The sequence below is a fragment of the Sphingomonas arenae genome (genome assembly GCF_016924655.1).
GTDB lineage: Bacteria > Pseudomonadota > Alphaproteobacteria > Sphingomonadales > Sphingomonadaceae > Sphingomicrobium > Sphingomicrobium arenae.
The window spans coordinates 227,326-283,313 of the sequence record NZ_JAFFJU010000002.1; the positions used below are offsets into that span (position 1 = coordinate 227,326).

General features: G+C 65.8%; 55 protein-coding genes (2 of these 55 only partly in view). 25 read left to right on the plus strand and 30 right to left on the minus strand.

Annotation, left to right across the window (positions count from 1 at the left end; genetic code table 11):
- Both JT720_RS07270 and JT720_RS07275 read left to right on the plus strand, forming a co-directional pair.
- A protein-coding gene (locus JT720_RS07270; protein ID WP_205480484.1) for a tetratricopeptide repeat protein crosses the window boundary here: on the plus strand, positions 1–675 show its 3' portion. It extends 459 nt beyond the left edge of the window; the window shows 675 of its 1,134 coding nt (coding positions 460–1,134); its start codon lies beyond the left edge, outside the window; it ends in the stop codon at positions 673–675.
- Positions 672–1,982, plus strand: coding sequence for an O-antigen ligase family protein (locus JT720_RS07275; RefSeq protein WP_205480485.1), 1,311 nt, complete (start codon positions 672–674; stop codon positions 1,980–1,982). The genes JT720_RS07270 and JT720_RS07275 overlap by 4 nt, the downstream gene beginning before the upstream one ends.
- On the opposite strand, the gene JT720_RS07280 is transcribed toward JT720_RS07275, so the two are convergent.
- The gene (locus JT720_RS07280) at positions 1,972–3,042 is read right to left on the minus strand and encodes a nucleotidyltransferase family protein (protein WP_205480486.1); all 1,071 of its coding nucleotides are present in this window, start codon (positions 3,040–3,042) and stop codon (positions 1,972–1,974) included. The two genes, JT720_RS07275 and JT720_RS07280, sit on opposite strands and share 11 nt — an antisense overlap.
- Positions 3,043–3,293: 251 nt before the next feature.
- Between JT720_RS07280 and JT720_RS07285 the strand changes: the two genes are divergently transcribed.
- A complete protein-coding gene (locus JT720_RS07285; protein ID WP_205480487.1) occupies positions 3,294–4,577 on the plus strand; it encodes a sugar transferase in 1,284 nt (427 codons plus the stop codon).
- 49 nt (positions 4,578–4,626) lie between these two features.
- Here JT720_RS07285 and JT720_RS07290 read toward each other — a convergent pair whose 3' ends face one another.
- The gene (locus JT720_RS07290) at positions 4,627–5,379 is read right to left on the minus strand and encodes a calcium-binding protein (RefSeq protein ID WP_205480488.1); all 753 of its coding nucleotides are present in this window, start codon (positions 5,377–5,379) and stop codon (positions 4,627–4,629) included.
- A gap of 132 nt (positions 5,380–5,511) precedes the next feature.
- Entirely contained in the window at positions 5,512–6,021 is a 510-nt protein-coding gene (locus tag JT720_RS07295; RefSeq protein WP_205480490.1) for a cupin domain-containing protein, read from the minus strand.
- Between the two features lie 139 nt (positions 6,022–6,160).
- On the opposite strand from JT720_RS07295, the gene JT720_RS07300 reads away from it, so the two are divergent.
- Positions 6,161–8,047: a winged helix-turn-helix domain-containing protein gene (locus tag JT720_RS07300; RefSeq protein WP_205480492.1), complete on the plus strand. Its 1,887-nt coding sequence runs from the start codon at positions 6,161–6,163 to the stop codon at positions 8,045–8,047.
- 337 nt (positions 8,048–8,384) lie between these two features.
- On the opposite strand, the gene JT720_RS07305 is transcribed toward JT720_RS07300, so the two are convergent.
- Positions 8,385–10,151 (minus strand): histidine kinase famiy protein, encoded by a 1,767-nt coding sequence (locus JT720_RS07305; RefSeq protein ID WP_205480494.1) that lies wholly within the window; start codon positions 10,149–10,151, stop codon positions 8,385–8,387.
- A gap of 180 nt (positions 10,152–10,331) precedes the next feature.
- On the opposite strand from JT720_RS07305, the gene trmFO reads away from it, so the two are divergent.
- On the plus strand, positions 10,332–11,690 hold the full coding sequence (gene trmFO, locus JT720_RS07310) for a methylenetetrahydrofolate--tRNA-(uracil(54)-C(5))-methyltransferase (FADH(2)-oxidizing) TrmFO (protein ID WP_205480495.1): 1,359 nt from the start codon (positions 10,332–10,334) through the stop codon (positions 11,688–11,690).
- On the opposite strand, the gene JT720_RS07315 is transcribed toward trmFO, so the two are convergent.
- From JT720_RS07315 to eno, 8 genes are all read right to left on the minus strand, one after another.
- Positions 11,664–12,086, minus strand: a complete 423-nt coding sequence (locus tag JT720_RS07315) for a BLUF domain-containing protein (RefSeq protein WP_205480497.1) — start codon at positions 12,084–12,086, stop codon at positions 11,664–11,666. The two genes, trmFO and JT720_RS07315, sit on opposite strands and share 27 nt — an antisense overlap.
- Before the next feature lie 82 nt (positions 12,087–12,168).
- Positions 12,169–12,618, minus strand: coding sequence for an EF-hand domain-containing protein (locus JT720_RS07320; protein WP_205480499.1), 450 nt, complete (start codon positions 12,616–12,618; stop codon positions 12,169–12,171).
- 71 nt (positions 12,619–12,689) lie between these two features.
- Positions 12,690–13,211, minus strand: a complete 522-nt coding sequence (locus JT720_RS07325; RefSeq protein ID WP_205480500.1) for a hypothetical protein — start codon at positions 13,209–13,211, stop codon at positions 12,690–12,692.
- 91 nt (positions 13,212–13,302) lie between these two features.
- Entirely contained in the window at positions 13,303–14,700 is a 1,398-nt protein-coding gene (locus JT720_RS07330; protein ID WP_205480502.1) for a pyruvate dehydrogenase complex E1 component subunit beta, read from the minus strand.
- Entirely contained in the window at positions 14,700–15,752 is a 1,053-nt protein-coding gene (pdhA, locus tag JT720_RS07335) for a pyruvate dehydrogenase (acetyl-transferring) E1 component subunit alpha (protein WP_205480503.1), read from the minus strand. Before pdhA ends, JT720_RS07330 begins: the two co-directional genes overlap by 1 nt.
- 95 nt (positions 15,753–15,847) lie before the next feature.
- A complete protein-coding gene (locus tag JT720_RS07340) occupies positions 15,848–16,132 on the minus strand; it encodes an FtsB family cell division protein (RefSeq protein WP_419555401.1) in 285 nt (94 codons plus the stop codon).
- Positions 16,133–16,174: 42 nt separating this feature from the next.
- Positions 16,175–17,236 (minus strand): exostosin domain-containing protein, encoded by a 1,062-nt coding sequence (locus JT720_RS14130; protein WP_205480505.1) that lies wholly within the window; start codon positions 17,234–17,236, stop codon positions 16,175–16,177.
- A gap of 42 nt (positions 17,237–17,278) precedes the next feature.
- Complete coding sequence (gene eno / locus JT720_RS07350; RefSeq protein WP_205480506.1) at positions 17,279–18,571, minus strand: phosphopyruvate hydratase; 1,293 nt, start codon at positions 18,569–18,571, stop codon at positions 17,279–17,281.
- A gap of 152 nt (positions 18,572–18,723) precedes the next feature.
- Between eno and JT720_RS07355 the strand changes: the two genes are divergently transcribed.
- From JT720_RS07355 to JT720_RS07375, 5 genes are all read left to right on the plus strand, one after another.
- On the plus strand, positions 18,724–19,422 hold the full coding sequence (locus JT720_RS07355; protein WP_205480507.1) for a hypothetical protein: 699 nt from the start codon (positions 18,724–18,726) through the stop codon (positions 19,420–19,422).
- Positions 19,376–19,780, plus strand: a complete 405-nt coding sequence (locus JT720_RS07360) for a phage holin family protein (RefSeq protein ID WP_205480508.1) — start codon at positions 19,376–19,378, stop codon at positions 19,778–19,780. The genes JT720_RS07355 and JT720_RS07360 overlap by 47 nt, the downstream gene beginning before the upstream one ends.
- Positions 19,777–20,136, plus strand: coding sequence for a hypothetical protein (locus tag JT720_RS07365; protein WP_205480509.1), 360 nt, complete (start codon positions 19,777–19,779; stop codon positions 20,134–20,136). The genes JT720_RS07360 and JT720_RS07365 overlap by 4 nt, the downstream gene beginning before the upstream one ends.
- Before the next feature lie 2 nt (positions 20,137–20,138).
- Entirely contained in the window at positions 20,139–20,543 is a 405-nt protein-coding gene (locus JT720_RS07370; protein ID WP_205480510.1) for a hypothetical protein, read from the plus strand.
- 89 nt (positions 20,544–20,632) lie between these two features.
- The gene (locus JT720_RS07375) at positions 20,633–20,860 is read left to right on the plus strand and encodes a DUF4170 domain-containing protein (protein WP_205480511.1); all 228 of its coding nucleotides are present in this window, start codon (positions 20,633–20,635) and stop codon (positions 20,858–20,860) included.
- A 95-nt stretch (positions 20,861–20,955) separates the two neighbouring features.
- Here the strand turns inward: JT720_RS07375 and JT720_RS07380 are convergent, their stop codons facing one another.
- The 5 genes from JT720_RS07380 to JT720_RS07400 all read right to left on the minus strand — a co-directional run bounded on the left by JT720_RS07380 (position 20,956) and on the right by JT720_RS07400 (position 26,130).
- Positions 20,956–21,585, minus strand: a complete 630-nt coding sequence (locus JT720_RS07380; RefSeq protein WP_205480512.1) for a rhomboid family intramembrane serine protease — start codon at positions 21,583–21,585, stop codon at positions 20,956–20,958.
- Between the two features lie 46 nt (positions 21,586–21,631).
- Positions 21,632–22,105, minus strand: coding sequence for a transcription elongation factor GreA (gene greA / locus JT720_RS07385; protein WP_205480513.1), 474 nt, complete (start codon positions 22,103–22,105; stop codon positions 21,632–21,634).
- 85 nt (positions 22,106–22,190) lie between these two features.
- Positions 22,191–25,538 carry a carbamoyl-phosphate synthase large subunit gene (gene carB / locus JT720_RS07390; protein WP_205480514.1) on the minus strand — a complete coding sequence of 1,116 codons (3,348 nt, stop codon included), beginning with the start codon at positions 25,536–25,538 and terminating at the stop codon, positions 22,191–22,193.
- A 1-nt stretch (position 25,539) separates the two neighbouring features.
- Entirely contained in the window at positions 25,540–25,809 is a 270-nt protein-coding gene (locus JT720_RS07395) for a hypothetical protein (protein ID WP_205480515.1), read from the minus strand.
- A gap of 54 nt (positions 25,810–25,863) precedes the next feature.
- On the minus strand, positions 25,864–26,130 hold the full coding sequence (locus tag JT720_RS07400) for a hypothetical protein (RefSeq protein WP_205480516.1): 267 nt from the start codon (positions 26,128–26,130) through the stop codon (positions 25,864–25,866).
- 57 nt (positions 26,131–26,187) lie between these two features.
- Between JT720_RS07400 and JT720_RS07405 the strand changes: the two genes are divergently transcribed.
- Entirely contained in the window at positions 26,188–26,538 is a 351-nt protein-coding gene (locus JT720_RS07405; RefSeq protein ID WP_336511965.1) for an endonuclease domain-containing protein, read from the plus strand.
- Positions 26,539–26,660: 122 nt separating this feature from the next.
- Here JT720_RS07405 and carA read toward each other — a convergent pair whose 3' ends face one another.
- On the minus strand, positions 26,661–27,923 hold the full coding sequence (carA, locus tag JT720_RS07410; protein WP_205480518.1) for a glutamine-hydrolyzing carbamoyl-phosphate synthase small subunit: 1,263 nt from the start codon (positions 27,921–27,923) through the stop codon (positions 26,661–26,663).
- Between the two features lie 136 nt (positions 27,924–28,059).
- Here carA and JT720_RS07415 point away from each other — a divergent pair, with 136 nt between their 5' ends.
- The 7 genes from JT720_RS07415 to JT720_RS14240 all read left to right on the plus strand — a co-directional run bounded on the left by JT720_RS07415 (position 28,060) and on the right by JT720_RS14240 (position 35,530).
- Positions 28,060–28,512, plus strand: a complete 453-nt coding sequence (locus JT720_RS07415) for a GatB/YqeY domain-containing protein (protein WP_205480519.1) — start codon at positions 28,060–28,062, stop codon at positions 28,510–28,512.
- A gap of 74 nt (positions 28,513–28,586) precedes the next feature.
- Complete coding sequence (locus JT720_RS07420) at positions 28,587–28,997, plus strand: endonuclease domain-containing protein (protein ID WP_205480521.1); 411 nt, start codon at positions 28,587–28,589, stop codon at positions 28,995–28,997.
- Positions 28,994–30,835: a DNA primase gene (gene dnaG, locus JT720_RS07425; protein ID WP_205480523.1), complete on the plus strand. Its 1,842-nt coding sequence runs from the start codon at positions 28,994–28,996 to the stop codon at positions 30,833–30,835. Before JT720_RS07420 ends, dnaG begins: the two co-directional genes overlap by 4 nt.
- A 13-nt stretch (positions 30,836–30,848) precedes the next feature.
- Positions 30,849–32,876 (plus strand): RNA polymerase sigma factor RpoD, encoded by a 2,028-nt coding sequence (gene rpoD / locus JT720_RS07430; RefSeq protein ID WP_205480524.1) that lies wholly within the window; start codon positions 30,849–30,851, stop codon positions 32,874–32,876.
- Between the two features lie 196 nt (positions 32,877–33,072).
- Complete coding sequence (locus JT720_RS07435; RefSeq protein WP_205480526.1) at positions 33,073–34,185, plus strand: HEPN domain-containing protein; 1,113 nt, start codon at positions 33,073–33,075, stop codon at positions 34,183–34,185.
- A complete protein-coding gene (locus tag JT720_RS07440) occupies positions 34,185–35,033 on the plus strand; it encodes a DUF4238 domain-containing protein (protein WP_272873181.1) in 849 nt (282 codons plus the stop codon). The genes JT720_RS07435 and JT720_RS07440 overlap by 1 nt, the downstream gene beginning before the upstream one ends.
- Positions 35,034–35,314: 281 nt before the next feature.
- Positions 35,315–35,530, plus strand: coding sequence for a DUF6771 family protein (locus tag JT720_RS14240; RefSeq protein WP_419555400.1), 216 nt, complete (start codon positions 35,315–35,317; stop codon positions 35,528–35,530).
- A 309-nt stretch (positions 35,531–35,839) separates the two neighbouring features.
- On the opposite strand, the gene JT720_RS14140 is transcribed toward JT720_RS14240, so the two are convergent.
- Genes JT720_RS14140 through JT720_RS07470 form a run of 4 tightly spaced genes read right to left on the minus strand, consistent with a single transcriptional unit; the run spans position 35,840 to position 39,754 of the window.
- Positions 35,840–37,507 (minus strand): terminase large subunit domain-containing protein, encoded by a 1,668-nt coding sequence (locus tag JT720_RS14140; RefSeq protein WP_205504681.1) that lies wholly within the window; start codon positions 37,505–37,507, stop codon positions 35,840–35,842.
- On the minus strand, positions 37,504–38,064 hold the full coding sequence (locus JT720_RS07460; RefSeq protein WP_205480530.1) for a hypothetical protein: 561 nt from the start codon (positions 38,062–38,064) through the stop codon (positions 37,504–37,506). Before JT720_RS07460 ends, JT720_RS14140 begins: the two co-directional genes overlap by 4 nt.
- 55 nt (positions 38,065–38,119) lie before the next feature.
- The gene (gene panD, locus JT720_RS07465) at positions 38,120–38,542 is read right to left on the minus strand and encodes an aspartate 1-decarboxylase (protein WP_205480531.1); all 423 of its coding nucleotides are present in this window, start codon (positions 38,540–38,542) and stop codon (positions 38,120–38,122) included.
- Positions 38,543–38,587: 45 nt separating this feature from the next.
- Complete coding sequence (locus tag JT720_RS07470) at positions 38,588–39,754, minus strand: glycosyltransferase family 4 protein (RefSeq protein WP_205480533.1); 1,167 nt, start codon at positions 39,752–39,754, stop codon at positions 38,588–38,590.
- 241 nt (positions 39,755–39,995) lie between these two features.
- Between JT720_RS07470 and JT720_RS07475 the strand changes: the two genes are divergently transcribed.
- A complete protein-coding gene (locus tag JT720_RS07475) occupies positions 39,996–40,670 on the plus strand; it encodes a DUF6975 family protein (RefSeq protein WP_205480535.1) in 675 nt (224 codons plus the stop codon).
- A 29-nt stretch (positions 40,671–40,699) separates the two neighbouring features.
- The gene (locus JT720_RS07480; protein ID WP_205480536.1) at positions 40,700–41,542 is read left to right on the plus strand and encodes an AAA family ATPase; all 843 of its coding nucleotides are present in this window, start codon (positions 40,700–40,702) and stop codon (positions 41,540–41,542) included.
- 4 nt (positions 41,543–41,546) lie between these two features.
- On the opposite strand, the gene JT720_RS07485 is transcribed toward JT720_RS07480, so the two are convergent.
- A complete protein-coding gene (locus JT720_RS07485) occupies positions 41,547–42,947 on the minus strand; it encodes a methyl-accepting chemotaxis protein (protein ID WP_205480537.1) in 1,401 nt (466 codons plus the stop codon).
- Positions 42,948–43,143: 196 nt separating this feature from the next.
- On the opposite strand from JT720_RS07485, the gene JT720_RS07490 reads away from it, so the two are divergent.
- A complete protein-coding gene (locus JT720_RS07490; RefSeq protein WP_205480538.1) occupies positions 43,144–44,322 on the plus strand; it encodes a vWA domain-containing protein in 1,179 nt (392 codons plus the stop codon).
- Positions 44,323–44,955: 633 nt separating this feature from the next.
- On the opposite strand, the gene JT720_RS07495 is transcribed toward JT720_RS07490, so the two are convergent.
- The 5 genes from JT720_RS07495 to JT720_RS07515 all read right to left on the minus strand — a co-directional run bounded on the left by JT720_RS07495 (position 44,956) and on the right by JT720_RS07515 (position 49,212).
- On the minus strand, positions 44,956–45,147 hold the full coding sequence (locus JT720_RS07495; protein ID WP_205480539.1) for a hypothetical protein: 192 nt from the start codon (positions 45,145–45,147) through the stop codon (positions 44,956–44,958).
- Between the two features lie 675 nt (positions 45,148–45,822).
- Positions 45,823–46,602 carry a DODA-type extradiol aromatic ring-opening family dioxygenase gene (locus JT720_RS07500; protein ID WP_205480540.1) on the minus strand — a complete coding sequence of 260 codons (780 nt, stop codon included), beginning with the start codon at positions 46,600–46,602 and terminating at the stop codon, positions 45,823–45,825.
- Between the two features lie 30 nt (positions 46,603–46,632).
- Complete coding sequence (locus tag JT720_RS07505) at positions 46,633–47,484, minus strand: SAM-dependent methyltransferase (RefSeq protein ID WP_205480541.1); 852 nt, start codon at positions 47,482–47,484, stop codon at positions 46,633–46,635.
- Between the two features lie 4 nt (positions 47,485–47,488).
- Entirely contained in the window at positions 47,489–48,688 is a 1,200-nt protein-coding gene (locus JT720_RS07510) for an exo-beta-N-acetylmuramidase NamZ family protein (protein WP_205480542.1), read from the minus strand.
- The gene (locus JT720_RS07515; protein WP_205480544.1) at positions 48,685–49,212 is read right to left on the minus strand and encodes a DOMON-like domain-containing protein; all 528 of its coding nucleotides are present in this window, start codon (positions 49,210–49,212) and stop codon (positions 48,685–48,687) included. Before JT720_RS07515 ends, JT720_RS07510 begins: the two co-directional genes overlap by 4 nt.
- 133 nt (positions 49,213–49,345) lie before the next feature.
- Here JT720_RS07515 and tyrS point away from each other — a divergent pair, with 133 nt between their 5' ends.
- Positions 49,346–50,578 (plus strand): tyrosine--tRNA ligase, encoded by a 1,233-nt coding sequence (gene tyrS, locus JT720_RS07520; RefSeq protein WP_205480546.1) that lies wholly within the window; start codon positions 49,346–49,348, stop codon positions 50,576–50,578.
- Between the two features lie 92 nt (positions 50,579–50,670).
- On the opposite strand, the gene recG is transcribed toward tyrS, so the two are convergent.
- Both recG and JT720_RS07530 read right to left on the minus strand, forming a co-directional pair.
- Positions 50,671–52,725 (minus strand): ATP-dependent DNA helicase RecG, encoded by a 2,055-nt coding sequence (recG, locus tag JT720_RS07525; protein ID WP_205480547.1) that lies wholly within the window; start codon positions 52,723–52,725, stop codon positions 50,671–50,673.
- 121 nt (positions 52,726–52,846) lie between these two features.
- The gene (locus tag JT720_RS07530; protein WP_205480549.1) at positions 52,847–53,746 is read right to left on the minus strand and encodes a LysR family transcriptional regulator; all 900 of its coding nucleotides are present in this window, start codon (positions 53,744–53,746) and stop codon (positions 52,847–52,849) included.
- 125 nt (positions 53,747–53,871) lie between these two features.
- On the opposite strand from JT720_RS07530, the gene JT720_RS07535 reads away from it, so the two are divergent.
- From JT720_RS07535 to mfd, 3 genes are all read left to right on the plus strand, one after another.
- Entirely contained in the window at positions 53,872–54,495 is a 624-nt protein-coding gene (locus JT720_RS07535; protein ID WP_205480550.1) for a hypothetical protein, read from the plus strand.
- A gap of 66 nt (positions 54,496–54,561) precedes the next feature.
- A complete protein-coding gene (locus tag JT720_RS07540; protein ID WP_205480552.1) occupies positions 54,562–54,828 on the plus strand; it encodes an FAD assembly factor SdhE in 267 nt (88 codons plus the stop codon).
- Between the two features lie 5 nt (positions 54,829–54,833).
- Positions 54,834–55,988, plus strand: the beginning of a protein-coding gene (gene mfd / locus JT720_RS07545; RefSeq protein WP_205480553.1) for a transcription-repair coupling factor. 2,352 nt of this gene lie beyond the right edge of the window; the window shows 1,155 of its 3,507 coding nt (coding positions 1–1,155); the start codon lies at positions 54,834–54,836; its stop codon lies off the right edge, out of view.

Consider the following 55,988-nt stretch of genomic DNA (forward strand, 5'->3'; position numbering starts at 1 on the left):
CGCGAGCCTGGGTCGGAGCGGCAGCTGACGATGGTGTTCCGGCAGCGACCGGACCTCCGAGACCCGATCCTCACCAGCCTTGCTGCCGATCCAGACATGGCCGGCCGCGTGCTGGCGCTTGGGGGCGGCAAGCGGTCGGACGAGCATTGGAGGGCTGTCCTGGTGGACGCGCTGGTCCGCGAAGGGCGGTTTGCCGAAGCGCGCTCCGCCTGGGTGCGACTGACAGGTGACAGGACGCCCGCCGATCAGCTGGTGAATCCGACCTTCGAGCAACGGCCGGCCGCGATCCCGCCGTTCGACTGGAGCTTTTCAGAGACGGCTGGGATCGCCGAGCCCATGGGGCGCGGACTGCATGTTCGCAGCTTCGGAAGGAACGATGCCGCCATTGCGAGCCAACTTCTGACCCTCGGCCCGGGACGATACCGGCTTACCTTCCGAGTCCCGGCAGCCAGCGGAGAGCCGGGCGGAGTACGCTTCACTATTTCCTGCCTGCCCGCAGGATCAGAACTCCTCCAGCTTGCTCTGCCGGATCGCGCCTCCGAGCTGACGGACACCTTAACCGTTCCGCCTGACTGCAAAGCGCAGAAGTTCGCGGTGGAGGTTGTCGCCAACGCATTCGGGCGCCCCGCGGAAGCGCGCCTGGACCAGCTTTCGCTCGAGAGACTTTCGCGATGAGGGCAGATGCCGGTCGGTGGGCGCTGCCGGCCTTTTGCGCAGCTGCTCTTCTTCTGGGCGGAAGTGTCCAGGCGGTCTGGAGCAACCTGATTCTTCAGCTGGGCGCGCTGCTCTTGGTCACTTGGGCCATGCTCAGGGGGCGCCCACCGGAGCACTCACGCTGGCTGGTTGCGCTCCTCTGGCTCATCGTACTGCTTCCGGCGGTCCAACTCGTTCCGCTTCCGCCTGCAGTCTGGAGCAATCTGCCAGGTCGGGAAGAGGCAGTGCGCGGCTTCGCGTTGAGGAACGAACCGCTCCCTTGGCTGCCCATCTCCCTTGCGCCTTACGAGACGATCGCGACGGGCTTGATGCTGCTCCCACCTGTCGTGGTGTTCACCAGCATGATGCGGCTGACGACGTTAAGGCCGCTGGACTTGATGATGGTGATCCTCTCTTGTGCAAGTCTGCACGTCCTGCTCGGGCTCATGCAAGTGAGCGCAGGCACGGCCTGGTACCTTCATGCCTTCAGCAACGCTGGTGCCGCCACCGGCTTCTTCGCCAATGCCAACCACCTTGCAGCGATGCTTCTCGTCAGCCTGCCCATCCTCGCTGCAGCTGCCAGCGAGTACTCAGCGCGAATCGATGCGTCAGGGAAGCGCATCCTCTGGCTGCTGGTGGCGGCCGCGGGCAGTCTGCTTCTGCTGGGTCTGCTGCTGACCGGATCGAGCGCGGGTATGCTGCTGGCACTTCCGGTCGTGGGTGCAAGCCTCACCCTGTTTCGCGGGGTTCACCTACTCGGCAGGCGGTCCGTGCTTGCGGCTGCCGCTCTGCTGGCGCTTGCAGGCGGAGTGGCGCTCTCCGTAGCGAGCAGGGACTCCACCGCCCTGCTAAGCCGACAGCAGATTTGGGAGAAGACGGCTCCTCTCGTCGTGAAGTATGCGCCTCTCGGATCAGGCCTGGGGACGTTCGAGCCGCTCTACAGATTGACGGAAGACCCCTCTTCCGTGGACCGCACGTTCATCAACCGAGCCCACAACGATTATCTTCAGCTCGCGCTGGAGACCGGCGTACCCGGCATGCTGTTGCTGCTGGCATTCCTGGCTTGGTGGATGAGGAGGACTTATCGGCTATGGCAACCTGGTGGAGGTGATCTCCGCGCTCGGGCCGGGACGATCGCGTCCGGTGCGCTCCTCGCGCACAGCCTCGTCGATTACCCGCTTCGCACGAGTGCCAACGCCACTCTGCTGGCGATCTGCATCGCGTTGATGAGCGGCGCGCGCTTTGTCCCCGCCCCGCCCCCTCGCTCGCTTCGGCACCTTACTGCCTGAGGTGACGGTGCACGATCTCCCGCGCTTGGCGACCCGCCTCGCGCGCCTTGAACCCCACGCCCGGCTGAAGGAGCAACTGGCTCAAGTGGATTGTGGCGGTGCCGAGCGGCCGCCCGGTCGGCTCGCGCGGGTTGCTCATCTGCGCCATGGCCACACGGGTTAAGGCCTTCACCATCGGCTCGGAGCAGACGCGGGGCGATACGGGACTCCCGAACAAGCGATTCGCCAGCAGCAGCGCTTGCCCGACGGCTCGGCTTACCTCGTGAACCGACAGCCGGCCGGCGCTCTCGCCCACCGTGCCTGCGGAACCTTGTCGAACGATGCCCGCGAGCTCGGTGATCCACTTCAGCCGGAACCAAGCGCTGGACGCTCCATGAACCGCCAGATAGGCCGTCAGTTCGTCACCACTTAGCGTTGGCAGCACAAGTCCCGGAACCACTTCGACGTGCTGACGCGGCGATTCCGGGCCGATTCCCGGGAGCAAGGAGCGATTATCTGCCAGCCGGCTATGCAGCTCCACCGGCGCGCCGTCCGGCGGCATCCAGGTCGACTCCTTGTGCACGCGGTGCCACGAAGCAACGTCCGCCCGAATTTCCGGGACATAACCGAGCCGCTTGAGCACAATCGCGGCCCGCGAGACCTCCTGCTCCTGGACAAGAATGTCGATGTCCCAGCTGCGCTTCACCAGGGCGTTGCCGAACGCCAGCTTGCCGGTCACCAGTCCCTTGAGGAAGATCATGTCCACATCGTCGGCCGCGAACGCGTCGCGGAGCTCCCTGCACTGGAGCGCCACCCTCAGGCCTTCCTCCGCAACCTCGTGCCCGAGTCGCTCCAGGGTCGACGCCATTGAGGGCCTCAGCGCGGGCATGCCAGCCAGGGCTCGCGACGACAGACCCTCGATCCGGTGACGCTTCAGCACAGCGAGAAAGCGGTCGTCCTCGATCTTCGCTGCGAGCGTCTCCAGATCGACCGGAACACCGATTGCGTGGGAGCAGCAGGCGACGGCGAGTGCAAATTCGGGTGTCAACCTGGGCGTGGACATGGACGTCTGGGAATTCATCGCCTCCGTCATGGTTCGACGGAGCAAATGTGGCAAATTCAACGCTAGAGAAGCCGAAATGGGCGGCTCGCGCGGACAATGCTTGCCTGGCAGATGACCGAGAGTAGGAGCGGCTCGCTCGGCCCCCTTCGGTGCCACGGATCACCTTCTTGCCGCTTCATTCGATCGCCCTTGCCGGCCGTGCGACAACACGTGTGACGACGCCATTGCCGCGAGCCCAATCCACGCATTACCAAGAGCCGGGGGCCCCGATGCTCAATCCGACTCCGAGGCGAATGCTGAAGGCTGGCGGCTGGCTGATCCGCCGGCGCGTGCAGGTGCTGTCGTCCCTGCTGATCGCGGTGCTGATCCCGTGGGCGGTGCGCGTCCTGCTGCCCGGAGCCTACCTGCCCGAAGCGACCCACAATGCCGCCCTCGCCAACGCGGTCGCCGTCTGCATCGCCTTCTGGGCGCGGCTGTCGATCGAGCCCTATCCCGGGATCCGCTCGAGCTACGTCATCCTGCCGACCGCGGCCGCCGCGCACGGCCTGGTGCTCGCCTTCTTCTTCTTCAGCCGCCTGCCCTACGACCGCTTTGGCTTCCTGCTCGGCTTCACCCTCCACGTGATCTGGGCCTACGCCATTTATTTCCTGGTCCAGCGCCGCACGCGCCTCAGCATCGGAGTGGTGCCCTTCGGCGAATACCGGCGGCTCGACAGTGTCGACAGCGTCAACTGGATCATCCTGCCGCGGCCCTCCACGGCCGAGCTCGCCCATTGCGATGCGGTCGTCGCGGACTTCAAGGCCGACCTCCCCGCGGAGTGGGAGGCCTTCCTCGCGGACGCCGCGCTGGAAGGTGCGCTCATCTATCAGGTCAAGCCGCTCAAGGAGTCGCTCACCGGCCGGGTCGAGGTGGATCACCTTTCGGAGAACAGCTTCGGCTCCCTCGTCCCGGGCAAGGGCTACTTCCACCTCAAGAGCTTCGCCGACCGCCTGGTGGCACTCGTCGCGCTGCCGTTGCTGATGCCGGTCATGCTGGGCGCCGCGCTCGCCATCTGGCTGGATGATGGAGGTCCCGTGCTGTTCCGCCAGAAGCGTGTCGGCCACCGCGGACGCCTGTTCCACGTCTACAAGTTCCGCACCATGCGGACCCAGCTGCTGCCGCCGAGCGACCCGCTCGAGGCGGCCATGACCCGCAAGCTGGATTCACGCGTGACCCGCGTCGGCGCCCTTCTTCGCCGGAGCCGCATCGACGAACTTCCCCAGGTTTTCAACATCCTGCGCGGAGAGATGAGCTGGATCGGACCGCGCCCTGAAGCGGAGGTGCTGTCCCGCTACTTCGAGGGCGAGATCCCCTTCTACCGCTACCGCCACGTGGTGAAGCCCGGCATCTCGGGCTGGGCCCAGGTGACCCAGGGCCACGTGACCGACGGCGCGGAGATGCGGGAAAAGCAGAACTACGACTTCTACTACATCAAGTATTTCTCGCCTTGGCTGGACGTCCTGATCCTGTTCAAGACCGTCAGGACCATGGTGAACGGGTTTGGCGCTCGATGAGGGTGGCTCGCAAGAAAGAGCAGCCTGTCACGCTGGAGTTGGGCTGCCCTCAATAATCCCAATAGCCGCGCGCCGCGAAATCGAAGTCGGCAGCGGAGAGCTCTCCCACGATCGTCACGGTGAGATCGGCGACCGCATCGCCGTTCAGGTCCAGCTGGAACAACCCGTCCGCGAACCGCCCCTGCCCCGCCACCGCTGTGAATGCCGAAGCGCCAAGAAAGTCGAAGCCGTCGTAGGAAATCAGCCAACCGAGATCGATCACGTCAATACCGGTTTCGAAGTCGTCGATCCGATCTCGGCTCAAGTCGGTGAACACAAAGGCATCCGCGCCATCACCACCAACCAGGCGATCTCGGCCAGCGCCGCCGACAAGAAGGTCATCACCCGCCAGCCCTGCGAGCGTATCGTTCCCGCCATGGCCGTTGAGCGAATTGGAGCCTGCGTTCCCTCGGATGGAATTTGCCAGCTCATTTCCGCTCAAATCGATCGCGGTCGTCCCTAACGAGTTCGTCGTCGTCAGGCGCTCCACGCTCGAGCCCGGCAGGATGGCATAGCTTGTGCTCGCCCGCACGGTATCCAAGCCCTCGCCGGCGCGCTCGTTCACGACATCCAAGATCGAGTCCACGTAGTAGATGTCGTCGCCCACTCCGCCGACCAACATGTCGGCCCCGGTTCCGCCATTCAGGAGATCGTTGCCCCCATAGCCATAGAGCGTGTCAGCGCCGCCATAGCCGAAGAGCCGGTCATCGAGACTGGTCCCGCGCAGCACGTCACGTGCAATGGTTCCGCGAATGTCGGTCATCAGGTCGCTCCTGACTTTCAAGGCGGGCGGTCGCGCCACCCCCGCTACGCGGCGCGACCAACCCTGGCCCCCCGTTCGCCCCCGGCCGTATCCGTCCAGCCGAGGACGTGCTCCGGCTGAACGCCGGCCACGTTAGAACTTGCAGTTGTTGGGTTGAGGAGCATCGATCCTGCGGCCAGCACCTTCCGGCAGGAACTGAACCGCCACCGTTTCGGCCGCCGCTCCGGACTCGTTCTTCAACAGGTGTGCGTGTGCGCCGCTGTCGAGAAAGGTCTGCCCAGCGCTGTAGACCTTGGGCGAGCACAAGGGATCGTCGCTGTCGTACGCCGTGATCGAGCCCACGGTTACGGTGATCAGGCTTGGGCCCGGGTGCATGTGCCAACCGCTCTGCCCACCAACCGCCACCGCGTTGCGGACGACCCAGAGATCGGTCGTACCCGTGGTCTTGAGCATCAAGTCCCACTTGTCGCTCCTGACCTGCTCCTTGTCTGCCTTGAGCATCAGTTCTGGAAAGGTCCCTTTCCATTGCTGAACTGCGGTGAAGCCGGACGCCGGAGTTGCGGCGGCTGGCATCGCCGGGAAGAGAGCGAGCGCAGCCGCCGCAACGAGCTTGTGAATCGATACTTGCCGGTACTCACCCATGTCGGTTCCCCTACTGACCACGAAGGCTTTCGACGGCCGCAATGCGTCTGCTCTACGACACCGCCACCGGCAGCCTGCATCGGTTCGAGGAGGAGCAGCTAGGTTGTGAAGATGATCTTTTGGTGATTTCATCCTGATCATGGGTGATTTCGATCCCCGAGTGGCAGCGACGGAACGGCGTTTGGCGGACAAGTCAGACTTCGTGCTGGGTGGCCTCACCGTCAGGCCTTCGTACCTGTCAGTCCAAAGGGACGGCATCCACCGGGAGATGCAGCCCCGTGTCATGTGTGTCCTCCAAACGCTCGCTGAGGCGAGGCCGCACCCCGTCACGAGGGAGCAGTTGTTCGAGCACTGCTGGGACGGAAGGGTCGTCAGCGACGATGCCCTGAACCGGTGCATCCTCCAGTTGAGGCACCTAACCCAGGAGTTCTCGCCCCCGCCATTCGAGATCAAAACGGTGCCGCGAGTCGGCTATCGCCTGATCGAGAACCCGCAGCTTGCTGACGCGACTCCGATCACGGAAGCGCCCCCGCCGACTCGGCGATCTCCTTTCCGGGCGTGGGTTGGAGCCATTACGGCCATCGTCTTCGCCGTGAGCGTCGCTTGGCTGGTCGCCCTCCCCAACGCAAGCTCGGCCGGGCCCAATGTCCCCCGCATCTTGGTCGTGGGCAGCGATGGTTCGGATGCATCGAACCGCATGTCGGGTGAGGTTAGGGACATGGTGTCCGCCTTGCCGCCAGGCCAGGGAAGCGCGGTGGACCTGCTTGGCCCTTCATCGGGGTCGCAGGGAAGGCCTGATTACCTCCTCGAAGTCGTTGCTCCCAAGGCGGGCACGCAAGAAGCCCGGGCGGCGCTTCTGTCGGCGACCGACCGAAAGGTGCTCTGGTCGGCTCGGTTCAGGAGCGATCGTGTTTCGACGTCAGATCTGATCGAGCGGATCTCCTATGCGGTGGCAGGAGCGCTCGCGTGCGCGCCGGGCAAGCGTGACGCTCCCCAACGCCTAAGTGAATATGTGGCCGCTTGCACCGCCCTCACCACCATTGGCTACGATCCGATGAGCAGCGTGCAAGTTCTGCGTCAGGTCGTGACAGACTCGCCGAGGTTCCTTCCAGGGTGGGCTAGCCTGCTTCAGGCGGAACTCGACTCGCTGACCCTTGTTACCGCTCCTCGCGCCGACCGCATGCGCCTCGACCTCGCCCGCCACGCAGAAGAAGCTCTACGGCTCAAGCCGAACCTCGCAGAGGCGCTGATTGCGCGCGCAAGGCTGACCCCTATGACAAGACAGGCGGAGCGCCTGAAGTTGCTCGAAGCGGCAGTCGTCAGCAATCCGGACCATGCCATTGCCAGGCTGGCGCGGTCCGAATTCCTCTTCTCGGTGGGGCTGGTAAACGATTCCGTGCAGGACACCCAGGCGGCCGTACGACTTGCCCCGGCGTCCCTGAGGGTGCGCCTCAGCTACGTTTACAGCCTGGCCACGGCAGGTCACTTGCAAGCCGCCTTTTCAGAGCTCGCGAAGGTCGAACGGTTGTGGCCCGGTCTGCGCGATATCGACGAAGCACGCCTTCTTCTGGAGCTTCGCTACGGAGATCCGAAGCGCGCCGAAGCGCTACTGGAAGCCGGCTCCGTAGAACTCGGCGCGGCAGTCCTGCTTAAACCCTACCTCAAGGCCCGCCTTGAGCCCTCCGCCCCGAACGAGGAAGTCGCGCTCAGCACTGGACGCAACTTGGTTCAGCAATATCCGGAGACCATCAGCGCCCACCTGCAGGCGCTCGCGGCCTTCGATCGGCGCGACGAGTTGTTCGACCTTCTGTCGCGCGGCAATATCGGAGACCCCGAGGGGGTCACGGATGTCATTTTCCGGCCGACCTTCACCGCCGTTCACCGCGATCCGCGGTTCATGCAGGTTGCAAAGCGCTTCGGACTGCTTGCATTCTGGCGGGAGAGTGGCCGCTGGCCGGATTTCTGTCTTGCGCCCGATCTGCCTTATCGCTGCGATGTCGAGGCTGCGAGGCTGATGCGGGGTTAAGTCGGGGAGCCCGCTCCCACTGAACGTGTCCGTCCCGTTGCTTCTTAGAGCCGAATTCGAGGTCGCTGGCGCATGGCATTGAAGCGGCAGCCAGGAGCCCCAAATGGAGATCTCTGGCCGCGGGCTAGCTGTTGCCGAGGCGGCGTCGGCGCCCTTTCCCCCAGGGACGAGTCCACTCCCCCGAGTGCTCAAGAGTGCGCGCGGAGAGATGAGCTGCTTTGGACCCTGCCCCAACGTGGCGGTGCTGTCCCGCCATTCCGAAGGCGAAATCCACCAGCAGAACGGGCCGGTAGTACAACGGTGCCTGAGGCACGACAGGGAGCCGGACCAGGCAAGCTCAGGCTTCGGCTGCTCCGTAGTCGGACGGCGTTCGACGCCGCTTTTCTTCGCTTCGATTATTGAGGGACTGCCGGATGCGATCGAGCAGTTCCGAACGGCGGTACGGCTTCCCAAGCACATCCTGAGCATTGCGCATGGGCCCGGACACAACCAGTTCTTCGTTGTAGCCCGTGGTCATCAGAATCGCGATCTCGGGATCTCTCGAGGCAATTTCTTCCGCGAGCATCAAGCCGTTCATTCCCCCTGGCATCACCAGATCGGTGAAGAGGAGGTCGTAAGTCCCGGGTCCGGCCTGCTCGAAAACGCGCAGAGCCAGTTCGCCGCTCTCGGCCGTGGTGACGCGGTAGCCGGCTGCAATCAGGATTTCTGTGGCGAGTTCCAGAACCTCCGCACTGTCCTCGACCACAAGGATATGCTCGGCATCGGAGCTCCGCACTTCGGTGGCCATGACCGCGCTCACATAGCGGCTGCTCTTCTCCTCGGCTTCCTGCAGATGGGAAATGGGGAAGAGCAGGCGGATCAGCGTTCCCTCGTCCAGGCGACTTTCGATTTCGAGCCGCCCACGCGACTGCTGCACGAAACCGCTCGCCATTGCGAGGCCGAGCCCGGTGCCCTTGCCTTCCTTCTTGGTGGTGAAGAACGGTTCCGTCGCACGCTCAGCGACCTCAGGAGCCATTCCGGTACCCTCGTCCCGGACCTCCAGCACCACATAGTCGCCAGAACTCAGCTGACGGGCCGCGGCGTCGCCGTTCAGGTGCATCTGCCGGGTGGATATCGTCACCGTGCCCCCGCCAGGCATGGCATCCTTTGCATTCATGATGATGTTGAGCAGCGCCATCTCCAGCTGCTCGGGATCCACCATCACCTTGGGCAATCGGCGCCGAAGATTCAGCTGAAGGTCGACCGAGGAGCCGAGCGAGCTTTCGATTACCTCCACGAAACTGGTCACGAGCGTGGTCAGGTCGGTAGGCTTGGGCTCCAGCCGGCTCTTGCGCGCAAAGGCAAGCAACTGCCTCGTCAACTTCGCGCCACGGTCAGCCGCGGACCGGGCATTCTCGACGTAGCGCTTGGCGCGGTCCCCGTCGACGCATGATGACAGCAGTTCCAGGTTGCCGTTCACCACTTGGAGAAGATTGTTGAAGTCATGCGCAAGACCAGCGGTCAGCTGGCCGATCGCCTCCATCTTCTGCGCCTGCCGGAATGCCAGTTCCGTGTTGCGACGCCGGGTGACGTCTAACTGGCTGGCGAACTGGTAGGCGAGATTCCCAGCACTGTCGTAGACCGGGCCAATGAACAGGGCATTCCAGAAGGGCGTGCCATCCCGCTTGTAGTTGAGGATTTCCGCAGCCACGGAGCGACCCTGCTGCACCGCCTCACGAATCTCGCTGACCGTCTCGCGGTCGGTGTGTGCGCCTTGAAGGAAGCGGCAATTCCGGCCGAGGATCTCGCCTTCCTCGTAGCCGGTCAGGTCCAAGAAGGCCTTGTTCGCGAACACGATTGGATTGTCGTGTTGGTTCGGATCCGTAAGGATCATCGGCATCCGGGTCATTTCGATGGCGGCGAAAAATACGTTGCCGCGCTCGTCCAGTCCCGGATGCGTGATGACGCTCTCGCGCCAATGGTTCAGGCCCTGCGAGTTGCCGATGGTATCGGGTTCCAAAAGGTCGATGGTGCCTGCGGCCGGAACGCCGCGGCTCTGCCCGCCTCCCTCGACATCGTCAGCCTTTGCCGGGTCGCTCTCATTTGAGCGGAATTCACTATGCAACTCAGGAACCTCAGCACCGTTTCGGCCCGCCCCGGCAGCGCCGTTAGCGAAGGTTTCAGGCGATGGCTAGGTCTCTATCTTCCCCGATCGGGGCTCCCCGGGGATGAGCGCCAGAGCGCCCCTAAGGACTCGGATTGGACGTACTGGCGGAGCGCAAGGGCTAGCCTTAAAGCGGCCGCCATGACTCACGACATCCAGATCGTCGGTGGCGGGCTTGCCGGTTCCGAGGCGGCGTGGCAGTTGGCCGAGGCCGGTCTGCGGGTGCGGGTCAGCGAGATGCGGGGCGGCGGGGACATGACGCCGGCGCACGAGACGGATCGGCTGGCCGAGATGGTCTGCTCCAACAGCTTTCGATCGGACGATGCGGAGAACAATGCCGTCGGACTGCTGCACCAGGAGATGCGGCGGCTGAACTCACTTGTAATGCGTGCGGCCGACAAGCACCGGGTTCCCGCGGGCTCGGCTCTTGCCGTGGACCGCGACGGGTTCGCGCAGGAGGTCACCCAGGCGATTGGGCACCATCCGAACATCACGGTGGTCCGGGAACGTGTCGACACCCTCCCTGAAGGGCCGGCGATCATCGCCACCGGGCCGCTGACCGGGTCGAAGCTTGCCGAGGCGATCGCGGCGGAAACCGGGAGCGATGCCCTCGCCTTCTTCGATGCCATCGCACCGATCGTGCATCGGGACAGCATCGACATGTCCGTCTGCTGGATGGCGGCCCGCTGGGACAAAGGGGGCAAGGATTACATCAACTGCCCGCTGACGAAGGAGCAATATGAAGCCTTTGTCGCCGCGCTGAACGCGGGTGAGAAGACCGAGTTCAAGGAGTGGGAGAAGGACACGCCCTATTTCGAGGGCTGCATGCCGATCGAGGTCATGGCCGAGCGGGGGGTCGAGACGCTCCGTTACGGTCCCTTGAAGGGGGTCGGCTTGGATGACCCGCGAACGGGGCGGTGGCCGCATGCCGTGGTGCAGCTTCGCCAGGACAATGCGCTCGGCACCTTGTGGAATATGGTCGGGTTCCAGACCAAGCTGAAGCATGGCGAGCAGGTGCGCATCTTCCGGACCATCCCCGGTCTTGAGAATGCCGAGTTCGCGCGGCTGGGCGGCATCCACCGCAACAGCTTCATTCGCTCGCCAGAGCTGCTCGACAGTGAGCTGCGGCTCAAGAGCAGGCCGAACATCCGGTTCGCCGGTCAAATAACCGGCTGCGAGGGCTATGTCGAAAGCGCGGCGATCGGCTTGCTGGCAGCCTTGTTTGCGGCCGCGGAGCTGGGCGGCAGGAGTATCCCAGCACCGCCCCCTGAAAGCGCGATGGGCGCCCTGCTGGGGCATATCACCGGGGGCGCGGAGGCCGAGACGTTCCAGCCGATGAACGTCAACTTCGGGCTGATGCCGCCTATCCCCGGGCGCACCCGGAAAGCCGAGCGAAAGAAGATGTATACCGATCGTGCGCGGGAGCGGTTCGGGGAGTGGCTGAGCGCGATGGTGCCGAGCGCTCGCCCCGCCCTAGTCCACGAGGTCGACGTCGCCTGAGATCGAAGCCGTCATGGCCACCAGGCGCTCTCCAACGGCTGGCGGGAGCGCTTCGGGCAGCGCGGTCCGGAGGCGCTGCTGTGCCTCACGGTAGCGCGATTTCACCCGCACCAGTTCCATGGTCCAGTCCGGAAAGAACCGCTCCTGGATCTCGCGCTGGTCCCGGATCTCCACGCCCGAGTGCCGGCGGTCACGGCGGAGGCGCTCCACCAGATCGTCGATGGCCTGCGTCGATCCTTCAACGACCTGCATGAAGTGCGTGCCGTTGAACACCAGAAGACCCGTGATTCCTTCGATGGCGTTCTGCTCGCGCGCAGACCGGAGGATATTCTCGACGTCCTCACTCGTGAGATCGAGGCTGGCGAGGCTGGTGTAAGTGAGGGATTTCAAAGTCATGGAACGCTCCCACTCGCGGGGATCGTCATGAAGCCCACGAGCGAGCAGTAGCATCAAATGGCTCGAAAACCCAAATTCTGCCTCAGCCGCAGGCGCAGGCTGCCTTCCTTTTGGACGGCTTCGGCGCAGTCGTCGCGAACTCGGCGGGAGTAAGGAAACCGGACCGGTCTGCGTCGGCAGAGCCGAACTTGTCGACAGTCTTGGCCGCCCATTCGTCGAAGCTGAGCGCGCCGTTGCCGTTCTTGTCGAGCTTGGCGAAGGCCTTGCGCCGCGGCTCGAACAATTCGGCCGCCGTGATCCGCCCGTCGTCGTCCTTGTCGGCCCGTGCGAAGCGCTTCTGCTCGCGGGACTTGGGGCTCGCTTCCGGTGCGCGAAGGACCGAGCGCGCGCTTGGAGCGGCAATCACCGGTGCAGGACCGGCCAGGGCTGGAGCTGCGGGCAAGGTCGGCTCCTGCGCTTTACCCTGCCAGAGAAGAAACGCTCCGGTCATCATCAGAAAACACGCCGCCACGCCGGCAAAGAAGCGCATCATGCGCAACCCCCTCATACTCGCATGGATTCGGCCGGCGGGTGGTCGCGGCTTCGCCCAGCGGCGTCAACGGTCTAGAGCTTCCCGCTCCATCGGTGACGGAGGATTGTCCAGGAGCGTTGCGGGGTTGCCTCAGGCTCCGGCGGCCAGCCGCGCCGCTGGTCGCGTAAGGCGAGCGCGGTCAGGGCCGTGAGTGGTCGAGCCCGGCGATCGAAACGGCCGAAGGATTCCGGTTCGCCGAGCCAGTGGCGCTCCCCGGTCCGCCGCGCGAGGTCGACGCCGGCCCAGGCGCGGCCCGCCGCGGCCATCTCTTCCTTGCTGCCGAGCAGGTCCGCGCCGATGCCGAACAGGAAAGCGCCGCGGTCGACAACGCGGTGCCAGTCCTGAACCTCTTCAAGCAGGGCCGCCCAGCCATCCTCCAGGCGTGCCAGGCGAGCGCCCGTGATACGGCGCGGCAGCAGTTCCCTGGCGACGGCTTGAAGCCGTGGCTCGGGCGGAGGAGGCGCCTCGTCCAGCTTCTGCAGGCTCTCCCGCCACCAGGCGAGCTTGATGGCCGCCAAAGCCGGCTGCGACGCCGTGAGCGTCACCTCTGCCATGGCGTCGTCGATGGCGAACAGCGCGTCGAAGGCGCCCCGCAGCTCGGCCGGCCAATGCAGGCGGACGAGGTCGCGGTCGCGCTCGATCGCCTCAGCGATAGCTGACGGCCTTCGCCGCCTGGACCACGTCGTCCGCCTTGATCAGCGCCAGCTTCTCGAGGTTGGCGGCATAAGGCAGCGGCACGTCGGCGTTCGTGACACGCATGACGGGGGCGTCGAGATCGTCGAAGCCTTCCTCCATCGCAATCGCCATGATCTCCGACGAGATGGAGCAGGCAGGCCAGCCTTCCTCGACCACCACCATGCGATTGGTCTTGGCGAGGCTCCGCAGCACCGTCTGCTTGTCGAGCGGCCGCAGCGTGCGCAGGTCGATGACCTCTGCGTCGATGCCCTGGGCCTCGAGCGCCTGTGCGGCTTCCAGCGCCACGCCAACCCCGATCGAGTAGCTGACGATGGTCACGTCCTTGCCGGGCCGCATGATGCGAGCCTTGCCGATGGGCAGGACGTAGTCGTCCACCTGCGGCACGTCGAAGCTGTGGCCGTAGAGCAGCTCGTTCTCGAGGAAGACAACCGGGTCCTCGGACCGGATCGCCGCCTTCATCAGGCCCTTGGCATCGGCGCTGTCGTAAGGCGCGATCACGATCAGGCCCGGAACGCTGGCATACCAGGGACCATAGTTCTGGCTGTGCTGGGCAGCGACGCGGCTGGCCGCGCCATTGGGTCCGCGGAACACGATCGGACAGCGCATCTGCCCGCCCGACATGTAGTTGGTCTTCGCAGCCGAGTTGATGACGTGGTCGATTGCCTGCATGGCAAAATTCCACGTCATGAACTCGATCACGGGTCGGAGCCCACCCATCGCGGCCCCCGCCCCGAGGCCCGCGAAGCCATATTCGGTAATCGGCGTGTCGACGACGCGCTTGGGTCCGAACTCGTCGAGCAGGCCCTGGGTGACCTTGTACGCACCCTGGTACTGTGCGACTTCCTCGCCCATGACGAAGACGCGCCCGTCGCGGCGCATCTCCTCGGCCATCGCGTCGCGCAGCGCCTCGCGGACCGTCGTGGCCTTCATCTCGGTCCCGGCAGGGACCTCCGGATCGGCGGCAACCTTGGGCGCCACGGTGAGCTGCTGCGTGCCGCTCTCCGGTGCCTGCTGCTGCTTCGGCAGTTCCACCGGCGAGGCCTGGGTCTGCTGGTCGGACGGGGTCGGGGCCGACGACTCCTGCGCTGGCGAAGAAGCCTCCCCGTTCTCCCCGTTCATGACGGCGATCGCGGTGCCGACCTTCACTCCATCCGTTCCCTCGGGCACCAGGATGCGGGAGATCACGCCCTCGTCGACCGCCTCGAATTCCATCGTGGCCTTGTCGGTCTCGATCTCGGCCAGGATGTCGCCCGACTTCACCTCGTCGCCCTCCTTGACCAGCCACTTGGCGAGCGTGCCCTCCTCCATGGTCGGGGACAGGGCAGGCATCTTCAGCTCGACCGCCATCAGTAGCGCTCCACCAACACGTCGGTCGCGAGCTCGGACGCATCCGGCTCCGGCGCGTCTTCAGCGAACTTGGCGGCTTCCACCACGATGTCCTTGATCTCCTTGTCGATGGCCTTCAGCTCGTCTTCCCCGACACCGAGCGCCAGGAGGTCCTTGCCGGCGCGGTCGATCGGGTCCTGGTTCTCGCGGTAGTTCTGCACTTCCTCGCGCGTCCGGTACTTGGCCGGGTCCGACATGGAGTGACCACGGTAACGATAGGTCTTGAGCTCGAGGATGATCGGCCCCTTGCCGGAGCGCGTCCATTCCAGCGCCGTCTCGGCCGCGCCGCGGACCGCCAGCACGTCCATGCCGTCGACCTGGATGCCGGGGATCTGGAAGCTCTCGCCCCGCTTGTAGAAGTCCGGCTCGGAGGCGGAGCGCTCGACGCTCGTGCCCATGGCATAGTGGTTGTTCTCGATCGCGTAGATGACCGGCAGCTTCCACAACTCGGCCATGTTGAAGCTCTCGTAGACCTGTCCCTGGTTCGCAGCGCCGTCGCCGAAATAAGCCAGGCACACGCCGCCGTCCCCACTGTACTGATGCTTGAAGGCCAGACCTGTGCCCAGGCTCACTTGCGCGCCGACGATGCCATGTCCGCCGTAGAAGCCATGCTCGACGCTGAACATGTGCATGGAGCCGCCCTTGCCCCTGGAAATGCCGGCAGCGCGGCCGGTCAACTCGGCCATGATCACCTTGGGATCGATGCCATAGGCCAGCATGTGGCCATGGTCGCGGTAGCCGGTGATGACGCTGTCCTTGCCGACCGTCATGGCCGACTGAAGGCCGACTGCCACCGCCTCCTGGCCGATGTACAGGTGGCAGAAGCCGCCGATCAGCCCCAGGCCGTATAACTGCCCCGCCCGCTCCTCGAAGCGGCGGATCAGCAGCATCTGCTTGTAAAAGCCGAGCAGCTCTTCCTTGCTCGCCTGATAGCGCTCCGGCTGGCGCGGACGCTCACGGTTCGGGGTGAGCGGAACGGCCTCTGCGGCCTTCTGTTTGGCGGAACGCGCCACGGTGACCTCGTTTGGACAGGGAATTCGGGCCGGGTCTATAGGAGCCTGCCCCGGGGGCGGCAATCGCTCAAACGGCGAAGCGAGCCGCCGGAAGACTATTCAAGCGGGATGATCACCTCGTCCGGGCGCACCAGCCCCAGATCGCGCCGGACCAGTTCGTCCGCCATGTCGGGATCGGCCTTCTTGGGATCGAGCAAGGCGGAGCGGTGCTTCAGCTGCTGCCGTTCGGCATCAAGCTGCGCCAGTTCGGCTTTGCGCTGCTGCAGGTCGCGATGGTAGCCGCCCCAGGCCAGCAGCCCGTTCGGCCCCGCCACCGCATGTCCCGCGAAGGTGCCGATAATGGTCAGCGCGAGCGCCGGCATCGCCGCCCTGCGGATCAATCCAATGCTCTTGTGAGCTGCGCCTCCCATAAAGAGACAGAATCAGAATACCGGAGCCGAATCAAGGGTTTTCATGGGGCGCTCGAAACTTTGTGCGCGTGCAGGCGCCCGTTCCTCGATCCGCCGGCAAATATCCTGTGCAACATCGGCGAGCCACGAGCCCTGGTCCAGCATGGCGCTGGTCTCGATCGCGAGCCGCTGGCGCGTCATGAACTGTTCCGCAGAACGAGTGCGATAGTCCTCGGCGATCAGGGCACCCACGTCGTTCACCCGATTGTACGGAACCACCAGGGCGACATCCTCCCACGGCACTTCGCCGGGAAGCACCATGTCGGTGTCCACGATTACAGGGACACGACCGAAGCGCAGCGCCTCGAACACCCGGAAGCTGTAATTCTCGGCACCACGCGGACACAGGATGTACGTGTTGCGCAGGAGGTGCTGTTCGAAGGCATCCACGGCTTGCTCCGACCAGCGGAAGACGCCGGTGTCGGTGACTTCGATCTCCAGCCCAAAGAAATCGGCGCTCTGGCGAAGAGACCGCAGCGCTTCGAACCGGGGAAAGGTCGCGAGGAAGCGGATGGGCACATGTCCGGCGATCGCCGCACCGAACAGCTCCGGATAGCGGAGGTAGCGACCCTGCAGCAGCCACTCCTTCGCAAAGTGCGGAAGCTTCGACGCCGCCATGGCCGGACGGGACGATTCGTAAGTCATGCCGCGGAAGCCCACCTGGGGAGCGGGCTTCGTGGTCCAAAGAATGTCCTCCAATCGATCCGGTCGGGCGTTTGTCCAGACGTAGGGCAGCACGCGCATACGCTTGGGATCGAACCACTGCCGGTACATGGAAAAATGGAGGCTGAGGTCCGCTTCTTCCATGAAGAATTCCGCCCAGGCCGACGTGTAGACGGTCAGGCTTCCCGGCGGCGCGGCTCGGAGCATAGCCTTCAGCCGGCGGGCGGTCGCAACACTGAAGTCGCCGATCGGGATGAACGGGATCGTGTCCATCGAACAGCGCAGGCCGGCCGCCCGGCAATGCTCCGAGATCAGTGCCGGATAATCCACCACCGGTCCGGCGATGCCGACCACATGAACATCGACCGCCACGCAAACGCCCCCACAGCTACCCCGGCGGGGAGCTTAGGGAGCCTAGCCTCGGTCGTGCAACTGCCGAATGGCAGCCCTTCCGGGATAGATCGCCGCACCGCCCAGTTCCTCTTCGATGCGGAGCAGCTGGTTGTACTTGGCGGTCCGGTCCGAGCGCGCCAGGCTGCCGGTCTTGATCTGACCGCAGCTGAGCGCCACGGCCAGGTCGGCGATGGTGCTGTCCTCCGTCTCGCCGGAGCGGTGGGACATCACGGCCGTGTAGCCGCTGGTCTGGGCGAGGCGCACCGCCGCGATGGTTTCGGTGAGGGAGCCGATCTGGTTGACCTTCACCAGGATCGAGTTCGCGATGCCGTCGCGAATCCCGGCGGCCAGGCGCTGCTCGTTGGTCACGAACAAATCGTCGCCGACAAGCTGGACGCGACCGCCGACGCGCTCGGTCAGCGCCTTCCAGCCCGCCATATCGTCTTCCCCCATGCCGTCCTCGATCGAGGCGATCGGGTAGTCCCGGCACAGCTCTTCCAGGTAGATCGCCATATCGTCCGAGGTCAGGGTCCGGCCCTCCCCTTCCATGACGTAGCGGCCGTCCTTGAAGAACTCGGTCGACGCGCAATCGAGCGCGATCAGGACGTCCTTGCCCAGGGTGTAGCCAGCCGCCTCGGTCGCTTCGCCGATGAAGTCGAGCGCGGCGCGAGCGGAAGCGATATTCGGGGCGAACCCGCCCTCGTCGCCCACCGCCGTCGACAGCCCTGCGGCATGCAGCTTGCCCTTCAGCGCGTGGAAGATCTCCGTCCCGCAGCGCAGCGCCTCGGAAAAGCTCTCCGCGCCGACCGGCATGACCATGAATTCCTGGAAGTCGATCGGGTTGTCGGCATGGGCGCCTCCGTTCAAGATGTTCATCATCGGCACGGGCAGGATGTGCGCCGACACGCCCCCCACGTAGCGATAGAGGGGCAGGCCCCGGGCCTCGGCGGCCGCCTTGGCCACCGCCAGGCTGACTCCGAGGATGGCGTTTGCGCCCAGCTTGCCCTTGTTGTCGCTGCCGTCGAGCGCGATCATCTCTGCGTCGATGTCGGCCTGGTCCTCCGCCTCGAACCCGAGAATGGCATCGGCGATGGGGCCGTTCACCGCTGCCACGGCCTTGCTGACGCCCTTGCCGGCCCAGCGCGACTTGTCCCCGTCGCGCAGTTCGACGGCCTCGTGGGCTCCGGTCGAAGCGCCGGACGGAACGGCGGCCCGGCCCATGCTGCCGTCCTCCAGCGTGACATCCACCTCCACCGTCGGATTGCCCCTGCTGTCGAGGATCTGCCGGGCATGGATGTCGAGGATCGCGGTCATGAGAGGTGCCTTCCTGAAGGAACTTTGCTACGCTGCGCGCCTGTATCGACGCGCCGCAGCCCGGGCAACATTCGGGCCGAGCGCTGGAACGGCGTATCGTCTCCGGGGTTAGGGAGGCTGAAGGTTCCCAACCGAAACAAAGGAGAGGCTTGATGGCCGGAACGAACAACGATCTGCCCGAAGGCACGGACACGGTGATCGAGGGCGCGGGCGTGACGTCCGACATAACCCCGGGTCGCAGCGGGACGAGCTTGCAGGGCGGCAGCACGTCGAGCCAGGGCAACGCCACCGGAGCGCGTACCGGCGTGACCGGCAGCGCGTCGGCGGACACGTCGACCGGCCTGATCACGGGCACGGACACGGGCACGACGTCTGGCGCAACCCAGGGCAGCTCCTCCGATGCCGGTAGCTCGTCCGGCGGCGGTGGCGGCGGTGGCGGCGTGCGCGGACTGCTGTCCAACGCTTCGGGCAAGGTTCGCGAGCAGGCCGGGACCAAGGCCCGCAGCTTCGTGGGCCAGGGTCTCGAGACCGGCGGAACGACGCTGACCAACCTGTCGCAGATCGTCAACGATACGGTCGGGCAGATCGAAGAAAAGCTCGGTCCGCAATATGGCGAATATGCCCGGACAGCGAGCCAGACCCTCGATCGCTATGCGCAGGCCCTTTCCAGCAAGGACCCGGACGAGTTGGTTGACGACGTTCGATCGTTCGTTCGCAAGAGCCCGGGCGTGGCGCTGGGTGCAGCCGCCGTGGTTGGCTTCAGCCTGGTTCGCCTGCTGAAGGCCGGTATCGAGGAGAATGGCAATGGCAACGGTGACCGTAACGGCGACCGGGCCGGCTCCGGCCGGTGATCCGATGCTGAAACGGACCGAGTCCGTTCAGGGTGAGCCGGAAGGCGTTGGCGACCTCCTCCACCGCTTGGTGGAGGACGGCAAGGCCTACGCCCGGGCCGAGGTCAATTACTACAAGACCGTCGGGACGGAGCGCGCTTCTGCGCTCAAGCTGCCGGTCATCTTCGGCGTCCTCGCCCTGCTCTTCGTCCACGCCGCTTTCCTGGCGCTCTGTGCCACCCTGTTCGTCGGGCTCGCATCGCTGATGAGCGACACGCTGGCGGGGCTGCTCACCGTGCTGATCCTGGCAGGGGTCGGCGGCGTTCTCGGCTATCTTGCCTATAGCAAGGGCCGGGCAGCGTTTGGAGGCCAGTCATGAGCGCGACCAGCGTCAAAGAGGCGCGCGCCCGCGGTGAAGCGGACGCCGCCAAGGCACGGCTGATGAGCACGGTGGAGGAGGTGAAGGAACGCCTCGCACCGGCCAAGCTCACCAGCGACGCCGTCCAGGCGGTCAAGGACAAGAGCATCGTCATGGCCGACGACACGGTCACGGCGGTGAAGGACAAGCCGGCGATGGCCGCGGGCATCGCCACCGCCACGGCCCTGTTCATCGCCCGCAAGCCGCTGTTCGCAGCGGTCTCGCGCTGGTGGAACAAGGACAGCAGCGACAGCGATACGCAGCACACGAACAACACTCGCGCCCGCCAGACGGCCGGCGCCACGGAGGAAATCTGAACATGGCCAAGAGCAATCGTTTCAGCAGTTCGACGACGACCAGCCTGGACAACGACTTCGAGACCGGGGGCTCCACGTCGTCGGGAGCGCGGGAAAAGGTGTCCAACCTCGGCTCCACCGCGAGTCAGCGGATCGACAGCTCACCGCTGATCGCCCTCGGTGCGGGCGCGGCGCTCGGCGCGGTCCTGGGCGCGGTCCTGCCGCGCTCGGAAAAGGAAAAGCAGTTGCTTGCGCCGCTCGGCACGAAGCTGGCGGATGCGGGCACCAGCGCGATCGATCGGGCGCGCGAAACCGGCAAGCAGAAGTTCGACGAAATGGCCGGCGACAGCGTCCGCCAGTTCTTCGGCGCGAGCTCGTCCAGCAGCAGCGATACGAGCAGCAGCAGCAACGACGGACCTAACGCCTAATCGCTTGAACCCTCTCGTCACCCCTGCAGCGCGGTGGGGGTGACGAACGGGGTTGGGCTGCAACCGAACCCTATGCTAACGGCCGGCGCATGAGCAGACTTCACCTCGTCTTCGGCGGCCGGGTCAAGGACCCGCAGGGCCTGGAATTCACCGACTTGGACAAGATCGACCTGGTCGGCATCTACGACAATTACGCCGACGCGGAAGACGCGTGGCGGGCCCAGGCGCAGCGCACGGTGGACGATGCCGAGATGAAGTATGTCGTGGTCCATCTGCACCGGCTTCTCGAGCCGGAAGTGGAGACCAAGGGAGCCTGACCGTTCCGCTCATGCTCAGTAGCCGCGACACCGGTCCATCGAAGCCAAGTGCCTTTTGGGATGCGCCTTCGTCGGCTGCCTAACCTGAGCGCGGTTCAGGCTCCGCGGTAACGCCAGAGCAGCAACGGCCGCTGCAGCAGCAGGCCGACCAGAAATCCTCCGACGTGCGCGGGCGTGGCCAGAAGCACCCCGTCCGCCCCGGCGACGAAGCCGACGCCGATCTGGAGCACGGTCCAGGCCACCGCCAGCCACACGATGTGAAGCACACGGTTGATTCTCGGGGATTGCACGAAGGCCTTCGGACGCCCGAAGCTCAGCGCATAGGCGCCGATCACGCCACTGACCGCGCCGCTGGCGCCGATCACTGGAGCGCTGGCGAGCGGTCCCACCGACCATTGCGCAAGCGCGGCGACGATGGCGCTCACCACGTAGATGATCGTGACGCCCTCGCGTCCGAGGACCCGCTCGACGGCGGTTCCGCACAGCAGCAGCATCAACATGTTGAAGAGCAGGTGCATGTAGCCGCCGTGCACCAGGGTCGAGCTGAAGATGGTGAGCACCGACGGCAATGCACCGCCGACCTGCATGGCTCCGCTGAGGCGCGCCGGGATAAACCCCATCACCATGGACGCCCAGCCGGTCCACCCCGCGAACAGGATGAGGAGCGACACGAGGCTGGTGACGGCCGTGATCACGACGGTGGTCGAGCGCGGCACCTGGTTCATGCGCGACCTCGCTCGATCGTTTGTGACAGCGGCGGGTGAGAGCGGATCAAACGAACTCGATCGCCTCGATCTCGAAATACTTCTCGCCCGACGGGGTCGTCACCTCGACCTCTTCGCCGACCTGGCGGCCGATCAGCGCCCTGCCGAGCGGCGAGTTGTAGCTGATCCGCCCGACCTTGGCGTCCGCTTCCGTCTGCCCCACGAGCTGGTAACGGATCTTCTTGTCGTCCTCGTCGACCAGGCTGACCGTCGCGCCGAACACGACCTTGTCGCCCGACAGCGTCGTCGGATCGATCACCAGCGCCCGGCTCAGGCGATCTTCCAGGTCTGCAATCTGCGCCTCGATCTGACCCTGCCGCTCCTTGGCGGCATGATATTCCGCATTCTCCGACAGGTCGCCATGCGCGCGCGCTTCCTCGATCGCGTCGACGATTTGCGGCCGCTCCAGCTTCAGCCGCTTGAGCTCTTCCGTCAGCTGCTCGAACCCCTCGGCGAGCATCGGAACCTTGTCACTTGCCATGCGGCACACGTCCTTCGTCGTTCAATAATCCGCTTCTGCGCCGGCCCGTCGGCCCGCGTATGAACAGCAGCGGGTATGTGGAGAATTAGTTTTCGAGGGCGGAATAATAGGCCTGCAGGCTGCGGACTTCAAGCGAACGGCCCCGCACGGCCTTGATTGCCCGCGCCACCGCGTAGCTCGCTGCGACCGTCGTGAAGTAAGGCACCTTGCGATTCAACGCGGTAGCCCGAATGGACTGGCTGTCCTTCAGCGACTGCCAGCCTTCCGTCGTGTTGAAGACGATCTGCACGCCTTCATCCACCAGCCGGTCGACGATGTGCGGCCGACCCTGCGCCACCTTGTTGATCCGCTCCACAGGCAGCCCGCGCGCCTGCAGGTGGTCGCACGTTCCGCCGGTCGCGATCACCTTGAAGCCGAGCTCCAGCATCATCTCGACCGCGGGCACGACCAACTCCTTGTCGCTGTTCTTGACCGACACGAAGAGCGTGCCCTCCTGCGGCAGCTTCACGCCCGCGCCCAATTGAGCCTTGGCAAAGGCGATGTCGAAGTCGTCCGACACGCCCATGACCTCGCCCGTGCTCTTCATCTCGGGCCCGAGCACCGGGTCCGTGCCGGGGAAACGCGCGAAGGGGAACACCGGCGCCTTGACCGCGATGTGCGGCGTGCGCTGCGGCAGGGTCTCCGCGGTGGCAAGCGTCTCCCCCGCCATCACCCGCGCCGCCATCTTCGCGATCGGCCGTCCGATCGCCTTGGCGACGAACGGCACGGTCCGCGACGCGCGCGGGTTGACCTCGATGAGATAGACCTTCCCGTCCTTCACCGCATATTGCACGTTCATGAGGCCACGCACCTTGAGCTCCAGCGCCAGCTCACGCGTCTGCCGCTGCAGTTCGGCCACGACCTCCAGCGGCAGGCTGTGCGGCGGCAGCGAGCAGGCGCTGTCGCCGGAGTGCACGCCGGCTTCCTCGATATGCTCCATCACGCCGGCGACCAGCACCTCGCTGCCGTCGCAGATGGCATCCACGTCCACCTCGATGGCGTCGCGCAGGTAGCGGTCGATCAGCACCGGGCTCGAGCCCGACACCTCCACCGCGGTAGCGATATAGTTGTCGAGCTGCGCCGGCCCATCCACCACCTCCATCGCCCGCCCGCCGAGCACGTAGGATGGCCGCAGCAGCACCGGATAACCGATCCGCTCGGCCACCTGCAGCGCCTCGTTGCGGCTGCGAGCGATGCCGTTCTCCGGCTGCAGCAGGTCGAGGCGGCGGACCAGCGCGGCGAAGCGCTCGCGATCTTCGGCCAGGTCGATGCTGTCGGGTGACGTGCCCAAGATCGGAATGCCCGCTTCCTGAAGCCGCGCCGCGAGCTTCAGCGGGGTCTGCCCGCCCAGCTGCACGATGACCCCGCGCAGCTTGCCCCGCTCCCGCTCGCGCCACACGATCTCCAGCACGTCCTCGGCGGTCAGCGGCTCGAAGTAGAGCCGATCCGACGTGTCCGGGTCGGTCGAGACCGTCTCGGGATTGCAGTTCACCATCACCGTCTCAAGCCCCAGCCCGTCACGTCCGAGCGCGAACGCAGCGTGGCAGCAGCAATAGTCGAACTCGATCCCCTGACCGATCCGGTTCGGCCCGCCGCCCAGGATCACCACCTTCTCCCGGTCGGAGATGTCCGCCTCGTCCTCCGGCTCACCGAACAGCGGCGCCTCGTAGGTGGAGTAGAGGTACGGCGTCGACGCGTCGAACTCGGCCGCACAGCTGTCGATCCGCTTGAACACCGGCCGGACGCCAAGCTTGTGCCGGTGCCAGCGCACCTCCTCCTCGGTGACACCCCCGGTCATCGCCCGCATCACCTCGTGCACCAGCCCGCCGCCGCTCGCCGCGACCGCCTCGCTCATGCCCCGCGGAGCGCCAATGGAGCGCAGGGAAAGCTGCGCCAGCCGCGCGTCGGAAAAACCCATGCCCTTCAGCCGCCGCATGCCGGCTGCATCGTTCGGCAGTCCCAGCGCCCGCACCTGCCCCTCGGCCCGCACGATCTCCGCCAGCCGCTCCAGGAACCAGGGATCGAAGCCGGCGATGGCGTTGATCCGCTGCACCGTGAAACCGTGGCGCAGCGCCTCCGCCGCCACCAGCAGCCGGTCGGGCGTGGGTACGCTCAGCGCCGCCTCGATCTCGTCGTCCGACGCATTTTCCAGATGCCGCACCCGGTCGAGACCCGTCAGCCCGATCTCAAGCCCACGCAGCGCCTTCTGCAGGCTCTCGGGGAACGAGCGCCCGATCGCCATCACCTCGCCGACCGACTTCATGGCGGTCGAGAGCACGCCCTGCGCCCCCTTGAACTTTTCGAACGTGAAGCGCGGGATCTTGGTCACGACATAGTCGATCGTCGGCTCGAAGCTCGCCGGCGTCGCGCCGCCCGTGATGTCGTTGGCGATCTCGTCCAGCGTGTAGCCGACCGCCAGCTTGGCCGCGACCTTGGCGATGGGGAAGCCCGTCGCCTTGGACGCCAGCGCCGACGAGCGCGACACGCGCGGGTTCATCTCGATCACCAGCATCCGCCCGGTCTTCGGATCGACCGCGAACTGGACGTTGGAGCCGCCCGTCTCCACCCCGATCTCCCGCAGCACCGCGATCGAGGCGGAGCGCATCCGCTGATATTCCTTGTCGGTCAGCGTCAGCGCCGGGGCGACGGTGATCGAATCTCCCGTATGCACCCCCATCGGGTCGACGTTCTCGATCGAGCAGATGATGATGGCATTGTCCGCCCGGTCGCGGACCACCTCCATCTCATATTCCTTCCAGCCGACCACGCTCTCGTCGATCAACACCTCCGTGGTCGGCGAGGCCTCCAGGCCGGAGCGCACGATCGCGACATACTCGTCCCGGTTGTAGGCGATGCCCCCGCCCGTCCCGCCAAGCGTGAAGCTCGGGCGGATCACCGCGGGCAGCCCAACCTCGTCGAGCGCCGCCATTGCTTCCTCGACCGAGTGGACGATGGCGGACCTGGGCGACTCGAGCCCGATCCGGTCCATCGCGTCGCGGAACTTCTGCCGGTCCTCCGCCTTCTCGATCGCCGCCGCGTTGGCGCCGATCAGCTCGACGCCGAGCCGGTCCAGCGTGCCGTCCTTGAACAGCGCCAGCGCCGTGTTCAGCGCCGTCTGCCCGCCCATCGTCGGCAGCAGCGCATCCGGCCGCTCCGCCTCGATGATCCGCGTCACCGCCTCGGGCGTGATCGGCTCGATATAGGTCGCGTCCGCCAGCTCCGGATCGGTCATGATCGTCGCCGGGTTGGAGTTGACCACGATGACCCGATAGCCCTCCGCCCGCAGCGCCTTTACCGCTTGGCTCCCGGAGTAATCGAACTCCGCCGCCTGGCCGATGACGATCGGACCGGCGCCGATGATGAGGATGGAGGATAGGTCGGTGCGGCGGGGCAAGCTATTCGTCCTTCGCGTAAGCTTCGTTGCCAACGAAGCTGAAATTTTCGATGCCAAGTGCGGGCATGAGCTGCTTCAGCGCACAATCAACAGCCTCGTACGAGGCATCGGCAGGTGGTTGGAGTCGTACTTTCGTGCCGCTGTCCAGCGTCAAAGCTCCATCCGGCAGACGGCACTGGCTGGAGATGCGAGCGATCGCTGCTTGCCTCTGGTCCGGGGAAAGACTGGACCACTTGGAGAAGGCGTCCCCCCGTTGCTTCATCGAGGTCACGGAGCAAGCTGCAAGCGCTGCGCTGACCAGAAGTGTAGCAAGAAGGCGTTGCATCTAGCTCTCGGGAAAGTTGATGGCGTTGACGAACACGGTGCGAAGCCCGCGCGGGCGAGCCCAGCGCGTCACGCAGCTGCGCTCTTGCGGGGAGGACCCGGCCTTGAACAGGAACAGCAGCCTTTTCTCGCTCTCGTCCTGGAACAGCTCGCCCAGCGCGAGGCCGCAGCGGAGAGCGACCGCGTTGAGTTCGTCGATGGTGTGCAGGCGAGCGGGTCCGGTGGTGGCGCAGGCAGCGAGAGTTGCTAACGCGCCAGCGACGATCATAGCCCTGACTCCCTCTCCCCAGCGGGGAGAGGGTCGGGGTGAGGGGGAACAAGGCTCGTGGTTCAAAGACTGACGCCCGTTGCACGCAAGTTGCGACGCAACAGCACCGACGCCGAGCAACGCCTCTGGCACCACCTGCGCGGCAGACGGCTCGAAGGCGTGAAGTTTGTTCGCCAGCTCCCGATCGGCGCTTACATCGCCGACTTCGCCGCGCGCGAGGCGCACTTGATTATCGAACTGGACGGAGGTCAGCACGACCTCGTGACCGACGCCGCGAGAACCCAAGCCCTCGAAAACTTCGGCTACCGCGTTATCCGTTTCTGGAACCACGATGTGCTGCAAAACACGTACGGCGTTCTCGAAGCGATCAGGAATGAGTTGCTGCTCGGGTTCAACCGGAGCGAGTAGATCCGCGCCTCGTACCCCCTCACCCCAGCCCTCTCCCCGCTGGGGAGAGGGAGCTGCATCGCTCGCGCCCCTAGCCCTCTCCCCGGCGGGGAGAGGGTTTGGTGAGGGGAAACGCCCTCCCGTCACTTACCCATCATCCCCACGAACCGCTCGAACAGATAGAAGCTATCCTGCGGCCCCGGGCTTGCCTCGGGGTGGTACTGCACGCTGAACGCCGGCCGATCGACCAGCTCGATCCCGCAGTTCGATCCGTCGAACAGCGACACGTGCGTCTCGCGCACGCCCTCCGGCAGCTCGCGCGAGACCGCGAATCCGTGGTTCATGCTGGTGATCTCGACCGCGCCGTCCGCCAGCCGCTTGACCGGATGGTTGGCCCCCCGGTGGCCCTGGAACATCTTGCTCGTCTTGCCGCCGACCGCGAGCGCCAGCAGCTGGTGACCGAGACAGATGCCGAACAAGGGCTTGCCCGTCTCCAGCATCTGGCGAATCACCGGAATGGCATATTCCCCCGTCGCCGCCGGGTCACCCGGACCGTTGGACAGGAAAAAGCCGTCCGGCTGCTGCGCCATGATCTCGTCGAAGCCGGCGGTCGCAGGGAGGATCGTCACCCGTGCGCCCGCCTCGACGAGCGAGCGGAAAATGTTGCGCTTGGAGCCATAGTCGATGGCGACGACGTGGGGGCGGGTCTCTCGTGAACGCCCTTCAACTTCGCGCGGTGCGCTCCGCTCAGTACGAGCGGTATTCTCCTCTCGCTCGTCCTGAGCGGAGCGTAGCGTAGTCGAAGGGCGCTCTTCCTCAGAAAGATACCCCAGCTCGAGACACCACTTCCCCCCAGACCAGACCTCGATCTGCTCCCGCGAAACCTGCCGAGCCAGGTCCATCCCCTCCAGCCCTGGCCACTCGGCGGCCATCCGCTGCAGCGCGTCCAGATCGAACACCCCATCCGCCCGATGCGCGATCACGATGGTCGGCGGCCCCTCCTTGCGCACGAGCCGGGTCAGCGCGCGCGTGTCCAGCCCGGCAATCCCGATCCGGCCGTTCTGCGCCATCCACTCCGGGAAGTCGGCCTTGGAGCGGAAGTTGGACGGCTCCGTCACCGCTTCCCGCACGATGCAGCCGACCGCATGCGGGTCCGCCGCCTCCACGTCCTCGTCGTTCGCGCCGACGTTGCCGATGTGGGGGAAGGTGAAGGCGACCACCTGCCCGGCGTAGGACGGGTCGGTCATCACCTCCTGGTAGCCGGTCATCGCCGTGTTGAAGCACAGCTCCCCCACCGCCTCACCCTCGGCTCCGAAACCCCGGCCCCAGGCCACGCGTCCGTCGGCGAACACGACGACTCCCGTCGCGCCTGGCGGGGGCGCAGGCGAGGTCGTTGGAGTGGCCATCGGTGGGAGGCTCCTGCTTGGTGTTCGGCAATGTCGCTAAGGCTCCGCAGCTAGGGCCATATCGGCGGCTGGTCAACGGCTGGTCAGGGCGCGTGTTGCTCGCTAGGGCTGGCGGTTTCCGGGGAACGATGAACAGATGATCCGAGACGACATCAAGACCGCGTTGGTCAATGCGATGAAGGGCGGCGACAAGGCCGCGACGGGCACCATCCGCCTGATCCAGAGCGCCATCAAGAACCGCGACATCGAGCTGCGCACCGGCACCGCGCCAGCGAACGACGACCTGCTCGTGACCGAAGTCCTGCAGAAGATGATCAAGCAACGCCGCGAGTCGGTCGACCTCTATCGCAAGGGCGGCCGTGAAGAGCTTGCGGCCGCGGAGGAGGCGGAGATCGCGGTGATCGAGCGGTTCCTCCCCAAGCAGATGAGCGAGGACGAGGCGCGCGCCGCGGTGCAGGCGATCATCGCGGAGGTGGGCGCGTCCAGCATGAAGGACATGGGCCGTGTCATGGCGCTGGTAAAGGAGCGTCACGCGAGCGAGATCGAGCCCGCTCGGGCAAGCGGGTTGGTCAGGGCGGCGCTGTCATAGCTCCCCTCCCGCTTGCGGGAGGGGCTGGGGGAGGGCATGTCTCCACGCCCGAGTGAGGCTGGAGTCAAGGGACAATGCATAGGCCATACGACAAGGCGTATGACCGCACGCCCACGCTCCGATCACGTGAACTGAGGAACAACGCGACGCCGGCAGAGCGGGCTCTGTGGGGACGCCTCCGCAATCGCCAGCTTGGCGGCATCCGCTTCAACCGTCAGGTACCGCTCGGCCCCTTCATCTGCGACTTTGTTGCGCGGACGCCCAAGCTGGTCATAGAAGTTGACGGCGGGCAGCACGCGCTCAACACGTTGGAGGACGCGCGCAGGACGCGCTTCTTGGAGCGTGAGGGCTACACGGTTCTTCGCTTTTGGAACAATGATGTGCTGGAGCGGATGGAGGGCGTACTCGAGTTGATATCGAGCCGCTTGGCGGACATGCCCTCCCCCGACCCCTCCCGCGAGCGGGAGGAGAGAAAAGGCACATGACCCTCTCCCCCGCCTTCCTCGACGAACTCCGCGCCCGGACGCTCCTGTCTGCCGTCATCGCGCCCTCGGTCAAACTCACCAAAGCCGGGCGCGAGTTCAAGGCGTGCTGCCCGTTCCACAACGAGAAAACCCCCTCCTTCTACGTCAACGACGAGAAGGGCTTCTACCACTGCTTCGGCTGCCAGGCGCATGGCGACGCGATCCGCTTCCTGACCGAGGCCAAGGGCATGCCGTTCATGGATGCGGTCAAGGAGCTCGCCGCCAAGGCCGGCATGGAGGTCCCCGCTCCCGACCCGCGCTTCCGAGAGCAGGCGGAGCGCTCGCATGACCTCACCGACGTCATGGCCGCGGCCCAGAAGTGGTATGCGGAGCAGCTGAACGGCGTTCAGGGCGGTGAGGCCCGGGACTACCTTGCGAAGCGCGGGATCAAGCCGCTCACGGTGGAGCGCTTCGGCATCGGCTTCGCCCCCGCGGGCCGCACCAACCTGAAGAAGGCGCTGCTGACCCTCGGCGAGGACAAACTGGTCGACACCGGCATGCTGATCCGCCCCGATGAGCCGAATGCGGATACCTACGACCGCTTCCGAAACCGACTAATGATCCCGATCCGCGACGTTCGGGGACGGGTGATCGGCTTCGGCGGCCGCCTGCTCGGGCCCGGTGAGCCCAAGTATCTCAACTCCCCCGAGACGATCCTCTTCGACAAGGGCCGCACTCTCTACAACCTCGACCGCGCCGGCCCGGCCAGCCGTCAAGCCAAGCGGATCATCGTGGTCGAAGGCTATATGGACGTGATCGCACTCGACCAGGCGGGCATCGCGGAGGTCGTCGCGCCCAACGGCACCGCCCTCACCGAGGCTCAGCTCGAACGCCTCTGGCGCCTGGACCCCGCCCCCATCCTCTGCTTCGACGGCGACAACGCCGGTCAGAAGGCGTCCGTCCGAGCAGCTCTCCGCGCACTGCCCCACCTCGCTCCGGAGCGCACCCTGCGCTTCGTCGCCCTCCCCGCTGGCCAGGATCCCGACGACCTCATCCGCAGCGGCGGCCGCGACGCAATGGAAGCGCTGCTGGAAACGCCCGAGCCCCTTGTCGACCGTCTCTGGCGGCACGAGGTCGACGCGACGCCCCTCACCACGCCCGAGGAGCGCGCGGGCCTCAAGCAGCGCTTGCTCGAGCATGCCTCCGTCATTGCCGACCGCTCCCTGTCGCAACTCTACCGCGAAGAGTGGCTCGGCCGCTTCGACGCGCTCACTGCCCGAGCTCGACCCGTCCTTCGCCGAGAGAACCGCGGCAAGTGGGTCAAGGGCAAGGGCTTTGTCCCACCGGAGCCGCCGACGAGCTCGACCGCTCGCGCGATTGCCAGCACCGGTATCGACCGTACGACCGCCCGCGCGATCCTCACCGGGCTGGCGAATTACCCACAGGCGATCGCGACCCATGCGGAGTTGCTGAGCGGTCTGACCTTCGCCGATCGCGGCGCCTCTCGCCTGCGCGACGTCATGCTGGACGCGGCATACAACGGGGAAATGCTTGATCGAGAACGAATCGGCACCATATTGCGAAGCGCTGGAGCAGCAACTCTCCTCGACGAGGCGAACCGCGGCGGCAGCATGGCCTTCACCTTCACCCGTCCAGACAGCGATCCGGAGCGCGCCACGCGCGACCTGGGGATTGCGATCGAAACGCTGGCAGCGCAGCGGGAGATCGCCGCGGCGCTGGAGGATGCAACCGAACGGCTGAAGACCGGAGACGAAAGTGCGTGGGACGAGCAGCGACGCTTGCACCAGGCGCAGGCAGAAACAACGGAACGGCTGGCGAAATTAACCGCTAGCGACTAAGCGGCGCGACAACATGGCAAAAATCGAAGCAACCGAGACCGAACAGCCCGAGGCCGGAGACGAGCCTCTCATCGATCAGCACGAAGCGGCCATCAAGAAATTGAAGGTCCGTGCCAAGAAGCGTGGCTTCGTGACCGTCGACGAGATCAACGAGGCGCTCCCGCAGGAGCACATGACGTCCGAGCAGATCGAGGACGTCATGTCCGAGTTGTCTGAAATGGGCGTCAACATCGTCGAGAACGAGGAAGGTTCGGAGGACGAGGACGACAAGTCGGCGGACGAGGAAGAGGAAGTCGACCCGCTCGACGACGGTGGCCCGCGCCCCGCTGCCGCGGTCAAGAAGGAAGCCGTCGACCGCACGGACGACCCAGTCCGCATGTACCTGCGCGAGATGGGCGCCGTCGAGCTCCTCTCCCGCGAGGGTGAGATCGCGATCGCCAAACGCATCGAGGCCGGCCGCGACACCATGATCTGGGGGCTCTGCGAAAGCCCGATCACCTTCAACGCGATCATCAGCTGGTCCACGGCGCTGAACGAGGGCCGCATGCAGCTGCGCGAGATCCTCGATCTCGAGGCCATGCTGTCCAAGGGCCCGACGGCCGAGCAGATCAGCGAAGGCGAGGAAGGCGACGGCGACGGCGAGATCAGCGCGTCTGTCGCCGGACCGACCATCAAGGAAGAGGAAGAGCCGGAGGAAGAAGCCTCCGCCGACGACGAAGACGACATGGTCGAACGTCGCACGCCCAAGCCGGCCGAGGAGGAGGAGGACGACAACACCCTCAGCCTCGCGCAGATGGAAGAGCAGCTGAAACCCCAGGCGCTCGAGAAGTTCGCGGAGATCACCGCCCTCTACAAGAAGTTCTCCAAGCTCCAGCAGGCGCGGCTCGACGCCATGGCGGGCGGCCAGCCCTTCCCGCCGGCCGAGGAGAAGAAGTACCAGAAGCTCTCCGAACAGCTCACCGCCGAGGTCGAGAGCGTCCAGTTCCACGCCTCCAAGATCGAGTACCTCGTCGAGCAGCTCTATGCCTACAACCGCCGCCTGACCGCGCTCGGCGGGCAGATGCTGCGGCTGGCGGAGCGTCACCGCGTGCCGCGCAAGGCGTTCCTCGACAGCTACATGGGCCGTGAGCTCGACGACGGCTGGCTCGACAGCGTCGCCAAGGCCGACAAGAAGTGGGCCGCCTTCGCCGCGTCCGAGCGCGACACGGTGGACCGCATCCGCACCGAAATGGCCGAGATCGCTCAGGCCACCGGCATGAACCTGGCCGAGTTCCGCAAGATCGTGAACCAGGTCCAGAAAGCTGAGCGCGAGGCCCGCATCGCCAAGAAGGAAATGGTCGAGGCCAACCTTCGCCTCGTCATCTCCATCGCCAAGAAATACACCAACCGCGGCCTGCAGTTCCTGGACCTCATTCAGGAGGGCAACATTGGCCTGATGAAGGCGGTGGACAAGTTCGAGTACCGCCGCGGCTACAAGTTCTCGACCTACGCCACCTGGTGGATCCGGCAGGCGATCACCCGCTCGATCGCCGACCAGGCGCGGACCATCCGCATCCCGGTCCACATGATCGAGACGATCAACAAGCTGGTCCGCACCAGCCGCCAGTTCCTGCACGAAACCGGCCGCGAGGCGACGCCCGAGGAACTGGCCGAGCGCCTGTCCATGCCGCTCGAAAAGGTTCGCAAGGTCCTCAAGATCGCGAAGGAGCCGATCAGCCTCGAAACCCCCATCGGCGACGAGGAAGACAGCCACCTGGGCGACTTCATCGAGGACAAGAACGCCGTCATCCCGGTGGACGCGGCGATCCAGGCGAACCTCAAGGAAACGGTCACCCGAGTCCTCGCCAGCCTCACCCCGCGCGAGGAACGCGTGCTCCGCATGCGCTTCGGCATCGGCATGAACACCGACCACACGCTGGAGGAAGTCGGCCAGCAGTTCTCGGTCACGCGCGAGCGCATCCGCCAGATCGAGGCCAAGGCGCTGCGCAAGCTGAAGCATCCGAGCCGATCGCGGAAGATGCGGAGCTTCCTGGATCAGTAGCCGAGCGCCCGAGCGCAGCGAAGCCGGCGCGCCAGCGCCGCCTGCAGCAGCGCGTAGAGAGCGCGATGGCCGGCCAGCCTGCCCGCGCTTAGCGGGACAGGACTGACGTCACGGGATTTACTCCCGTGACGGCTTGGTGGAGGCGATCGCCTCGATGGAGCTTGAGAACTTAGTTATAGTGGCTGAATGTACCGCTATGACAATCCGGCCTATTGATACGGTTCAGAAGCTCCTTCTGTCTGCTCCTACTACTTTCGTTGGCGAGTATGAGGCTCAAGACTTCCGATTAAGCCACGCTTGGCCAGGTTACGCTAACGGCAACACACATGGGCGTTTTGTCGACTCACCGCTATCGCGTGATTTCATAGTGCTCGCTTTCAAGACCCAGCCGCTGACTCCAGCTGCAGGCGTAGTGATCCCCAACTATGAACCAACGGGCGAATACGTGGCTGCACTGATGGCCGTTCTATTTGGAAAGAGGTTCGACACGCACGGCGCATTAGAGATGACTGGGCACTTCTATGTGCCAGACCTAAGCAGCACCAGCGAGCCATGCGAGCCTCACATCCCGTTCCATGGCAAGAGGCTAAGGGCAGATTTCCCGGCAGAACTAAATCTAAGTGAACTAAGGCGGCTCGCGCCTCTTCTGGAGACTGAGCCCAAGGAGGCAAGCCTTTTCAACGCCTTTCATACCGCCTCGTTGTTTTATGCACGAGCATTACGAAGCGCTGTTTCCAATCCCGAAGTAGCATATTTGCACCTGATAACGGCGGGCGAACGCCTATCTGAGGTCGTTCCTTTCGATCGGATGGCAAACCTAGATGCCGCAACTCGGAATGCGTTCCATCGCATCGAGGAAGAGATGCAAGGCGGCGACAAGATCGCGTCTTTATTTCGCGGCAGACTTCTTCAGCTAAAGCGGCGCTACTGCAATATGATCTGTCAATCCGTGGACGATAACTTCTTTGCGAGAAGCGAGGCAGATGACGTATGGGGCGCGATTAAGAAGGAAAATGTCGTGAAGCTTGCCGGCGCAGCTTATGACCTGCGCAGTCGTTACGTCCACGCGGGTTCATCTTTCGGCAGTTGGATCAAACCCCGTCGCGGTAATGAGGAGAAGCAGACAGGCAAACCTTACCTTCCGAATGATCGTTCAATGGCAACGATTCTTCATCACGCTCCGACGCTTGTTGGGCTCGAGAGGCTTACGCGAGTGGCCTTGCTTAAAACCGCAGAGAAACTTGGAGTCGAGTTACCACCGCAGAGCTCAAGTGACACAGACCAAGTTGAGCCCTCGAGAAGCTGTTGATGCCTACCTCGAAGCGCCACCACTTCGTCCCCCAGATGATCTTGAACGGCTTCACTGATCAAGAGGGTTGGCTACATTGGTGCCGCCCAGCCGATAGACCGATTGTAGTGCGACCAAGTCGGCCGCTGGAGCTCTTCTACCAAAAGCATCTTTACAGCACGGTATCTGAGCAGGGGATCAAGGATCCTGCCGTTGAGCTTGAGCTTTCTAGGTTCGAAACAGATGCTGCAAGAGTAGTTCACAAAATTGTGCAGGCAGCGATGAGAGAGGAAATTCCCCGCCTCTCGAAAGATGACGAGCAGGTTTGGCATGCCTTCCTGCACTTACAATGGCGCCGCACCCCTGAAGCCCAGATGGCCGCCTGCAGTGACACTGAGCTACTGCAGATGTTAGAAGAGACCTGTGACGAAATGCGCCAACTGCTACCGGGGAGGGCTGCCGAAGTAGAGGCGTTGTCCTCGCCTGAGGCAAAGGCCCGCATGGTGCGGAACGTCCGAGTTGAGGCCCTCCGAAGGGTGAGCGGAGCGGTTGCTGGAATACTTGCCCGGCGCGGCGTAAGCGTCCTTCTGATTAGAAAACGTCACAAGAAGTTTATCATCGGTAGCCGCCCTGTTGTGAAGATTACCCCGAAGGGGAAAACTGATCTGAACGACCCCGAAGTAGAGTTGTGGATGCCCATCGCTTCGCAAGTCGCCGCTGGGGCTGGTGTAGGAGACGGCGGCATTAGTCTCTGGTTTTTGGATGACGATAGACCGATACGGCAATTGAATGAGACGATCGCCGCCCAGAGCAGCATCATAGCTGCGGCGTCAGCAGATTTGGTAAGATCAGTTGCGCGTCCGCGCTGAAGCTTGCCACCGCGGAGCTCAAAAGGCGGTTATCACGATAGGCATCGCGGGCGCTCCTGTTCGCTGAGGTTGCAAGCCGTCACGGGAGTAAATCCCGTTACGTCAGTCCTGCCCGCTACGCTGCAGGCTGGCCGGCTCCTCTAGTCTCTTCGCGCTGGCTCCCATTTGCTTGCGCAAATGCTCACCTGCGCTCGGCTAGAGGGAGCGCACCCTAGGCTCACCCTTTCTCCCCACCATCAGCTCCGTCAGCGCCCACACCATCGCGTCGACACCAACCCCACTTGCCGAATCGTTCCTGTTCTGTTCTCTGGGCCCATGGACCCCGAACGGCTCTCCGCGATTCTCCTCAACGCCCCACGTGGGCTCGTCTCGGGCTCACCGTGCCCGATCCAGGCCTGCGCGAGCGGGCTGCCGATGCGCTGGCCGCAACCATCGTGCGGAAGCTGGAAGAGCCGGTGACCGTAACCGACCGGAACCAGCTCAACCTGCCCCTGTGACGTGGCGGCGAACACGCGACTGGATAGCCTGTCCGATCTCGTCAAGCACAAGGCCAACTTGCGGGTCACGTGCCGGACCTGCGGCAAGATCGTCGTCATCGATGCGGCGCGCTTCGGCCGCTATTGCATGCTCCGGTGCTGGAACAACCAGCTTGAATCCCTTGTCACTCGCCTGGCTTGCAGCCGATGCGGAGCGCGAACGCCGCATCTGAAGGCCACACGGGAGCGGGCTGGACCGGACCCGTTTCCGAAGAACGAGTTGGCGTGGAAGAGGCTGTTTCAGCGCATGCGGGATTAGCGGTTCGGTGCTCATAATCCCCTAACTCGTGGCTCACCCTTTCTCCCGACCATCAGCTCCGTCAGCGCCCACACCATCGCGTCGGCGCGATCCGGCGACTTTCCTGGCCCCTCGTAGCCGCCGCCGGCGATCAGGCCGGTCAGCTGGGCTTCCATCTCCGGGAACTGCCCATGCAGCCGCACGCGGCCCTGCTCGAACAGCATGGCGACCGGCTCGGCCCTCGCTGACTTGCCCACGCTCGCGCTCACCAGCTTGATCCGCAGCGCGGCGTCGGCGGCGTGGAGCACGCTTCGGACCATGGCGCCGCCCTGGTTCTGCTCGGCCACGATCAGCACCGGCGCGGCGAAGGTCAGCTCGGTCGGCGGCGCGGGGATCTCGCCATAATCGAAGGGCGCCCGCTCCGGCCAGCGCGGCTCGATCGGTCGCACCGTCCGCCGCTCCGGCCGCGCCGCCTCCTCGCCCCAACGCCGCGCCGCCTTCGCCACCGCGCGCGCCCAACCCTCGGGCGACACGGCCGTGACCTTGTGGTCGGCCAGCACATGGCCCACGCCTTCCTCGTCCAGCGCACAAGCCACGATCCCGCAGGTGCCGTCGCCGGCCGGCGGGTCCACGCCGATGACAATGCGGCTCCATCGCCCTCTCCCCGGCGGGGAGAGGGTTGGGTGAGGGGGACGCAGGCCGGCGCTCGATGGCTCTACGCACTGGCTCCCGATTGCTGCGCAATCGCTCCCCTGTGCTCGGCATCTCGCAAGCACCTCCACCGTCCACAGCGCGCCGGCGGCATCCGTGATCAACCGGCCCTCCAGCTCCTGCTCGCCCAGCCGGGTGCCGCCGTAGAGCCGCTCCATCGTCTCCACGAACGCGGGCGCCAGGTGGGGGTTGGTGCGGGTGGCGCCGCCGGTGGTGACGCAGCCGGGCTCGGCCATGATCCGCTGCAGCACCGGCCCGGCGCGCGGCGTGGTGGTCACCAGTACGCGGGGGTGCGAGCCCAGCCGCAGCCCCAGCTGCAGCATGTCCCAGCACTCCCCCGGCTTCTCCCACTTGGCGAGCTCGTCGCACCAGGCATGCGTGTGCTCCGGCCCGCGCAGCGCCTCGGGGCTCGCGCCGGAGAAGAGCGTCGCCTCCGCCCCCGACCGGAACCGCAGCAACCGCCGGCTCGGGTGCCACTCGGCCACGAGGTCGCGGGCCACGCTCAGCAGCCCGCTCTTGCCCTCGACCATGATGCGGCGGGCTTCGTCGATGGTCGCGCCGACCAGGGCAATGCGAGGGGGTTCGTGGGGAGGATACACGCTCGTCCTGAGCGGAGGCGCGTCAGGGCCGTAGTCGGATCGAAGAGACCGCAAGGGCAAGGGCGTTGAGACTGAGCCCTCCATGAAGCGCCCTTCGACTACAGCCTCCGGCTTCCGCTCAGGACGAGCGGAATTGGCGGGATCCCCACCCCCCTCCACCAACCCCCGCACCCATTGCGAGCCCGCCAGCGTCTTCCCGAACCCGCGCCCGGCCATCAGCACCCAGGTGCGCCAATTGCCCTGCGGCGCCACCTGACCCGCGTGCGCCCAGGTCGGCCAGTCCGCTTCCAGCGCCAGCACCTCCGCCATCGTCAGGGAGCGGACCAGCTGCTCCTGCCCCGCCTCATCGAGGCCCGCGACCCAATCCCAGAAGCCCGCCTCGCGGCTCACGCCGGGTTGCTTCCTTCCGCCGCGCGTGCCCGCTGCACTCGCGCGATCCGCATCAGGATGCTTTCCTGGACCTCCTCCAGCTTGCGCGGGCCTTCCTTCCAGCCCGACTGGCGCCCACGCCCGGTCACGCTTGCCTTGTGCAACTGCAGGACCTTCAGCGCCGTCTCGACGCTCATCGGAGCGACCGGGCTGCCTTCCGGCGCGGGCTCACCGGTCAGCGCGGCGTTGGCCTGCTGGACCAGCCCCAGTTCCAGCCGCGCATAGCCCTGCTCCAGCGCCGCCTGCCATTTCACTGCGAAGTCGGCCCGCTGCCGTCGCTGCCGGTAAACGGTCGCCGGGGCGACACCCGCTTCCTTGCACGCCTGATGGACGTTGCAGCTTGCGGCCAGGCAGTCGATGAACCGCTCCTCCGTCTCCTCGCACCATTGCACGAAACATTGCACCCGCTGCGCTTCCGCCCAGCGAGTCTTGCGCACGATCGTCCCGATCGGCTTGCGCTCGCCCTTGGCCTTGTCGTTCCTCGCCACTGCCGTCCCTCCCGGGTCAGCAAGCAGCAAGCGAACTCCTACTAGTCAAGCAAAACGAACCATTCCGGTTAGTTGAAGAGCAACGTCACTCCGCCGCGATGGCGTCCCCACGCCATTGGCCGGCTTCACCCGGGACGGGCTCAGCCGGGTCGCTGCCTAGCTCGACGATGCGGTTCGCGCCGTCCACATGCACGATCTTCGGCTGGTACGCCCGCGCTTCCGCATCGCCTAGCACGGCATAGCTGATGATGATCACCAGGTCGCCGGGATGTACCAGATGGGCGGCCGCGCCGTTGATGCCGATGACCCCGCTCCCGCGCTCGCCCGGGATGGCGTAGGTCTCCAGCCGCGCGCCGTTGGTCACGTCCACGATCGCCACCTGCTCGCCCGGCAACAGGTCCGCGGCGTCGAGCAGGTCCTCGTCGATGGTGACCGAGCCGACATAATGAAGGTCGGCCTGGGTGACGGTGGCCCGGTGGATCTTCGACTTGAGCATGGTGCGCATCATGGGCGCCCCTCTACTCGCTGCAGTCCGGCAGGCAAGGCCGCGGCGTCAGGCCGACGCGCCGAGCGCATGCGCCTGGAGGTAGGGCGCCTCGTCCCCCTGCGTGACCCAGTCGAACAGCATGGTCCGCCAGTCGGCCGGTCCCTGCAGCGCGGCCCAGCTGCGGTCCGCGGCGTGCGACAGCGCGGCGTAGAGCTGCGGGTCGTCCAGCACTTGCCGGACCTTGGCGGCGAGGCCGGCCGCGTCCCCGGCGCGAAAGACCGCCGCATTGTCCCCGTCCCGCAGCACCGGCCGGAACATCGGGTGGTCGCTGCAGACGATCGGTGTGCGGGTCGCGATGGCCTCGAACATGGTCAGCGGGAAGCCTTCCGGGAACTCGGGCTTGCTCGGCACGACCACGATGTCGGCACCGCGGAAAAGGCCGACCACCTGGTCGTTCTCGACCAGCCCCAGGAAGGTGACAGCCTCCGCGCAGCCCAGGTCCGCGGCCCGACGGCGGTATTCGTCGAGCGGGCCGGTGCCGGCAACCGAACAGCGGACGTCCAGCCCGGCCCTGCGGAGGATCGCCACCGCCTGCAGCAGCTCGGGCACGCCCTTGTCGGCAATGACGCTGCCGGCGTAGGCGAGCTGGATCGGGCCGCCGGCAGCGCGGGTCTTCGGCGCGAAATCGGCCGGGCTATGCGCGTGCGGTACGTCCCACGGGATGAGCTTGGCCGGCTGCACGCCCAGCGCCGCCAGATGCTCGGTCGACGGCCGGCAATGGTTCGACACCCAGCGGAACTTGGGCCGGTTGAGCAGCCGGACCAGGCGGAAGCGCTCCAGGGCGGGCCGGACGCCGCGCCGATTGTAGCTCGTCGCCATGACGGGAAGCACGCGGCGGCGATCGGCGGCGGCGGCCCCCAGCAGCTTCAGATGCGGGAAGTGAACGATGGATACGTCGGCCTGCTCGTCCTGGAAGGCCCGTACGATCCGCTCGTCGAGGTAATGGCTGGCGCCGAGTTCCACGATGCGGACGTTGGGCGCGGGCGTGCTTTCCCGCGCGGCCGACGACATGAAGCTGTAGGCGGTGACCGCGTAGCCGGCCTTGCCGAGCGAGATCAGCAGCTCCGCAAGCTGGCCGTGCGTCGCATAGGTCTGCTCCTGCCCCTCCAGGTGCCGGCGAACCGCGCCCGCGAAATCGCCGGTATAGAAGTAGAGGGAAAGCTTGTCGGTCATCGGAGCCTTTGGCGACTGGGTTTGCGCGCGTTGTCGTTAGGGAGCGGAGCGAGCGCCGTCTACGCACGATGGGGGTCGATGGTTCGCGAGCCTTGGCGGGTCGTCGAAACGTCCCGATACGGCACGGATCGTAACCTCTCCGAACGAAAGCTTATCAGTCCATAAACCCCGTCTTTACGCGCTTCGCTTAGCTCCCTTGCACTAGGCATGTCGGGCAGCCGACGCAGCGAAGGGGTAGACGATGGCAGGAAACGGGCTTGCGGAGCGGCCGAGGCAGAGCGTCGCCGGCGCGCACGCGGCACGCCTCGCTGCGGCCGGGAGTGCCTGCCACCCGTATGTGGAGGAGCTTGCGGGCCTGGGCATCCCGACGCTTGCGCGGGACCTGGACGACCTCGTCCACCTGCTGTGCAGCTTGTACGGGCGACACCCGGGCCTCATCGACCTGGCGCTGACTCAATGTCCCGCCGGGGAAGTGCACGACTGGCTCAGCGATGCCGCCAACGCGTTCGAGCGCGAGCGGCTGTACCTGGTCAGGCTGACGGCGGCCGTCGGCCCTCTGCCCAGCACGCCAGGCAATGCCGAGACGGAGGCCGCGCTCGTGGCGCAGCGGCACGCCCTTGAGACCCTGGCGCAGTCGGAGCGGACGGGATGCTCGCTCGGCGCGTGCAGTGCCCTGGTGTCGGACTGGCGGTCGATTCGTCCGCTCCTCGACCGGACGGCGGTGCGGGTCGGCGTGGAGCCGCCGGCTTGCGCGCTGCCCGACGAGCCGTCTGTCGCCGCCATCCTCGAGACATGCGGCGCGGTCAGCCCCGCGGCGGAACGGGCGATCCGGTTCGGTGCGGAGCAGCTGCTGCTCCAGCATCGCGCGCTGTTCGACCTGCTCGAAGCCCGCTGCGACGCGCGCGAGGGCTTCTAAAGGACGCAGCCTCGCTCTAGGGCGGGCGCATGCGTTTCGAAGGCACCTCCGATTACGTCGCGACCGAGGACCTCAAGGTCGCGGTCAACGCCGCCGTCAAGCTGCGCCGGCCCCTGCTCGTCAAGGGCGAACCCGGCACCGGCAAGACCGTCCTCGCGGAAGAGATCGCCAAGGCCCTCGGCGCCCCGCTGATCACCTGGTCGATCAAATCCACCACCAGAGCCCACCAGGGCCTCTACGAGTATGACGCGGTGGCGCGGCTGCGGGATGGGCAGCTGGGCGATGAGCGGGTGCACGACATCTCCAACTACATCCGTCACGGCAAGCTGTGGGAGGCGTTCACCTCGCCCCAGTTGCCCGTGCTGCTGATCGACGAGATCGACAAGGCCGACATCGAGTTCCCGAACGACCTCCTGCAGGAACTCGATCGGATGGAGTTCCATGTCTACGAGACCGGCGAGACGGTGAAGGCAGCCGAGCGGCCGGTGGTCGTCATCACCTCCAACAACGAGAAGGAGCTGCCCGACGCCTTCCTGCGCCGCTGCTTCTTCCACTACATCGCTTTCCCCGACCGGGCCACGATGGAGAAGATCGTCGAGGTCCACTTCCCGGGCATCCAGAAAATCTTGGTCGGAAAGGCGCTGGACCTGTTCTACGACGTGCGGGAGGTCCCCGGCCTGAAGAAGAAGCCCTCCACCAGCGAGCTGCTGGACTGGCTAAAGCTGCTCCTGCACGAGGACCTGCCGCTGGATGTGCTCCAGGACCGCGATCCGACCAAGGCTATCCCACCGCTGCACGGGGCGCTGCTGAAGAACGAACAGGACGTGATGCTGTTCGAGCGCCTCGCCTTCATGGCGCGGCGGAAGGGCTGATCGCTCAGCGCTCGTCGCGGTAGGCGTACTCGAAGTTCCCCCAGCGACGGCCGTTGAAGTAGAGCGGCACGAAGACGTTCTTCACGGGAATGCCCTTGTCGCCGAGTTCCATACGATACGTCTGAAGCATGGCCGGCTTCTCGCTCGCGATCGCCAGTCGGGTCTGCTCATCCATGAAAATACGACCGTTGCGACAATGCGCATCGTTCCACACGGGATCGTCGCCCGGCGTCATGCAACGTTCGGAGAGGTGCGTCGGCAGAAAGCCATCGACGTTCGTGATGGCCGAGCCGATCACGCGAGCGTCCTTGGCCTTGTAGCGGTCGAGGATGGGCCGGACATGGTCCATCGCGAAATCGCAGAAGCCGTTGTCGTACTGTACCGGATTGCGGCCGGGGATCGGGACGTAGGAGCGATCGAAGACCTGCTCCATGGACACCTTGCCCTCGCGGATGCCGCGCTCGACAGCCTCCGTGATGGCGCGTGCGGCATCCTGAGCCAGGATGATCATCGGCGTGTCGTCTATCTCGGCGCCGGAGTTGGCCAGCGTATCCAGCATAGCATTGGACATGAGCTCGAGGTGAGCGAGCCGCTGGTGAGCCTGGACGAGTGCGCCGCCATTCTCGCGCGCGTCGATGGCGAAGTCGCTGAGGCCCGCTTTCACCCGGTCCACGCTGGTCTGAATGAGGCTGGTCGAGTGAGCGATGCCCTCGGTCTGGCGATCGACCATGCCGACAATCTCGGACACCTCGCGGACCGTGTCGCCGATCTGGCCGAAGCCCTTCTGGGCAGCGCGGCTGCGGTCGACGCCTGTCTTGATCTCCGTCGTGACCGCCCCCGCCTCGCGGGTCAATTCGCCGATGGTGAGCGCGATCTGGCTGGTGGCGGCGCGGGTGTCGTGAGCTAGCTTCTTCACCTCGGCGGCGACCACGGCGAAGCTGCGGCCGGCGTCGCCTGCCCTAGCCGCCTCGATGGTGGCGTTGAGCGCGAGCATGTTGGTCTTGCGGGCAATCGCCTCGATGGTCGAGCTGACCGACTGGACCTGGTTCATGGCGTCGGCAAAGCCAGCCATGCGCTCGCCGAGCTGGACCACAAGGTCGGTCAGGCCCTTGAACCCTGCAATCGTGTCCTCGATGGCGGCGCGGCCCGCATCGAGCTTGGCCTTGGCCTGCTCGGACAGGAGCCGCGCCTCGTCGGTCGAGTCGCTGACCCGCGCCTGGTCGGCGAGCAGGCGGGCGGTCACCTCCTCCAGTGTGTCGAGGGTCTTCAAGTGCCCGCCGATGCGCTCGGACACGTCCTGGACATAGCCCGCAACGTCGCTGCACTCGATCGACAAGGAACCGCAATCGCGCGCCACTGCGCGGATTGCGTCTTCGGTCACTTGTTCAATGCCGGCGGTCGCCATTGTGCTGCTCGTCTCCGATTGGGTCGGGAGCGGTGTGGCAGGAAGGTGTGACTTCTTGGTTAACCAAGGTCCTTCGATACGCCGCTGCGCGGTTACTCAGGATGAGCGACACCCGTGATCGCGCTCATGCTGACTAGGGTATCCGCCATGCGGAGACCCGTATCGAAGCACGCCCGAGGTTGCTAAGCCCTCCCCCATGTTCATCTCCTTCGTCGAAGCGCTCCGGCGCGGGGGCATTCCGGCCTCGCTCAAGGAGCACCTCCTGCTGCTCGAGGCGCTCGACGCGGACGTGATCTCCAACGCTCCGGAGCAGTTCTACTATCTCGCCCGGTCTGTCTTCGTGCACGACGAGAGCCAGATTGACCGCTTCGACCGCATCTTCGGCGAGGTGTTCAAGGGCGCCCTCTCCGCCCCCGAAGGCCCCACCGCGCAGATCCCGGAGGAGTGGCTCCGGCTGGTGGCCGAGAAGTACCTCACGCCCGAGCAGATGGCCGAGATCAAGGCGCTCGGCTCCTGGGAAGAGATCATGAAGACGCTGAAGAAGCGGCTGGAGGAGCAGCAGGGCCGGCACCAGGGCGGCAACAAGTGGATCGGCACGGGTGGCACCTCGCCCTACGGGCATGGCGGCTACAATCCGGAGGGCGTGCGCATCGGCGGCGAGGGCCGGCACGGACGGGCAATCAAGGTCTGGGAGAAGCGCGAGTTCAGGGACCTGGACGACAAGCGCGAGCTCGGCACCCGCAACATCAAGGTCGCGCTGAGGCGGCTGCGGCGGTTCGCGCGGGAAGGTGCGGCCGACGAGCTGGACCTGGACGAGACGGTGCGCGGGACGGCGCGGCAGGGCTGGCTCGACATCCACATGCGGCCGGAGCGGCACAATGCGGTCAAGGTGCTGCTGTTCCTTGACATCGGCGGGTCGATGGACGCCCACGTCCGTCAGGCCGAGGAGCTATTCTCGGCCGTGAAGACCGAGTTCAAGCATCTGGAGCATTGGTACTTCCACAACTGCATCTACGAGGGCGTATGGAAGGAGAACCGGCGGCGCTGGACCGACCGGACACCGGTCTGGGACATCCTCCACAAGTTCGGACACGACCATAAGCTGGTGATCGTCGGCGACGCGGCGATGAGCCCGTACGAGGTGACGCACGCGGGCGGCTCGATCGAGCATATGAACGAGGAGGCCGGCGCGGTGTGGCTGAAGCGGCTGACCGACACCTATCCGAGCGCAGCGTGGATCAACCCGACGCCGGAGGCTTACTGGGGGCATTCGGCTTCGACGACGATCATCAAGCAGCTGATGGGCGAGCGGATGTACCCGATGACGCTGGAAGGTCTGGATGCGGCGATGCGGGAGCTCAGCCGCAAGAGGTAGAAGTCCTACGAAGTTTCCGAGATTACCCTGCTGACGGGTGGTTTTTGCGGTTGGCGCGGGCCTCGACAGCTAAGAGGAAGCGGGATCGACGGTGGCAAAGAGCCTGGCGACCGGGCCGCCGCCTCGGGCAAAGCAGACGCAATCCTATTGTTCAAGGAGCGTGCCGAATGTCTGCTTTGGGTGGAAAGAAGACATTGCCTCTCTCTTATGTCATCCATTCTGCGGATGCGAAAAGGGGATGTTGATGCTCTCGATCCTTGCCTTATTGATCGCACAGGCCACCGCTCAAGCAGCGCCACCCACGCCCGCGCTGCAATGCGAAACTGGGCCGCTGCACAAGGCATACGGAGGCACTCCTTGGCTGCTTTATAGTTGCTTCCGACCTCAAGACGCTCGTCGTCGTTTCGGACAAGGGGAACCCTGCTTCACCCTTCTACTTTGTGTTTCATTCTGCAGGTGACGGCTACAGCATGTCGGGTGAGGGAAATGGGTCGAAGAGCGCCTCCGATGCTGCCTTCGAAGACCTAAAGAAACTCAGCACCTCTGACATTGTAGTGCTTATCGAGCAAACGAAGGGTGTTGCGAAGCCATAGGGTCTGCTTTGGGTGGGAAGCGGACCTTGCTCCATCGTAGCTAGAGGTCGCTCATGACGGAGGCGGCAATTAGAAAAGCGACGGTCAGGAAGGTGCTCAAACACGCAGAAAGCCCGAAAGCGACACGCCAGTTGAAACCACTCTGTTGCCAGTCCGCCTGCGTCTTCCACAAGCAAAAAGCGAGAGCCGCCACCGCAAGGCCGCTTACGAAGAGCAACTGCCAGTCAGTCATGCAGCGCGGCCTAATCGGCAACACCTAAGAAATCCTGATGCCCGCAAAGGGTGGGAAGCGGATGTTAGTGGCAGTGAGCTACGACTTGCGCCACCTTTTCCGGATGGAAGGAGTAATCAGAGCCATCGCTACTGTGCCGCTAACAAAGGCGGCGAGCGAGAATGTCAGAAACAATCCGCTCAAAACTACCAACCCGTAACGGCTCGGCGAATTATGCGCTGCCGACATCTCATATGCTCCAGCCGCAGCCACACCCAGAGCAATTGCGGTAAGTGCTAGTAGGATGCCCAAGGTCGCCAAGCGCTGGGTGCCCCCCAGCCATACAACCATCAAGAACCAAATGCTCAAAGCGGCGCCGGAGGGGCCGAGTAAAACTTCTTTCAGGTGGGGCAAAAGGAGCATCGGCAATCCTCCAGAGATCAGGAGGAGACTGCCCTCCACGCCGAATGTCCGCAACGGGTCGAAAGCAGACAATTTGCGTTATGCCCACAGAGGCAGGCATCCATTCCGCGAAGCGGCGCGTAGAAGACGGGGCACCTGGATGAGTCCCTCTTCTTTGAACGGAAACTTGGCGGCGCGGCTGAGAAGGTGGGAGATGGACTTCCGCCTTCGCGGGAGTGACGGGTCAGCAGGAAGGCGGACCCGGGCTCAATGCCGGGGTGACGTTGTCCTCCGCTAAGCCGCCAGTCCGAACTCGTACGCATCCATGCGCAGCACCGAATGGGCGACGCTGCTGTGGAGGCGTTTGGGGCGGGCGCCCTCCCCGGCTGCTCCGAGCGCCACGAACAGCGGCAGGAGGTGCTCCTCGGTGGGGTGGTTGCGGGCGGCGTTCGGGGCCTTGCTGCGGTAGGTGAGGAGGTCGGCGGTGCGGCCTTCCGCGATGGCCTCGTCCATCCACTCGGCGAAGCTGCGAACCCAGTCGGGCTCGGGCTGGCCGCGGTGGTTGCGCCAGCTGTATAGGTCGTGGGTGAAGCTGCCGCTGCCGATGATCAGCACGCCTTCCTCGGCCAGCGGGCGGAGGGCGCGGCCAAGCTTGAGGTGGTGCTCGGGACCCGCATCAGGCTGGACCGAGAGCTGCACCACGGGGACGTCGGCGCCGGGAAAAGCGAGCAGGAGCGGCGACCAGGCGCCATGATCGAGGCCGCGCTGGCGGTCGATGGTGGCGGGCAGCCCGGCGGTGGCGAGCAGCTCGGCGACGTGCTCGGCCAGCGCGGGGCTGCCCGGTGCATCGTAGCGGAGCTGGTAAAGCTCAGGCGGGAAGCCGTGAAAGTCGTGGATGGTGCTGTTGCGCTCGACCGCGTTCACCGCGGGAGCGGCGGTCTCCCAATGCGCCGACACCATGAGGATGGCGCGGGGAGTCTCGCCACGTCCAAGAGTGCGGAGGAAGTCGCGCGCCTCGTGATCCTCGAACGGGAGCATGGGCGAGCCGTGGGAGAGGAAGATCGGGTTGGGCATGAGTGCAAGATGTCCCGTGTGCGCGCGGGCTCAAGAAGGTACAGGCATGACACCGGCGAGGCGTGTGGCCTGCCAGCCGCGACCGGCGATGCGGTCACCCTTCACTTCGCCTTCCCATCGGCGGCCATCCGGCAAGGTGAAGGTCAGCCGCAGGCCCACCAGGCGTACGTCCTGGAGCAGGGCCGAACCAGTGGGCGCCGATATCCGGCCATCCACGCGGTCGAAGCGCTGCGTGAAGATCAGCTCGGCGGAGCGGCCACCCTCCTCTTCCAGCCGCCAGCGTCCCTGCACCTGGGCCGGGACGATCCAGAGGTAGAGGGTCGAGCCCCCGACACGGGCGCGCTGCGTGGGAACCCATTCGCCCATGTCGAACGCATGGCTCACCACGCGCGAACCGGGGCGCATCTGGGCAAGAATCCGTGGGCGCAGCTTCAGGTTGACCTCGGGCAGCAGGAACATGGCGAGGACGGAGGCATCGCCGAGCGGGGTCTCGAACAGATCCTCGACGCGGAACTCGACCCGGTCGGCGACCCCGGCTTTTCGGGCGTTCGCCTGCGCTTGACGTATCAGGACGGGGTCGAGATCGACGCCGAGGCCGCTCGCGCCGCGGTCGCGGGCGGCGGCGATGAGGATGCGGCCGTCGCCCGTGCCGAGGTCGACGACGCGATCCCTCGGTCCGACGCTCGCCATCTCCAGCATGCGCGCGACCACTTCCGGGCGGGTACCGGCATAGGGAACGTCGAGCTCCGGAGAGTCGCCGAACAGCGTGGCGGGCGAACAGCTCACTGCCGTCAGGGACATGCAGCGTGCGCCGAGCGCGAGCCCGCCGAGCACCAGCAATGCGAGGATCGCCGCCAGGAGCTTTGTGGCGCGAGTGGACATCGGGTCAGTAGAGGAGAAGGTCGGCGGTCTCTTCGAGCCAGCGGGCCTCGTCGGCACTGGCGAGCGCATCGAGATCGTGGGGCTCGGCCGCGGCATCGTCGACCCACTCGCGCAAGGCCGGGCCGCCGTTGATCACGTCGATGGCGAGCTTGCCGAACTCATATTCATAGGGGAAGTCGCGCCAGAGCGGGTAGTTCGGCTGAAGGTTGCGGATGGCCTTGAACGCCAGCGCCTGCAGCCGCCACGGGCGGAAGGCCTGGTGGTCGTAGAAGCGTCCCTCGGCGTGGATGTGGAGGCCGCTGCACAGCTGGTGGACGTGCTTGTGGAAGGTCGGCTCGAACCAGATCTCCCGCAGGGCGCAGCCGGCGAGCCAGTCGGGATCGAGGCGCTGCATCTCGGCGAGGACCGCGCGGGCATCGATATCTGGGGCGCCGAACAGCTCCAGCGGGCGGGTGGTGCCCCTGCCCTCGCTCAGCGTCGCGCCTTCCAGCATGACGGTGCCGGCATAGGCACGGGCCATGTTGAGGTTGGCGGCGTTGGGGCTCGGGTTGATCCAGATGCGATCCTCCGGCCAGCCGAAGCCGGGCGCGGCGTCGGGCCGCCAGCCGTCCATGGTGATGACGCGATAGTCGACGTCGAGGTTGAAGTGGCGGACGAACCACTGCCCCATCTCGCCCATGGTCAGGCCGTGGCGCATGACCATTGGCCCCGCGCCGACGAAGCTCTCCCAGCCGGGGAGCAGGGTCGTGCCCTCCACCGGGCGACCGGCGGGGTTGGGCCGGTCGAGCACCCAGACGCTCTTGCCATGCTCTGCGGCCGCTTCGAGCACGTAGAGGAGCGTCGTAACGAAGGTGTAGATGCGGCAGCCGAGGTCCTGCAGGTCGATCAGGATCGTGTCGAAGGTCGACATCATCTGCCCGGACGGGCGACGGACTTCCCCGTAGAGGCTGAACACCGGAATGCCGAGGCGCGGGTCCACCTCGTCCGGCGTCTCCATCATGTTGTCCTGCTTGTCGCCCTTGATTCCGTGCTGCGGCCCGAAGGCGGCGGTGACGTTCACGCCGGCGGCAACGAGGGCGTCGAGGCTGTGGGTCAGGTCGGCCGTGACGGACGCAGGATGGGCGAGCAGGGCGACGCGCTGGCCTTCCAGCGGGAGGCGGAGGTCGGGGTCGGCGAGCAGGCGGTCGATACCGAAGAGGGTCATTCGGCGCTCATGGGCGGAAGGGTCGCGGCGAAGCAAGCCTCATGGTGGAAATCCGGCTTGCCCGGCGGGTGGGCGAGTGCCCAGTAGCTCTTGGTTCCCGAGACTTCCTCAATCACGGCGGAGAGACCGAAGCGGCTCTCTCCTTCCAGGTCGATGATCGCATCCAGCACGAACGTGTCGCCATTGTCGTCGGCGTCGATCTGCGGTTCGTGCTCCAGGTCCAGCAGCCGCATGCCGGAGCGATAGCCGTCGAGTTGGTATGCCGCCCAGGCGCCTGAGGGCGAGAAGTTGTACTCGCGGTAGCCCTCGCGGTCGCGCACGAACAGCTCGAAGCAGGTCGATTGCCACAAGCCGTCGGCGGGGCCGCGCCGGGGTTGGTCGGGAAGGACGATCTCGTCGGTGGGCGCTTGCAGATGATAGCTGATCTCGGCCCGGCCGTCCTCCCAGCGCTCCAGCCATACCTCCACGGTCATGTCGGGGCGGTCGGGCGGCGTGTCGGGGTGGGCCATGAGTTCGAAGCGCATGGCCGCCACCTACGTCATTCCCGTGAAGGCGGGAATCCATCTCCGCACCTTCCGCCTTGGTGGCAGCTTGGGAGATGGATCCACGCCTCCGCGGGGATGACGGATTGAGTCGGTGTCGCTAGTCACCGGCGCCATGGCTTACCGTTCCACCCTTCTCCGCACGCTCGACGAGCGCGGCTACATCCACCAGCTGACCGATGCCGACGCGCTGGATGCGCTGGCCGACAAGGAGATCGTGAGCGGCTACATCGGCTTCGACGCGACGGCGCCGAGCCTGCACGTCGGCAGCCTTGTGCAGATCATGCTGCTCAGGCGGCTGCAGCAGGCGGGGCACAAGCCGATCGTGCTGATGGGCGGGGGAACGTCCAAGATCGGCGATCCGAGCTTCAAGGACGAGGCGCGCAAGCTGCTCACCGACGAGCAGATTGCGGCCAACGTCGCGGGCATTAAGAAGGTGTTCGAGCGGTTCCTGACATTCGGTGATGGGCCCACAGATGCGGTGCTGGTCGACAACGCCGACTGGCTCGACAAACTGGAGTACATCCCCTTCCTGCGGGAGATTGGCCAGCATTTCTCGGTCAACCGGATGCTGAGCTTCGACAGTGTCAAGCTGCGGCTCGACCGGGAGCAGTCGCTGTCGTTTCTCGAGTTCAACTACATGATCCTGCAGGGATACGACTTCCTGGAGCTGTACCGGCGCGCGGGCTGCCGGCTGCAGCTGGGCGGGTCGGACCAGTGGGGCAATATTGTCAACGGTGTGGAGCTGGCGCGGCGGGTCGCGGGCGCCGAGGTGTTCGGCGTGACGACGCCGCTGGTCACCACTGCCGACGGGCGGAAGATGGGCAAGACGGAGAGCGGCGCGGTCTGGCTCAACGCCGAGGGGCGCGACGGCTACCGGCTGAGCCCCTACGATTACTGGCAGTTCTGGCGGAACACGGCGGATGCGGACGTGGGCACGTTCCTGCGGCGCTTCACTGACGTGCCGCTGGAGGAGATCGCGCGGCTGGAGGCGCTCGAGGGAGCGGAGATTAACGAGGCCAAGGTCGTGCTGGCGACCGAGGCAACGGCGCTGCTGCACGGGCGCGAGGCGGCGGAGGCGGCGGCGGAGACCGCACGGCAGACGTTTGCGGGTGGCGGTGCCGGGGCGGAGTTGCCGCGGCTGGCGGTGACGGGGGAGATCGGCATCCTTGCGGCTCTGACGGGGCTGGGCTTCTGCGCGTCCAATGGTGAGGCGAAGCGGAAGATCGCGGAAGGGGCTGTGCGGGTCGATGACCAGCCGGTAGGCGATCCCGCGCTGGTTGTGCCGGTCGCGGGCGAGGTGAAGGTCAGCCTCGGCAAGAAGAAGCATGGGCTTCTCACCAACTAGCCGTCATTCCCGCGAAGGCGGAATCCATCTCCTGTGCCCCTCGTCGGATGAAGATGTCGGGAGATGGATCCCCGCCTTCGCGGGGATGACGACTATCCACTCCTCAGCAAGTCCACCGCCTGATCGCGCTCGAACAAGTAGAGGCACAGCCGCGCCGCCTGCCCCCGTTCGCCCGCCAGCCCGCCATCCCGATCTAGCAGAAGCTGGGCGTCATTCGTCGCCATGGGAGCGAGTTCGCTGACCATCTCCGGCGTGGCGAGTCGGAACGCCGCCTCCCCGCTCTGGCGCGTGCCAAGGATCTCGCCCGGACCGCGGAGCTTGAGGTCTTCCTCGGCGATGCGGAAGCCATCGCTGGTCTCGCGCATCAGCGCTAGTCGGGCGCGACCGGTCTCGCTCAGCGGCTGGCCGCGAATGAGCAGGCAGGTGCTCTTCCCCTCCCCGCGTCCGACGCGCCCGCGCAGCTGGTGCAGCTGGGCGAGGCCGAAGCGCTCGGCGCCTTCGATGATCATCAAGGTCGCATTTGGCACGTCCACGCCGACCTCGATCACCGTCGTGGCAACCAGTACGGCAAGCTCGTTGGCGGCAAATGACGCCATGACGGCATCCTTCTCCGGCCCTTTCATCCGACCGTGGACAAGGCCGACTTTCCCAGGGAAGCGCTGGCGGAGGACGGCGGCGCGTTCCTCCGCGGCCGCGGCGTCGCTCTTCTCGCTTTCCTCGACCAGCGGACACACCCAGTACGCCTGTCCGCCCACAGCGATGTGCCGCGCGAGTCCCTCGATGACATCGCCAAGCCGCTCGTCGCTGATCACGCGCGTCTCGACCGGGGTGCGGCCGGGCGGCATTTCGTCGATGCGGCTGACGTCCATTTCACCATAATGGGTCAAGGTCAGCGTGCGCGGGATGGGCGTCGCGGTCATCACCAGCAGGTGCGGCGGGCGCTCGGCCTTTGCCGACAACAGCAACCGCTGCGACACGCCGAATCGGTGCTGCTCGTCGATCACGGCGAGACCGAGGTTCCGATATCCGACCTTCTCCTGAAAGATGGCATGAGTGCCGACCAGGATGTCGATCTCGCCCGAGGCGAGGCCCATCAGCACGCTGTCTCGCGCCCGCCCCTTCTCGCGGCCGGTCAGAATGGCGACGCGCACTCCGATCGGGTCTAGTTGCTTGAGCAGGGTCGCATGGTGCTGGCGCGCAAGGATCTCGGTCGGGGCGAGCAACGCGGCCTGCGTGCCTGCCTCGACTGCGTTCAGCATGGCGAGCAGCGCGACCAGCGTCTTGCCCGAGCCCACATCGCCCTGCAGCAATCGCAGCATGGGCGCGGCCTGGGCCATGTCTCCGCGGATTTCCTCGACCACGCGCCGCTGAGCGCCGGTGAGCGAATAAGGTAGCTTCAGCCGCTCGGTCAGCCGTCCGTCGCCCGCGAGCGGAATTCCACGCTTGCGGCGGCTGACGGCACGGAGCAGCTGGAGGGCAAGCTGGTTGGCGAAGATCTCGTCGTAGGCGAGGCGGCGGCGCGCATCGGCGGTGTCCGGCTCCGCATGGGCCTCCGCCACCGACGCGCGCCACGGCCTCCACCCTTCGCGGGAGAGCAGTGACGGCTCGATCCACTCCGGCAGGTCGGGCGCCCGCTCCAGCGCCGCCGTGACCAGCTCCCGCAAGCGCCGGTTCGTGAGCCCTTCGGTGAGCGGATAGACGGATTCCCGCAGCGGCGGCTCGGCGCTCTTCCCCGGTTCGATCACCTCCGGGTGGACCATCTGCCACTGGTCGCCATAAGCCTCGAGCTTGCCGGACACGATCCGCGTCTCGCCGAGAGGCAATTGCTTCTTCGCCCAGCCGCCATGGTTGAAGAAGGCAAGCGTGATGACGTTCCCGTTGCCATCGCCGGCATAGATACGGGTCGGACCGCGCCCCTGGCTCTGGCGCGCCTCGAATGGCGTGACCTCCAGCACGACGTTGTGGCCGAGCATGGACGGGTTGGCGGCGCTCGCCCGGATGCGCTCGATGGCGCCCGTCGGCAGGTGGAACAGCAGGTCCACGGCGCGCGTAAGGTCGAGCCGGTGGAGCAGCTTGGCAACCTGCGGGCCCACGCCTTTCAGCGCCTCCACTTCGGCGAACAGGGGGTTCAGGACGTCAGGGCGCATCTAGGTTGTCATTGCGAGGAGCCCTGCGATGAAGCAATCCATCGGCTCGAAGTCGCGGTAGGTTGCGACCTCTCGACAGAGGGTGAAGTGCGCGCTCCGCTTCGCTCGCAATGACGGCTTGTCACTCCCTTTCTCCCGTCAAGACCACCGGGTTGTCGGTGAAGAACCGATGCATGGCCTCGAACAGCTCACGTACGGGCGGGCGACGAAGGGAAGCGCGTCGGGCGAGCAGGTAGATCGGAACGCGAAACTCGGCGGGCGGCGGGAAGCAGCGCACAAGGCCGGGGTCGGTATCGCCGACAGTACAGGGCAGGATTGACAGTGCGGTACCCGACGCAATGGTCGAGCGCAGCGCCCCGAAGCTCGAGCAGCGGATGGAGCCGCTCTCCCCACGAACCTGCTCCCGCAGCCAGCGATAGGCGGGAAGGTGCTGCGCTGGCGGACCCTCGAGGACTGCTAGTCGATGCCCGGGGACCTCGCTGGGACTTGCCGGCAGCCGACATGGCTCGCGGTGAGTGGAGGCGTAGAGCGTCCAGCCCACCGGCGGGAGGTCGCGGGCGAGCACGTCATCCTCGTTGGGCAGGTGCCGCCCCCGAACCGCGATGTCGGCTTCGCCCCGGGCGAGATCATAAAGCCTGTCGCTGGCGAGCAGTTCGACGTCGACCCCCGGCCATTGCTCCCCGAACGTGCGCAGCACCGGCACGAGCAGCAGCTCGAAATGGTCGAGCAGGGTCAGGCGGATGACGTCCGCGCCGGCACCGGTCAACAGGTCCACCTCCGCGCGAAAGGCGCATACGCAGCGTTCCACCTGCTCGGCGGCAGGCAGCAACTGGCCGGCAGCAGCGGTAGGGACAAGCCCGCTCGGCGACCGCTCGAACAGTGTCAACCCGATCGCCCGCTCCAACGCGGCAAGCCGTCGCACGACCGTCGGCTGGCTGCATCCCAATACTGCTGCTGCGCGCGTGGTCGTTCGCTCCCGACGGAGCGCCAGGAACACCGAGATGTCGTCCCACGCGAACATGCCTGCCTAGCTATTCACCTTTGCATAGGGCGCTGCAAGAGTGTCGATTGTTGCTGATCCATGTTGCGCATAGGGGGCGTGCGCTCGCCGCGGGGACACGCGGCGCGACAAGGGGACATAGGAACATGCGTGGAAGGATTGGGGCCGCGGTGCTCACCGCGGTGGTTCTGGTGTGCATGCCGGGCGCCAAGGCCAGTGCAGCGGCGGAACCGACGCTGGAACAGATGCGCGCCGCAACCGAAAAATATCGCGACGTCAAGGTCGCGGTGGCGGAGGGCTATATCGCCGACCCGGCGAACATCTGCGAGACGGCAGACATGATGGGCCGGCCCGCAACGGATGGGGCCATGGGGATCCACTACTTCCGCCCGGACCTGCTCGGCATCAAGGGGCCGCCCAACCCGCGGGTGAACGGCGACGGGACACACACGGACTGGCTGAAGCCCGGCATCCTCATTTACGAGCCGCAGGCTGACGGGTCGTTGCAGCTGGTGGCGGTGGAGAACCTGGTGTTCGCCAAGGCGTGGCATGCGGCCGGCAACACGGAGCGGCCAAGCTTCCGGGGACAACCGTACGACCACATGGTCGACGATCCGGCGACCAAGGTCGACGAGGCGCACATGTTCGAGGAACATTACGACCGCCACGTCTGGCTCTACCGCGAGAACCCGAAGGGCATGTTCGCACCTTTCAACCCGAACGTGAGCTGCAAGCACAGCAAAGGCTCGGCGGGTCACGCCGCGCACTAAGGGCGTCGTCGGCACAGGGGATGGGACCGGGGTGACAGGGGGTGCTCCGCTCCCTATCTCGCGCGGATGCAATCGGACGATGAGCTGAAGCGCCTGCACTGGCGCGCGCACCACCGCGGCACGCGCGAAGCGGACATGATGATCGGCGGCTTCTTCGACCGGCACGGCGCCGGCTGGAGCGCGGAGGAGCGCCTCCTGTTCGATGAGCTGCTGAACGAGCAGGACGTGGACATCATGGCTTGGGCGATCGGAACCCAGCCGGTTCCGGAGCGCTACGAGGGCACATTGATCGCCGCCATGCAGCGGCTCGACTACATGCCGATTGCGCGGTGACCTGAGTGACGGACTTCCAATGTATCCTGAAGGCCGGCGAGCCCCTGACCCTCGCCGGCGCTCCTACGGGGTTCCTCCCGTGGCTGGCTGCCGACCTCGCCCGCGCCGCGCATGGAGCCAGCAGCGGCGGGCGTGCGGTGTTCATCGTTCCGGACGAAGCGGAGATGCGGGCGCTGGCCGACACTGCGCCGACCTTCGCGCCGGAGCTGCAGGTTATCACGTTCCCGGCGTGGGACTGCCTGCCCTACGACCGCGCCTCGCCCTCGCTGCGGGTGATGGCGGAGCGGCTGGCGGCCCTACAGGCGTTGCAGGGCAAGCGGGACGGACCGCAGCTGTTCATCGCCACCGCGAACGCCGCGACGCAGCGTGTCCTGACCCCCTTTCGCATCCGCCAGCTGACCCGGCGGCTCGCGCCGGGCGAGCGGATCGACCGCGATCAACTGGTCACCCTGCTGAGCGCCAACGGCTACCAGCGCACCGACGCCGTTGCGGACGCGGGCGACTTCGCCGTGCGCGGCAGCCTCGTCGACCTGTTCCCGGCCGGGCAGAAGCACGCCACCCGGCTCGACTTCTTCGGCGACGAGATCGAGACCATGCGGGCGTTCGATCCGGCCGACCAGCGGACCACCGGCACGGCGGACGGGTTCACCCTGATGCCCGCGTCCGAAGCGTTGCTCGACGAGGAAAGCATCAAGCGCTTCCGCGCCCGATACCGAGAGCAGTTCGGCGCCAACGCCACTGGCGATCCGGTCTACCAGGCGGTGAGCGATGGTCGGCGCCTGGCGGGCATGGAGCATTGGCTGCCCTTATTCGAGGAGCGGCTCGAGACACTGTTCGACCACTTGGGCGAAGGCGATATCGTGGTGCGCGAGGCCGGGGTCGAGGGGGCGGTGCAGTCGCGCTACGAGTCGATCCAGGACTATTTCCAGAACCGCGAACGCGCGATGGTCGCCGACCCCGGCAGCTACCGGCCACTGGCGCCCACCTCGCTGTATCTGTCACGCAAGGAATGGACGCAGCTGCTGGCCGACAGGCCGGTCCACCTCACCTCGCCCTTCCCCGAGCCCGCCAGCGAGCGCGTCATCGACTTCGGCGTGACTCCGGCCCGCGACTTCGCGCCGGAGCGGGCGCAGAACGAGAACATCTACGAAGCGGTGACC

Coding starts and splice junctions, on each gene's coding strand:
- panD (WP_205480531.1), bottom strand. CDS start 38,542: ATGATGCGCACCATGCTCAAGTCGAAGATCCACCGGGCCACCGTCACC.
- JT720_RS07485 (WP_205480537.1), bottom strand. CDS start 42,947: ATGGCGACCGCCGGCATTGAACAAGTGACCGAAGACGCAATCCGCGCA.
- JT720_RS07415 (WP_205480519.1), top strand. CDS start 28,060: ATGATCCGAGACGACATCAAGACCGCGTTGGTCAATGCGATGAAGGGC.
- JT720_RS07420 (WP_205480521.1), top strand. CDS start 28,587: ATGCATAGGCCATACGACAAGGCGTATGACCGCACGCCCACGCTCCGA.
- JT720_RS07315 (WP_205480497.1), bottom strand. CDS start 12,086: ATGACTTTGAAATCCCTCACTTACACCAGCCTCGCCAGCCTCGATCTC.
- JT720_RS07510 (WP_205480542.1), bottom strand. CDS start 48,688: ATGACCCTCTTCGGTATCGACCGCCTGCTCGCCGACCCCGACCTCCGC.
- JT720_RS07365 (WP_205480509.1), top strand. CDS start 19,777: ATGAGCGCGACCAGCGTCAAAGAGGCGCGCGCCCGCGGTGAAGCGGAC.
- JT720_RS07285 (WP_205480487.1), top strand. CDS start 3,294: ATGCTCAATCCGACTCCGAGGCGAATGCTGAAGGCTGGCGGCTGGCTG.
- JT720_RS07540 (WP_205480552.1), top strand. CDS start 54,562: ATGCAATCGGACGATGAGCTGAAGCGCCTGCACTGGCGCGCGCACCAC.
- JT720_RS07500 (WP_205480540.1), bottom strand. CDS start 46,602: ATGCCCAACCCGATCTTCCTCTCCCACGGCTCGCCCATGCTCCCGTTC.
- JT720_RS07535 (WP_205480550.1), top strand. CDS start 53,872: ATGCGTGGAAGGATTGGGGCCGCGGTGCTCACCGCGGTGGTTCTGGTG.
- JT720_RS07475 (WP_205480535.1), top strand. CDS start 39,996: ATGGCAGGAAACGGGCTTGCGGAGCGGCCGAGGCAGAGCGTCGCCGGC.
- JT720_RS07495 (WP_205480539.1), bottom strand. CDS start 45,147: ATGACTGACTGGCAGTTGCTCTTCGTAAGCGGCCTTGCGGTGGCGGCT.
- JT720_RS07320 (WP_205480499.1), bottom strand. CDS start 12,618: ATGATGCGCTTCTTTGCCGGCGTGGCGGCGTGTTTTCTGATGATGACC.
- JT720_RS07515 (WP_205480544.1), bottom strand. CDS start 49,212: ATGCGCTTCGAACTCATGGCCCACCCCGACACGCCGCCCGACCGCCCC.
- greA (WP_205480513.1), bottom strand. CDS start 22,105: ATGGCAAGTGACAAGGTTCCGATGCTCGCCGAGGGGTTCGAGCAGCTG.
- JT720_RS07530 (WP_205480549.1), bottom strand. CDS start 53,746: ATGTTCGCGTGGGACGACATCTCGGTGTTCCTGGCGCTCCGTCGGGAG.
- JT720_RS07470 (WP_205480533.1), bottom strand. CDS start 39,754: ATGACCGACAAGCTTTCCCTCTACTTCTATACCGGCGATTTCGCGGGC.
- eno (WP_205480506.1), bottom strand. CDS start 18,571: ATGACCGCGATCCTCGACATCCATGCCCGGCAGATCCTCGACAGCAGG.
- JT720_RS07330 (WP_205480502.1), bottom strand. CDS start 14,700: ATGGCGGTCGAGCTGAAGATGCCTGCCCTGTCCCCGACCATGGAGGAG.
- JT720_RS07355 (WP_205480507.1), top strand. CDS start 18,724: ATGGCCGGAACGAACAACGATCTGCCCGAAGGCACGGACACGGTGATC.
- JT720_RS07435 (WP_205480526.1), top strand. CDS start 33,073: ATGACAATCCGGCCTATTGATACGGTTCAGAAGCTCCTTCTGTCTGCT.
- JT720_RS07380 (WP_205480512.1), bottom strand. CDS start 21,585: ATGAACCAGGTGCCGCGCTCGACCACCGTCGTGATCACGGCCGTCACC.
- rpoD (WP_205480524.1), top strand. CDS start 30,849: ATGGCAAAAATCGAAGCAACCGAGACCGAACAGCCCGAGGCCGGAGAC.
- JT720_RS07295 (WP_205480490.1), bottom strand. CDS start 6,021: ATGGGTGAGTACCGGCAAGTATCGATTCACAAGCTCGTTGCGGCGGCT.
- JT720_RS07370 (WP_205480510.1), top strand. CDS start 20,139: ATGGCCAAGAGCAATCGTTTCAGCAGTTCGACGACGACCAGCCTGGAC.
- JT720_RS07275 (WP_205480485.1), top strand. CDS start 672: ATGAGGGCAGATGCCGGTCGGTGGGCGCTGCCGGCCTTTTGCGCAGCT.
- carA (WP_205480518.1), bottom strand. CDS start 27,923: ATGGCCACTCCAACGACCTCGCCTGCGCCCCCGCCAGGCGCGACGGGA.
- JT720_RS07490 (WP_205480538.1), top strand. CDS start 43,144: ATGTTCATCTCCTTCGTCGAAGCGCTCCGGCGCGGGGGCATTCCGGCC.
- tyrS (WP_205480546.1), top strand. CDS start 49,346: ATGGCTTACCGTTCCACCCTTCTCCGCACGCTCGACGAGCGCGGCTAC.
- JT720_RS07325 (WP_205480500.1), bottom strand. CDS start 13,211: ATGGCAGAGGTGACGCTCACGGCGTCGCAGCCGGCTTTGGCGGCCATC.
- JT720_RS07440 (WP_272873181.1), top strand. CDS start 34,185: ATGCCTACCTCGAAGCGCCACCACTTCGTCCCCCAGATGATCTTGAAC.
- JT720_RS07280 (WP_205480486.1), bottom strand. CDS start 3,042: ATGAATTCCCAGACGTCCATGTCCACGCCCAGGTTGACACCCGAATTT.
- JT720_RS07300 (WP_205480492.1), top strand. CDS start 6,161: ATGGGTGATTTCGATCCCCGAGTGGCAGCGACGGAACGGCGTTTGGCG.
- JT720_RS07400 (WP_205480516.1), bottom strand. CDS start 26,130: ATGATCGTCGCTGGCGCGTTAGCAACTCTCGCTGCCTGCGCCACCACC.
- JT720_RS07375 (WP_205480511.1), top strand. CDS start 20,633: ATGAGCAGACTTCACCTCGTCTTCGGCGGCCGGGTCAAGGACCCGCAG.
- JT720_RS07505 (WP_205480541.1), bottom strand. CDS start 47,484: ATGTCCACTCGCGCCACAAAGCTCCTGGCGGCGATCCTCGCATTGCTG.
- JT720_RS07360 (WP_205480508.1), top strand. CDS start 19,376: ATGGCAACGGTGACCGTAACGGCGACCGGGCCGGCTCCGGCCGGTGAT.
- recG (WP_205480547.1), bottom strand. CDS start 52,725: ATGCGCCCTGACGTCCTGAACCCCCTGTTCGCCGAAGTGGAGGCGCTG.
- trmFO (WP_205480495.1), top strand. CDS start 10,332: ATGACTCACGACATCCAGATCGTCGGTGGCGGGCTTGCCGGTTCCGAG.
- JT720_RS07480 (WP_205480536.1), top strand. CDS start 40,700: ATGCGTTTCGAAGGCACCTCCGATTACGTCGCGACCGAGGACCTCAAG.
- JT720_RS07290 (WP_205480488.1), bottom strand. CDS start 5,379: ATGACCGACATTCGCGGAACCATTGCACGTGACGTGCTGCGCGGGACC.
- dnaG (WP_205480523.1), top strand. CDS start 28,994: ATGACCCTCTCCCCCGCCTTCCTCGACGAACTCCGCGCCCGGACGCTC.